General features: G+C 50.2%; 70 protein-coding genes and 1 tRNA gene (2 of these 71 cut by a window edge). 10 read left to right on the top strand and 61 right to left on the bottom strand.

The features are described from left to right. From LQ777_RS10435 to LQ777_RS10450, 4 genes are all read right to left on the bottom strand, one after another. Window positions 1-120 carry the 5' portion of a P-loop NTPase family protein gene (locus LQ777_RS10435; protein WP_232562458.1) on the bottom strand. Its footprint begins 735 nt before the window's first position, so the window shows 120 of its 855 coding nt (coding positions 1-120); the start codon lies at window positions 118-120; its stop codon lies off the left edge, out of view. Next, window positions 47-1051 (bottom strand): hypothetical protein, encoded by a 1005-nt coding sequence (locus LQ777_RS10440; protein ID WP_232562459.1) that lies wholly within the window; start codon window positions 1049-1051, stop codon window positions 47-49. Before LQ777_RS10440 ends, LQ777_RS10435 begins: the two co-directional genes overlap by 74 nt. Before the next feature lie 138 nt (window positions 1052-1189). Next, the gene (locus LQ777_RS10445; RefSeq protein ID WP_232562460.1) at window positions 1190-1570 is read right to left on the bottom strand and encodes a hypothetical protein; all 381 of its coding nucleotides are present in this window, start codon (window positions 1568-1570) and stop codon (window positions 1190-1192) included. Window positions 1571-1907: 337 nt separating this feature from the next. Continuing rightward, entirely contained in the window at window positions 1908-2201 is a 294-nt protein-coding gene (locus LQ777_RS10450) for a hypothetical protein (protein WP_232562461.1), read from the bottom strand. A gap of 125 nt (window positions 2202-2326) precedes the next feature. On the opposite strand from LQ777_RS10450, the gene LQ777_RS10455 reads away from it, so the two are divergent. Together LQ777_RS10455 and LQ777_RS10460 are read left to right on the top strand one after the other, a co-directional pair. Continuing rightward, a complete protein-coding gene (locus LQ777_RS10455; protein ID WP_232562462.1) occupies window positions 2327-2887 on the top strand; it encodes a hypothetical protein in 561 nt (186 codons plus the stop codon). Between the two features lie 375 nt (window positions 2888-3262). Then, window positions 3263-4489, top strand: a complete 1227-nt coding sequence (locus LQ777_RS10460; RefSeq protein ID WP_232562463.1) for a phage integrase SAM-like domain-containing protein — start codon at window positions 3263-3265, stop codon at window positions 4487-4489. A gap of 117 nt (window positions 4490-4606) precedes the next feature. On the opposite strand, the gene LQ777_RS10465 is transcribed toward LQ777_RS10460, so the two are convergent. The 31 genes from LQ777_RS10465 to LQ777_RS10615 all read right to left on the bottom strand — a co-directional run bounded on the left by LQ777_RS10465 (window position 4607) and on the right by LQ777_RS10615 (window position 29859). After that, a complete protein-coding gene (locus tag LQ777_RS10465) occupies window positions 4607-6046 on the bottom strand; it encodes a PIN domain-containing protein (protein ID WP_232562464.1) in 1440 nt (479 codons plus the stop codon). Between the two features lie 53 nt (window positions 6047-6099). Next, window positions 6100-6951, bottom strand: a complete 852-nt coding sequence (locus LQ777_RS10470) for a DUF2971 domain-containing protein (protein ID WP_232562465.1) — start codon at window positions 6949-6951, stop codon at window positions 6100-6102. Between the two features lie 12 nt (window positions 6952-6963). Beyond that, window positions 6964-8067 carry an SIR2 family protein gene (locus tag LQ777_RS10475; protein WP_232562466.1) on the bottom strand — a complete coding sequence of 368 codons (1104 nt, stop codon included), beginning with the start codon at window positions 8065-8067 and terminating at the stop codon, window positions 6964-6966. Between the two features lie 10 nt (window positions 8068-8077). Next, complete coding sequence (locus LQ777_RS10480) at window positions 8078-8707, bottom strand: recombinase family protein (RefSeq protein ID WP_341871372.1); 630 nt, start codon at window positions 8705-8707, stop codon at window positions 8078-8080. Between the two features lie 127 nt (window positions 8708-8834). Then, window positions 8835-9242 carry a hypothetical protein gene (locus LQ777_RS10485; protein ID WP_232562467.1) on the bottom strand — a complete coding sequence of 136 codons (408 nt, stop codon included), beginning with the start codon at window positions 9240-9242 and terminating at the stop codon, window positions 8835-8837. An 11-nt stretch (window positions 9243-9253) separates the two neighbouring features. Beyond that, complete coding sequence (locus tag LQ777_RS10490) at window positions 9254-9535, bottom strand: hypothetical protein (RefSeq protein ID WP_232562468.1); 282 nt, start codon at window positions 9533-9535, stop codon at window positions 9254-9256. Window position 9536: 1 nt separating this feature from the next. After that, a complete protein-coding gene (locus tag LQ777_RS10495) occupies window positions 9537-9791 on the bottom strand; it encodes a hypothetical protein (protein WP_232562469.1) in 255 nt (84 codons plus the stop codon). Between the two features lie 24 nt (window positions 9792-9815). Then, a complete protein-coding gene (locus LQ777_RS10500) occupies window positions 9816-9953 on the bottom strand; it encodes a hypothetical protein (protein ID WP_232562470.1) in 138 nt (45 codons plus the stop codon). Beyond that, on the bottom strand, window positions 9941-10618 hold the full coding sequence (locus tag LQ777_RS10505; protein ID WP_232562471.1) for a hypothetical protein: 678 nt from the start codon (window positions 10616-10618) through the stop codon (window positions 9941-9943). The genes LQ777_RS10500 and LQ777_RS10505 overlap by 13 nt, the downstream gene beginning before the upstream one ends. After that, window positions 10537-11289 carry a hypothetical protein gene (locus LQ777_RS10510; protein ID WP_232562472.1) on the bottom strand — a complete coding sequence of 251 codons (753 nt, stop codon included), beginning with the start codon at window positions 11287-11289 and terminating at the stop codon, window positions 10537-10539. Before LQ777_RS10510 ends, LQ777_RS10505 begins: the two co-directional genes overlap by 82 nt. After that, window positions 11273-12124, bottom strand: a complete 852-nt coding sequence (locus LQ777_RS10515; RefSeq protein WP_232562473.1) for a hypothetical protein — start codon at window positions 12122-12124, stop codon at window positions 11273-11275. Before LQ777_RS10515 ends, LQ777_RS10510 begins: the two co-directional genes overlap by 17 nt. Then, a complete protein-coding gene (locus LQ777_RS10520) occupies window positions 12124-13110 on the bottom strand; it encodes a DUF6712 family protein (protein WP_232562474.1) in 987 nt (328 codons plus the stop codon). Before LQ777_RS10520 ends, LQ777_RS10515 begins: the two co-directional genes overlap by 1 nt. After that, window positions 13107-13523 (bottom strand): hypothetical protein, encoded by a 417-nt coding sequence (locus tag LQ777_RS10525; RefSeq protein ID WP_232562475.1) that lies wholly within the window; start codon window positions 13521-13523, stop codon window positions 13107-13109. The genes LQ777_RS10520 and LQ777_RS10525 overlap by 4 nt, the downstream gene beginning before the upstream one ends. Window positions 13524-13585: 62 nt before the next feature. Next, a complete protein-coding gene (locus LQ777_RS10530; RefSeq protein WP_232562476.1) occupies window positions 13586-13891 on the bottom strand; it encodes a hypothetical protein in 306 nt (101 codons plus the stop codon). A gap of 80 nt (window positions 13892-13971) precedes the next feature. Beyond that, on the bottom strand, window positions 13972-14172 hold the full coding sequence (locus tag LQ777_RS10535; RefSeq protein WP_232562477.1) for a hypothetical protein: 201 nt from the start codon (window positions 14170-14172) through the stop codon (window positions 13972-13974). 57 nt (window positions 14173-14229) lie between these two features. Further along, window positions 14230-14916, bottom strand: a complete 687-nt coding sequence (locus LQ777_RS10540; protein ID WP_232562478.1) for a hypothetical protein — start codon at window positions 14914-14916, stop codon at window positions 14230-14232. 97 nt (window positions 14917-15013) lie between these two features. Next, complete coding sequence (locus LQ777_RS10545) at window positions 15014-15889, bottom strand: hypothetical protein (protein ID WP_232562479.1); 876 nt, start codon at window positions 15887-15889, stop codon at window positions 15014-15016. A 198-nt stretch (window positions 15890-16087) separates the two neighbouring features. Beyond that, window positions 16088-16537 (bottom strand): hypothetical protein, encoded by a 450-nt coding sequence (locus LQ777_RS10550; protein WP_232562480.1) that lies wholly within the window; start codon window positions 16535-16537, stop codon window positions 16088-16090. Then, window positions 16537-17463, bottom strand: a complete 927-nt coding sequence (locus LQ777_RS10555) for a S49 family peptidase (RefSeq protein WP_232562481.1) — start codon at window positions 17461-17463, stop codon at window positions 16537-16539. Before LQ777_RS10555 ends, LQ777_RS10550 begins: the two co-directional genes overlap by 1 nt. Window positions 17464-17572: 109 nt before the next feature. Beyond that, window positions 17573-18175, bottom strand: coding sequence for a hypothetical protein (locus tag LQ777_RS10560; RefSeq protein ID WP_232562482.1), 603 nt, complete (start codon window positions 18173-18175; stop codon window positions 17573-17575). Window positions 18176-18178: 3 nt separating this feature from the next. Next, window positions 18179-18703: a hypothetical protein gene (locus tag LQ777_RS10565; RefSeq protein WP_232562483.1), complete on the bottom strand. Its 525-nt coding sequence runs from the start codon at window positions 18701-18703 to the stop codon at window positions 18179-18181. A 12-nt stretch (window positions 18704-18715) separates the two neighbouring features. Next, on the bottom strand, window positions 18716-19135 hold the full coding sequence (locus tag LQ777_RS10570) for a hypothetical protein (protein WP_232562484.1): 420 nt from the start codon (window positions 19133-19135) through the stop codon (window positions 18716-18718). A gap of 77 nt (window positions 19136-19212) precedes the next feature. After that, on the bottom strand, window positions 19213-19542 hold the full coding sequence (locus LQ777_RS10575) for a hypothetical protein (protein ID WP_232562485.1): 330 nt from the start codon (window positions 19540-19542) through the stop codon (window positions 19213-19215). Window positions 19543-19548: 6 nt separating this feature from the next. Beyond that, window positions 19549-19932: a DUF1353 domain-containing protein gene (locus LQ777_RS10580; protein ID WP_232562486.1), complete on the bottom strand. Its 384-nt coding sequence runs from the start codon at window positions 19930-19932 to the stop codon at window positions 19549-19551. Continuing rightward, a complete protein-coding gene (locus LQ777_RS10585; protein ID WP_232562487.1) occupies window positions 19929-20378 on the bottom strand; it encodes a hypothetical protein in 450 nt (149 codons plus the stop codon). The genes LQ777_RS10580 and LQ777_RS10585 overlap by 4 nt, the downstream gene beginning before the upstream one ends. A 30-nt stretch (window positions 20379-20408) precedes the next feature. Further along, window positions 20409-21527 carry a hypothetical protein gene (locus LQ777_RS10590; protein ID WP_232562488.1) on the bottom strand — a complete coding sequence of 373 codons (1119 nt, stop codon included), beginning with the start codon at window positions 21525-21527 and terminating at the stop codon, window positions 20409-20411. Continuing rightward, window positions 21527-21979, bottom strand: coding sequence for a hypothetical protein (locus tag LQ777_RS10595; protein WP_232562489.1), 453 nt, complete (start codon window positions 21977-21979; stop codon window positions 21527-21529). Before LQ777_RS10595 ends, LQ777_RS10590 begins: the two co-directional genes overlap by 1 nt. Window positions 21980-22206: 227 nt before the next feature. Continuing rightward, the gene (locus LQ777_RS10600) at window positions 22207-22737 is read right to left on the bottom strand and encodes a hypothetical protein (protein WP_232562490.1); all 531 of its coding nucleotides are present in this window, start codon (window positions 22735-22737) and stop codon (window positions 22207-22209) included. Window positions 22738-22812: 75 nt separating this feature from the next. Next, window positions 22813-28140 carry a hypothetical protein gene (locus tag LQ777_RS10605; protein WP_232562491.1) on the bottom strand — a complete coding sequence of 1776 codons (5328 nt, stop codon included), beginning with the start codon at window positions 28138-28140 and terminating at the stop codon, window positions 22813-22815. A gap of 102 nt (window positions 28141-28242) precedes the next feature. Next, window positions 28243-28983, bottom strand: a complete 741-nt coding sequence (locus LQ777_RS10610) for a hypothetical protein (RefSeq protein WP_232562492.1) — start codon at window positions 28981-28983, stop codon at window positions 28243-28245. A gap of 72 nt (window positions 28984-29055) precedes the next feature. Next, complete coding sequence (locus tag LQ777_RS10615) at window positions 29056-29859, bottom strand: DNA adenine methylase (RefSeq protein ID WP_232562493.1); 804 nt, start codon at window positions 29857-29859, stop codon at window positions 29056-29058. A gap of 132 nt (window positions 29860-29991) precedes the next feature. Here LQ777_RS10615 and LQ777_RS10620 point away from each other — a divergent pair, with 132 nt between their 5' ends. Continuing rightward, window positions 29992-30234 carry a hypothetical protein gene (locus LQ777_RS10620; protein ID WP_232562494.1) on the top strand — a complete coding sequence of 81 codons (243 nt, stop codon included), beginning with the start codon at window positions 29992-29994 and terminating at the stop codon, window positions 30232-30234. Beyond that, entirely contained in the window at window positions 30231-30572 is a 342-nt protein-coding gene (locus LQ777_RS10625; RefSeq protein ID WP_232562495.1) for a hypothetical protein, read from the top strand. Before LQ777_RS10620 ends, LQ777_RS10625 begins: the two co-directional genes overlap by 4 nt. Here LQ777_RS10625 and LQ777_RS10630 read toward each other — a convergent pair. The 25 genes from LQ777_RS10630 to LQ777_RS10750 form a co-directional block, all read right to left on the bottom strand. Beyond that, window positions 30523-31854 (bottom strand): hypothetical protein, encoded by a 1332-nt coding sequence (locus LQ777_RS10630; protein WP_232562496.1) that lies wholly within the window; start codon window positions 31852-31854, stop codon window positions 30523-30525. The two genes, LQ777_RS10625 and LQ777_RS10630, sit on opposite strands and share 50 nt — an antisense overlap. Next, on the bottom strand, window positions 31851-33893 hold the full coding sequence (locus LQ777_RS10635) for a DUF5977 domain-containing protein (protein ID WP_232562497.1): 2043 nt from the start codon (window positions 33891-33893) through the stop codon (window positions 31851-31853). Before LQ777_RS10635 ends, LQ777_RS10630 begins: the two co-directional genes overlap by 4 nt. Continuing rightward, the gene (locus LQ777_RS10640; protein WP_232562498.1) at window positions 33890-34447 is read right to left on the bottom strand and encodes a hypothetical protein; all 558 of its coding nucleotides are present in this window, start codon (window positions 34445-34447) and stop codon (window positions 33890-33892) included. The genes LQ777_RS10635 and LQ777_RS10640 overlap by 4 nt, the downstream gene beginning before the upstream one ends. Window positions 34448-34449: 2 nt before the next feature. Then, window positions 34450-34938 (bottom strand): hypothetical protein, encoded by a 489-nt coding sequence (locus tag LQ777_RS10645; RefSeq protein ID WP_232562499.1) that lies wholly within the window; start codon window positions 34936-34938, stop codon window positions 34450-34452. Further along, window positions 34935-36155 (bottom strand): hypothetical protein, encoded by a 1221-nt coding sequence (locus LQ777_RS10650; RefSeq protein WP_232562500.1) that lies wholly within the window; start codon window positions 36153-36155, stop codon window positions 34935-34937. The genes LQ777_RS10645 and LQ777_RS10650 overlap by 4 nt, the downstream gene beginning before the upstream one ends. Window positions 36156-36239: 84 nt before the next feature. After that, window positions 36240-36548: a hypothetical protein gene (locus tag LQ777_RS10655; protein WP_232562501.1), complete on the bottom strand. Its 309-nt coding sequence runs from the start codon at window positions 36546-36548 to the stop codon at window positions 36240-36242. Window positions 36549-36771: 223 nt separating this feature from the next. Next, complete coding sequence (locus LQ777_RS10660) at window positions 36772-38277, bottom strand: hypothetical protein (RefSeq protein WP_232562502.1); 1506 nt, start codon at window positions 38275-38277, stop codon at window positions 36772-36774. Next, window positions 38252-38770 carry a hypothetical protein gene (locus LQ777_RS10665; RefSeq protein WP_232562503.1) on the bottom strand — a complete coding sequence of 173 codons (519 nt, stop codon included), beginning with the start codon at window positions 38768-38770 and terminating at the stop codon, window positions 38252-38254. The genes LQ777_RS10660 and LQ777_RS10665 overlap by 26 nt, the downstream gene beginning before the upstream one ends. A 53-nt stretch (window positions 38771-38823) precedes the next feature. Next, window positions 38824-39324 (bottom strand): hypothetical protein, encoded by a 501-nt coding sequence (locus LQ777_RS10670; RefSeq protein ID WP_232562504.1) that lies wholly within the window; start codon window positions 39322-39324, stop codon window positions 38824-38826. 37 nt (window positions 39325-39361) lie between these two features. Next, window positions 39362-39760, bottom strand: coding sequence for a M15 family metallopeptidase (locus tag LQ777_RS10675; RefSeq protein ID WP_232562505.1), 399 nt, complete (start codon window positions 39758-39760; stop codon window positions 39362-39364). A gap of 194 nt (window positions 39761-39954) precedes the next feature. Beyond that, entirely contained in the window at window positions 39955-41010 is a 1056-nt protein-coding gene (gene arsB, locus LQ777_RS10680) for an ACR3 family arsenite efflux transporter (RefSeq protein WP_232562506.1), read from the bottom strand. Continuing rightward, window positions 41003-41440 (bottom strand): arsenate reductase ArsC, encoded by a 438-nt coding sequence (locus LQ777_RS10685; protein WP_232562507.1) that lies wholly within the window; start codon window positions 41438-41440, stop codon window positions 41003-41005. Before LQ777_RS10685 ends, arsB begins: the two co-directional genes overlap by 8 nt. 2 nt (window positions 41441-41442) lie before the next feature. Further along, entirely contained in the window at window positions 41443-42252 is an 810-nt protein-coding gene (locus LQ777_RS10690) for an arsenite methyltransferase (RefSeq protein ID WP_232562508.1), read from the bottom strand. Between the two features lie 62 nt (window positions 42253-42314). Next, complete coding sequence (locus tag LQ777_RS10695; protein ID WP_232562509.1) at window positions 42315-42641, bottom strand: ArsR/SmtB family transcription factor; 327 nt, start codon at window positions 42639-42641, stop codon at window positions 42315-42317. A 183-nt stretch (window positions 42642-42824) separates the two neighbouring features. Then, window positions 42825-43283 carry a hypothetical protein gene (locus LQ777_RS10700; RefSeq protein ID WP_232562510.1) on the bottom strand — a complete coding sequence of 153 codons (459 nt, stop codon included), beginning with the start codon at window positions 43281-43283 and terminating at the stop codon, window positions 42825-42827. Then, window positions 43280-43612 carry a hypothetical protein gene (locus LQ777_RS10705; RefSeq protein ID WP_232562511.1) on the bottom strand — a complete coding sequence of 111 codons (333 nt, stop codon included), beginning with the start codon at window positions 43610-43612 and terminating at the stop codon, window positions 43280-43282. The genes LQ777_RS10700 and LQ777_RS10705 overlap by 4 nt, the downstream gene beginning before the upstream one ends. 75 nt (window positions 43613-43687) lie before the next feature. Continuing rightward, the gene (locus LQ777_RS10710) at window positions 43688-44047 is read right to left on the bottom strand and encodes a hypothetical protein (RefSeq protein ID WP_232562512.1); all 360 of its coding nucleotides are present in this window, start codon (window positions 44045-44047) and stop codon (window positions 43688-43690) included. A gap of 115 nt (window positions 44048-44162) precedes the next feature. Continuing rightward, the gene (locus LQ777_RS10715; protein WP_232562513.1) at window positions 44163-44492 is read right to left on the bottom strand and encodes a hypothetical protein; all 330 of its coding nucleotides are present in this window, start codon (window positions 44490-44492) and stop codon (window positions 44163-44165) included. A 19-nt stretch (window positions 44493-44511) separates the two neighbouring features. Then, a complete protein-coding gene (locus tag LQ777_RS10720; RefSeq protein ID WP_232562514.1) occupies window positions 44512-45957 on the bottom strand; it encodes a hypothetical protein in 1446 nt (481 codons plus the stop codon). After that, entirely contained in the window at window positions 45954-46259 is a 306-nt protein-coding gene (locus tag LQ777_RS10725) for a hypothetical protein (protein ID WP_232562515.1), read from the bottom strand. The genes LQ777_RS10720 and LQ777_RS10725 overlap by 4 nt, the downstream gene beginning before the upstream one ends. 83 nt (window positions 46260-46342) lie before the next feature. Next, a tRNA-OTHER gene (locus LQ777_RS10730) sits at window positions 46343-46416 on the bottom strand. A 72-nt stretch (window positions 46417-46488) separates the two neighbouring features. After that, entirely contained in the window at window positions 46489-46671 is a 183-nt protein-coding gene (locus LQ777_RS10735) for a hypothetical protein (protein ID WP_232562516.1), read from the bottom strand. After that, on the bottom strand, window positions 46671-46889 hold the full coding sequence (locus LQ777_RS10740; RefSeq protein WP_232562517.1) for a hypothetical protein: 219 nt from the start codon (window positions 46887-46889) through the stop codon (window positions 46671-46673). Before LQ777_RS10740 ends, LQ777_RS10735 begins: the two co-directional genes overlap by 1 nt. 49 nt (window positions 46890-46938) lie before the next feature. Then, on the bottom strand, window positions 46939-47235 hold the full coding sequence (locus LQ777_RS10745; RefSeq protein ID WP_232562518.1) for a hypothetical protein: 297 nt from the start codon (window positions 47233-47235) through the stop codon (window positions 46939-46941). 161 nt (window positions 47236-47396) lie between these two features. Next, on the bottom strand, window positions 47397-47690 hold the full coding sequence (locus tag LQ777_RS10750; protein WP_232562519.1) for a hypothetical protein: 294 nt from the start codon (window positions 47688-47690) through the stop codon (window positions 47397-47399). A gap of 60 nt (window positions 47691-47750) precedes the next feature. Between LQ777_RS10750 and LQ777_RS10755 the strand changes: the two genes are divergently transcribed. From LQ777_RS10755 to LQ777_RS10780, 6 genes are all read left to right on the top strand, one after another. Beyond that, window positions 47751-48083 (top strand): hypothetical protein, encoded by a 333-nt coding sequence (locus LQ777_RS10755; RefSeq protein WP_232562520.1) that lies wholly within the window; start codon window positions 47751-47753, stop codon window positions 48081-48083. 135 nt (window positions 48084-48218) lie between these two features. Beyond that, a complete protein-coding gene (locus LQ777_RS10760; RefSeq protein WP_232562521.1) occupies window positions 48219-48686 on the top strand; it encodes a helix-turn-helix domain-containing protein in 468 nt (155 codons plus the stop codon). Window positions 48687-48969: 283 nt separating this feature from the next. Further along, window positions 48970-50193 (top strand): phage integrase SAM-like domain-containing protein, encoded by a 1224-nt coding sequence (locus LQ777_RS10765; protein WP_232562522.1) that lies wholly within the window; start codon window positions 48970-48972, stop codon window positions 50191-50193. Between the two features lie 118 nt (window positions 50194-50311). Then, the gene (locus tag LQ777_RS10770; RefSeq protein ID WP_232562523.1) at window positions 50312-52099 is read left to right on the top strand and encodes a tetratricopeptide repeat protein; all 1788 of its coding nucleotides are present in this window, start codon (window positions 50312-50314) and stop codon (window positions 52097-52099) included. A gap of 190 nt (window positions 52100-52289) precedes the next feature. Next, window positions 52290-52865: a recombinase family protein gene (locus LQ777_RS10775; RefSeq protein ID WP_232562524.1), complete on the top strand. Its 576-nt coding sequence runs from the start codon at window positions 52290-52292 to the stop codon at window positions 52863-52865. A gap of 29 nt (window positions 52866-52894) precedes the next feature. Next, window positions 52895-53713, top strand: a complete 819-nt coding sequence (locus tag LQ777_RS10780) for a S1 family peptidase (RefSeq protein WP_232562525.1) — start codon at window positions 52895-52897, stop codon at window positions 53711-53713. Window positions 53714-54021: 308 nt separating this feature from the next. On the opposite strand, the gene LQ777_RS10785 is transcribed toward LQ777_RS10780, so the two are convergent. After that, on the bottom strand, window positions 54022-54066 hold the 3' end of the coding sequence (locus LQ777_RS10785; RefSeq protein ID WP_232562526.1) for a hypothetical protein. Its footprint extends 1461 nt past the window's final position; only the last 45 of its 1506 coding nucleotides appear in the window; the start codon falls outside the window, past its right edge; the stop codon is at window positions 54022-54024.

Consider the following 54066-nt stretch of genomic DNA (forward strand, 5'->3'; position numbering starts at 1 on the left):
CGCTTTCAACGCAGCAACCGTTTCGGCTTCGGTTAGCTCCACCTCCTCAAAGTTGTCCGAAGCTGGTTCCGATGCGAGGTTTGGTAAGTTCTTTTCGATTAGCTGATTGAGTTGTTGCATTGGATTTGAATTGGCGTTTTTGATTGTTTTCGTGCCAGTAGGCTAAGCGAGTCGGCAAACTCCATGTGTCTTCTTTTTCTCGTCGGAACCGCTTGCCGTTTTCGTTGTGCTCAGTCCAGTAGGCGATAAAGGCTTTGTACATTTCGTCGGAATACTTGCCGGGATTCTTCTTGTAGTACTCTCTGACGGTCTGCTTGAAAGTTTCGATTCGATCTTCGAGAGGGGGGGCGCCGGAATTGGGGGTGAGCCCTTTTTTGATTTTGAGATTAAGTCGTTCCTGAATCTCCTTTCTGATTTGTTCGTTGTCGCGATCAGCGACAAAAAGAATGTGATGGGTTAGTATTGAGTTTATATTGAGTTTAGTATCTGTATCCTTATATATAGATTCCTCATTTTGAGAAATGGACTCCTCATTTTGAGGGATCGATGTATCATTTTGAGGAATGGAAATCTCATTTTGAGGAATCGACGTATCAGAATGAGAAATCGACGTATCATTTTGAGGAATGGAGACAGCAATTGTTGATGTTGCGGTTGATTGAGTCGATTTCTCATTTTGAGGAATCGACTCAATCAACCAATCCAACAGATGTTTTCCGCGGCCAAACCAGGTCTTTTTATCCAGATTGTCACGACGGTTAAAGTGGTCGGTTTTTATCCAGCCTGATTCAGTTAGTTGACCAATCCAGCGGGCAATAGACTTTTCATTGAGGTAGGGGTATTTTTCGGCTAATCCTTTGGCGGTGTCATAAGTCCAGTATTCTCCTTTGTGGAAGTGAGTGTCGCTTTTGCGTTTCTCATTTTCGGTTATCCAGAAATTTATATTGCCGACTAGGATAGCTTTCTCTACTCCTATCTCTATAGCTAAAGCCGCGTCGAAGGAGTGCATTGAGCCCTTCTTGATCTCGGTATTGCGGCTTGTTGTGGACATAACGACTAGTAAAAAAGGGCGACGATATTCGGCCACAGGGAGCCGATAATGATTATGGCCATAAAGACAAGGCCAGCGAGCAGCAGGCCAACCGAGGCCATGACGCTGTTTTCGGGGTTTGGATCAGGTCTGCACATATCAGTTCGGGAGTAAGTCAGTGAGAAGCCAGGCGTTGTGTGTAAATCGGCTGTAACCAATGAGTAGTTGTCCCTCTTCGGGCGTGTAGGGTGTAACGGACAGCATCGCCGACGATAGCTTGTCAATGAAATGAATCCGGTAGGCTTGCTCATGCCAGTCCTGTTTGAAGTACATGTCGTACAGTCGACGCGCCCGGCAGCGAACCCACCGAATCAGTTTGTAGCCAGTATACCGGTTGTAGCTGTGGTCCTGAGCGAGTTGGGCCAGTTCACGTTTGAACAGATCCTGCCAGTTCGCGTGATTAGTCTCACCGGGCAAATACTCCCATAAATCAGCGACGAGCAGCCGGGCCGCTGATTGGAATTTGTGTGTCGTTTCCATCAGCTTAAGCGGTTTTTGTTGAAGAGCGACACGAAGTAGTCAGCAATTGGCCGCGCCGTGAAGACGACGATAAAAGCAGTGTTGGCAAGAAAGACGATCAGTAAAGCAGCACAGATAATAAAATCTGTCACGGGATGGTCAGAGAACATAGGATGTAGAGGTTTACATTATAGGCTTTATTTGTTCGCCGTTGAATGACGCTTCAAACGTAAAATATTTTATTTAAATATACAATACTTGTTGTAAGTATTGGTAAAAAAATAGTGGAGAATTAACACGTTTGTTTAAAATCTCCACTTCTCCCAATAGCTAACACAAATACCAAAATCGTCTAGTTTTAGGCTTCCAATGGTTGCATCAGCTCTTCTTCTATTATCTTAAGCTCTTTACGAATGGCTCTCAAACGCTCTTTAATTACATCTGTAGAGTTCATTTCAAGCACCCAAAGCATTAAATGTTTCTTAACATTTAAATCAATTGTTTTACCGCTCAATGTATTTTTTACAATATCATCGGTGTAAAATGATTTCCGTTTGGGCTTCAACCCGCTATCATTCAGACGCTTCACTAGCTCCGAACTAACGTTGGCACTTTTGGGCAGCAATTCCGTTAAATAAATGAGATTTTCCATAGGTGTTGTATATGATGATATATTTACTATACTTGTATTGTAAAGCGCAACAGATGTTTTATCTATCGTCGCGCTAAACTACTATCTTGGTTTAATTAAAACAAGTATTGTAAAATAAAAATTGCATGGAAGAAACTAAGAAGAAAGATCTTAGCCCCGTGGCTCAACGTTTACTGAGTTTCGTTGAACAGCAGGGCGGGTATTCGGTAGTTGCCAAGCGGCTTAATAAACACCCTCAGTTCCTATATAATATACGGGATGGTAAAGCGAAGCCTTCGTACGATACGCTTATGGAATTGTGGCAGGTATACAAAGCAAAATTCGATCTGATGTACGTAATGACTGGAACGAGCAGTCAGGGCGGCACTGTCGAAATAGAGGCCGAACCTGTTCCCGCGCCGGTTTCTGATCGGGGTACCGAGCGGCTTGAAATGGAGAACGCCAGTTTGAAGCGTCAGGTTGAATTACTGGAAGATACGGTTAGCATACTCAGGAATGTTGTTTCCAGTCAGCTCGGGAAAGAATTAAAAACTGAGTCCGCTAACGAGTCCACCCAGGGCCAACAGCTTGTTTTGGGATTGACCTACGCCGAACGCAAAGCCGCCAACCGATTTGTTCCGGTTGATTTTCGCGATGCATTAGGCGTATCGAAAATATTCCCGAATCAGGCTCCCATTCGGCCTTAGGCGTTAGCGGTCAGATGCGCGAAGCGATGCGCATCCGTGGCTTTGAAGAATCGAAAGGATACCGGAACGGTAACGCAGTTTTTTGACCTGCCCAAAATCCGGCTTATTTGCTTAGTGGAGAGCGGAGAATATTGGTCGCGTTGACCCTCGCTCTCTGCATGGACCTTTAAATTGAGACCTGGTGCCCGATAAGATAACTTTATCGGGTTTTTTTTGTGCCTTTTTTCTGCTGATAGCAAACGGTTTAAGGACCAAATCCCTCTGATTTTGAAAAGTGTTGGCACTCCTGTTGGCACTTAAATCCACTGTTGGCACCCCTCCCTTTTCATATGATGCACCTAGTTATGACTGTCTAACCAGACCATAAGAGGTGCAATGAACATCAACCGCATGGAAGTTAAATACTGGCTGCACGACTCCAAAACGCCGGGTAAAGCTCAGATCTATTGCAACATCACCGTAAAGGGACAGCGTATCCAGATTGGCTCTACAGGCATTACCATCTACCGAGATCACTGGAATGCCGACACACAACGGATCACAAAACATAACCCCAGGTCACAGTTTTTAAACGAACAACTGATTGCCCAAGAGTTGCAGCTGATGAGCATCTTCACCGATTTATTTACGAAGAAAGCGCCTATCACTGCCGGTAAAATCAAGCGGCTATTTAAACAAGGGGCTGGCGAAACCACGGTATTGCTGACCGCTTTTGATCTGTTCTTAAAAGACGTTAAAACGAATCCGGAATGTAGTGAGAATACCTGGGAAGCCTACGACGATTGCCGTAAAAAGCTGATTAACTTTCTGATCTCGGAGAAAGCCTTGGATTTAGTCGTTGAAGAATTCGACGTGGCCTATCTGAAGAAGTATCGCAAATGGATGAAGCTCATTCCAGTCGGCGATAAAATTGGCCACAAAGACAGCTACATCCGGAAACATAGTCAAACCATCAAACAAGTGACAAAGTGGGCAAAGGCCAACCACCTAGCTGATCATAACAACCTGGAAGGCTTCAAGGTCCCCAACGCCAAATACGACGACCCCATCTACTTAACGGACGAAGAATTCGAACGCCTGGTAAACCATCGCTTTGATAACCCCCATAAGCAGCAAGCTGCCGATATGTTCATAATCTATTGCCGGACAGGCTTCCACTATGGCGATCTTAAAGATTTTATTAAGCAGTACCAAACCGCTCTACGCCGGGGTATTGATGGCAAGCCTTGGCTGATCAAGGATCGCATCAAAACGGAAGTAACCGCCAGAGTGCCCCAGTTCAAAGAAGTGGAAGCCATTGTCGAGAGATATGGTGGCTGGGAAAAACTGCCAGTCAAGGCCAATAAGACGATGAATGACTGGTTAAAATTGATTGCCGGCGAGCTAGGCTTCCATCCTGATCTGTCAACGAAGGCAGGTCGTAAGACATTTACTGACTGGTGTTACAATACGCTCGGTCTATCAACTGAAGCCGTCAAAGTAATGCTGGGTCGCAAGTCCGAGAAAGGCTTGGAAGTATATGGCCGACCTGACGAGCGCCGAGTTATTGCTGAATTAAATCAGAGTGTAGTTTTTAAACAGGATACACAAGATATGCCCTAGCAATTTGCAATAGATCTTACGCTCTATTGCAAATTGTTTAACTAATTTATTTTTTTTCAAATGGAAAAGGCAGGCATTAAATAAATTAAGTTGAAATTGTTTAATAACTCAATTTATTTAATGCCTATCTAACTGAATATCAATAATAGGTATATTGGTGCTAAAAAGCAATTTTAAAAAGTTATCTATTTCTTCGAATTTTAGATCAACAGTGTTTTCAATCTTTATTGTCAACCTATTTGCTGAGGGTCCTTCAAATCTCACAAGGCGATTACTTAGAAAAGGCAAATCTCGAATCAAATTAGTAATTAATTTGATATGTTTACTTATTTCAGTACTAGATAATAAAAATAGAGTTATATGTTCAACGTATGAGTTATCTAAAAAGTAATTCACTGTTTTCGTCATTATAGATTGTCTAATCGACTCCCAACCAATTGATATATCATAACCCAAATTACTTATGAAGGCTGGTAATCTATTAATCTTATCTATTTCATTTGTATATAATGATAAGATTAAGCTATCACTGGAACTTAGCAAATTGTAAACACTCAATCCCAGAGCCTCTGTAATTTTTAGTATTTCTTTAACTCGAATAGGTGAGCCAATTTGGCTTTTAATTACTACCTCGACAACATTAGATCTAATATCAATTGAACTTTCTCCAAAGGGAATAAAAGAATCTATCTTAAGCTGGTTTTGCGTAACTTCTGAGATTGTATCTGGTGATACTTTAGATTCTAAGTATTTATTAGCGTGCGAGAGGAAGGTGTCTGTTGAGTATATGTGAAATAATTTGTTAGTCAAAAGATAGAATTCTTCTATGAGTTGAGGTTGAGGTCCAAAAGTAGTGCTTTTGGATGCAGATTGCCACCACCAATCTGGTTTCTTTTCGTCAGTAACGAATATTACGGACTGATTATCAATTTTTGCTTTGTCAATTATTTGAAACCATATAATCAAATCTCCGTACTTTTCATTATCTGGCTTCGCTTTATCTGTAAAGCCAGGAGGTATTGAACTATCATAACGTTTTGCACCCATTTTGTAAATTTCATTTAGTCTGTCATTATCATAAGGACTTCCTATCGAATCTCCTAAATTATGGTGAACACTATTCAAAATTTTATCATCTCCAGATAAAAACAATCTATATTTTTCTTTATTAGTATTTATTTCAGATTCAATCCTTTGAGTTATGTCAGAGAAATTACTTAGCAAATCTTCAGAAAGATGAGGAACTGATGTGCTACCAATTAGGTCATTTTTATAAGTGTTTAATAACTTTAGGGACTCAACGTGCTTGTCAATTAAATCTAAAATTACTTGCTTTCGTTTTCTATGAAATTCAAAACCAACTCTGTGTGTTAAAAAGCATCTATCTTTTAATTTCTCGATAAGTTCTAATATCATATCTCTAGTGTCTTCAGAATATGAGTATAGATTAAGTAGGACATTTGTATCAAAAGTAATTAATGAATTTTGCCATAGATTATCTAGATCGTCAGTTGATTTATTTAAAAATCCAGCATATAAATCTTTCATCAATGCCATTTGGAAGTTAGTTTTGATTTTATTTGGGATATTAATTTATGTATAAACGTAGACTAAATTGGAACTGATTTTATGTTGAAAATAGAGGTGTCCATTTCCATTTTCATGACATTAGTCGGTGAATAGTCATTTTCTTTAACTAACATTAGTATTTCGTCTCTCTCTCTTTTGCTTAGCCTACAACCTAGAAAGATCTCTTTTAAGCAAATCTTAGAAAAGGGAAATAAATCATACCCGTATCGGTCATTTATAAAGCCTCTGACTTCTTTTTCGTATTCCCAAACAGTCGATTTACTGGTTACCCAATGATCTATACATTTATCTGATTTATTGTAATAATTCACAGGATCTATTTTGCTAATATATTTAACCTTTTTCAAAGTCATAAAATAATGATCTTGACTTACGACAGGCTGAAAGCTAAAGCCAAAGCAAACTCCTCTATGCTTTTCTGCATAGTGACTCCACATTAAGGCAATATCACTTTTTTCGCTAAAACAGCAAACGCCTGATTCTCTCCTTTGACGTGTGAAGCTTTCATACGCAAGACGCTCGAAGTTTTCAATGCCAACTTCTTTAATTTTCTTTAATAATTCTCTTTTTTGCTTATTAGAATTATGATCAACAGCCTTTTGCATCCATAATTTTCTGCTTCTACCTGATGAAGTAAAGTCAATTAAACCTTCAAACATATCAAATGGATCATTAAAACTTTCAGGAGATGAAAATTTAAGGCTTCTACCTGTTAATATTGATATGGCAGTGGTGTAAGATGCATAATGATAAATTATTGGGGGTGGAATTTCATAAACAATATCTGGAAATAGTGGATGAAATTTTATTTGTTCAAAAGTGTCAATTTCTGTTCTCCTAGGAATTAATAATAGTTTATCGCTCTTTTTCATTTATTCTTGATCTCAGTCATTCATCAATGAATTAAACAAACTTAAAAAGTCTTCAATTGTAGTGATGCTCGCTGTTGATCTTTTTACGATGTTTTTAAAATAAACTCCTTTAAATTGATCAGCAACTTGATCTGGATTTCTTGAACATATATACAGCCGCTGTGAAGGGTCTTTAAATTTTCTTTGTATTAGAGATTTTAAGTGTGGTTCGTTTTGCATTGAATTTCCTATAATGATTAACTTATCAGCTTCTTCCAAAGACGAGGACATGAAATTATAATAGTGGTTTAGAACTGGATCTCTTCTAATCAGTTGTTCTTTAAAAAGAGGATTGTTGAATATGATTACCGGATCTGAGTTTGCCTTGTTATTATCATTTCGAGTTTTTAGTGTTTCTCCATTCTTCTTTTCAAATCTATATGAGCCATGCAGATGTATACATCTAATATGGTTGTTTTGTAGTGTATCATCATATAGTCTTAAGTAAAGAGGGTAATCCTTATTATTGCCAAACCCATCTACTGTAAGATACCCTAAATCCCTCGTTGATCTAGTTAGTAGAGTATCGAGTATACCATCATAGTTAGTTGTGAAAAAATCACAGTCTTTAATATTATTTCTTTCAAGAATGGATTTGAAATGATCACCAAAAAAGGGAAATAGCCTTTTTAAATCTTTATAGCCTTCCGAGTTCTCGTGCTGCCTGAATTCTTCAGCAATATCTCTAATTCTATCAATTAATAAAAAGTCAAAAACTTCCTTTATACTTTCAATGGTTTCATGCGGTAATGCTTTTTGAAAAGCTTCAATACTTGAAAAAAAATCTATTACAGAATATATCATTCTTATTAGCTCTTCATCATTAAGCCTAGGATTTTTATCTTTAAGCTCGTAAAATAGCTCTTCAAACCTACGCCACAAAGATGTTATTGCACTAATAGCATTAGCTAAGTCGTCTTTTGAAGTTTTTAAGTTTGTGGGGAGAAGGTTTGTTGGAAAAGCTAACACAATGTCTCTAACAAGAAAATTAAAGCCATTTCCAATGATAAAGGCTATTTTTTGACCATCAGCTTCTTTAGAAACTGGTAAAAAATTGTCGTCTCGTGTGGATATCATAAATTTACTTTTAATTAATATTTACGCCTCTGTAAGCTAAGTACTTATATACTGTTGTTCTCGATTTGTTTAACTGCGCAGCAATCATCTTTACTCCATAGCCTTCTTTATGAAGTGACTCAGCTATTCTAGCGGTATTTTTTGCCTCTTCGGTAAGCCCCTTTGGTTTGCCTCCTAACTTTCCTTTCAAACGTGCGACCTCTAAGCCAGCCATTGTTCTTTCCCGGATTATATTTCTTTCGTATTCGGCGAGCGAGCAGAAGAGATGGAAAATCAGCTTACCTGATGAAGTACTAGTATCAATCTTATCATTGACGCTGGAGAAGGAGACACCTTTATCGGAAAATTGATTCACTAATTCGATTAGATGTGTTAGTGAGCGCCCCAGTCGATCAAGTTTCCAAACGACTACTTCATCTCCCGATCGTAGATGAGCAATCATCATTTGTAATTGGGGGCGTTCCTTGGACGTTCCGCTTACTTTCTCTTGAAATATCTTTTCGCATCCAACATTTTGCAGGGCATTTAGCTGAAGATCTAAATTTTGGTCAAATGTGGAAACACGGGCATATCCAATCCTCATAAAACTTGAAGTATGTTCATTAAAACCGACTAATATGTGAATATAATGAACAATCAATATTGGACTAGTTATATGGACGCTTAATTACCTGACTTTATGTAACGGTAGACTGCAATGAGTATGATTGCTAAAACGACCGTTTATCTGTACATCAAAAAAGCCCCCGGTTATCTCGGGGGCTTTTTTACTTTCGGAAGATTAGGCGACCGATCAGCGTGGCCAGGATCGATGAGCGTTGAAACCAGAGCTCAGCTCGCTGCGCACGGATCTGTCGAGCCTGGCGTCGGATCGTTTGATCCTGCTCATCGATACGCTTGAGCAGGCCCGTAACCAGGGTGTCACTCGTCGACTGGGCTTTCCGGAGCTGATCAACCTGGTAGGTCAGGTTGGGGACCGAGATCCGGTCAGCGATCGCCTGGCGGGCCTGGGGCTCAGTCAGTCGAACTGGGCGCGGCTCTAGGTATGGCAGGGTATCCTGTACTAGCGTTTGGCTTTGCGAAAAGGCTGTCGATAACGTGCTGCAACTGATCAGCAGGAATGCGATCCACAGCCGTTTGAAGCTGTTGTCTGACTTGTTCGGCGCTGTCTGCATTAGCTACGTGATCAGTGATAACTGAGATAAATACTTCGGCCTTTTTTCGGACGCTGTCCGCTTCGGCGGCTTGCTTTCTTTCGATTGAGCCACCGGTACCGGGCCAGGTACCCACTTCGGGGAGGGACTTCGGCATCTCCCCGCTGCTCACCAGGCAGCCCACCACCAGCCCCAAACAGGCCGCTAAGATCAGCCCACCCCGAGGTAGCTCGATTGGCTGGCCACACCAGCGAAAGAAGTCCAGCAACCAGGACGACGCCGATACCAGCCAGGATAGTAGGGAACCGACCCATTTCATTGCTTCGGATTAAAGTTGACCGTTAGCTTGGAGACGGTCGCAATAGCGGCCGACACGTAGCCCAGAATCTCGATGGCGTGCGTGGCCAGGGGAGGAAGATCCAGACCATACGCCTGCAGGCTTTGCTGACACGTGATCAGCCCGGCCGATAAAGCCGCCACGATAACACCGCCCCACAGGAGCGGCTTGAAGAAAGGAGACGTCGGGCTGGAGAGCCGATCGATGAGGGTTAACTCGTTTTGATTGTTCATGGATGGTTTGATTAAAAAAAGGTTTTACTTCGTTGTAGGCTTGCCAAAAATCGTATTATAAAACCAGGTGCCGACCCAGTAGAAGATCAGGCAGTAGGCGATCGTCGGTTCGAATGATTCGTATAGATCGTTTAGAAAGTGCCAGGGGACTAAGGTTTCCATTGTTCTAGGTAAGGCGTCAGATGGTTGGCTATCGCTTTAATCTCACTTTTGCGCCGGCGGTTGAGGTAGCAGCCGCCCTTGGTACCGGTTCCACCGGTGGTATTAAAACCGATCGTCATCACGTAATCCGCATCGTCGTTCCAGCGATCGTCGGCCAGTCCTTCCACGTGACTGGCGTAAAGCGAAACGAAGTCCATCTTCTTGGGTGGTGGCCCGATCCGCTGATTACCCCGGGCACCCCGCTGGTAGACGATCTTGGCTTTATCCCGAAAGTAAACTTTCACGTACCCCACCGATTTGACCGTTAACCAAGCCCCGTTCTTAGCGTAGGCGTAGTATAGTCCAGAAGCGCAATACAGTGCCTGGGAGGGCAAGTGATTAAATTTGTTGATCCGCGTAATCCAGGGGGCGTCGTTGTGGTTGGTGCGTTCGGTCTTGCCCAGAAACTGAGCCGCCGTGTCATAGATCGCCTGACGTAGGGCCTGCTCATCGAGCGTGATGGGATTTTCCCGGGCTGGCGTGCCCAAACGCACCGTCGCTGAGCGGACGGTGCGTTTGGGCACGCCAGCCCGGGGCTTTTTACTCAGGGCTTCACCGAGTGGGACAAGGCTGAATGCAACAAAAGCAAGCCAAGCAGTAAGACGGTAAGTATTGAGCGTTGCCATGGGGTCAGGTCCTCAAAAAACTCGGTAATAAAGTCGCGTTTGGTTTTGAATACGGGCAGTAGATAGAAGGCCACAAAGGGGGCAACTATCAGTAGCTTGATCAAAAGGGTGGGCAGATCGATGAGCTCGACGAACTTCTCGAAAAAGAACTTTTGAAAGCTGGTGGCGTCGTAGGGCTGAGCCTGCTGCTCCAGCGGCAGTTTGGCGTTGCTGTTGAGGATTGTGTGGCGGATATCCTGAAAGCAGCCGTAGGACCAGACCAGGAAGATGATCAGCGCACCGAGTGCTCCCCATACCAGCCGCCGGCGCAGGCCCGGGCGCTGCCAGATCTCCGGCTCTATCTCCTGGACGACGGCCGTTTCGGTTTTAATGCCCAGCTCCATGGCCAGCAAGTGCGCTTCGAGTTCGGCTTCTTCGGCCCAGGCATTACGCTCTTCGGCATCCTGGCGATCGGTCATCGTCAGTGACTGCGACCGGAAGTCTTTAGCGGACTTGAGCAGCTTATTGTAGCTGTCGAGTTTCTTCTGGCGCTCCTTTTGGGCGTCTTCCTGTTTTTTGGCATTGATCTGGCGCAGCTGCTCATTGAGCTTTTGCTGCTGCTCGACAATTTCCCGCTCCTCGGGGGTCAGCCCTTCCAGATCCTGACCGGGTAATTCAGTCTGTAGACTCATCGTCTTGGTTAAGTTTTTTTAGCTCCAAATAGCCTAACACGTCGTGGATCGGCCGAGCCATTACCGCATCGTAGGAGCCGAAGTTGCCTTCTCTAGCCAGGTTGTGAACCGTGGTCTCCCAGTCTCGGACGAACGTGCCGGTGTGCAGGATCGCTTTCTTTTCGTCTGGGTCAGGAGCGGGCATTCCGTAGAGCTGCTCGGTGCGTTTAGTGGCCGACAAGAACCACTGCAAGATGGCGATCCGGGTGCCCAGATCAACGGACGAAAAACGCTCGGCCCGGCTCTCGACGAAGTACGAATTAAACGGTTCCCGGTCGTCACCGGTGATGTCTTCCCGCCGGCGCTGGAGCCGCCGGAGTAGGGACACTTTAGGCCGGCAGATGGTCGCCAGGAACTGATTTAGAAAGGGTTCCTTGCTGGTCCCCGCCGACGTGGTATGGGTATCGGAGAAGGCCAGCAGGTAGGCCACGGCCGTGATAAACTCACCGGTGTTCACCTGGTGCAATTCTTCATCGGGCAATAGATAGGTAGCACCCTTACAGACGAAGCTGGCCACCGGGCGTTTTTCTATTCCCGTTTCCCAGGCCCACTCGATCTGCTCCAGGAGACGCTGCAGGTTGTCGATCTGATCAGGTTGGACAAACTGCTCTTTGACCTCGATCGGCGCATTGCAAGCCAGGTGAAAGACCGCCAGACGGGTCTGCAGGGTACGTGGTTGCGTGTAGGCCAGCTTTAAAACGGCGATAGCCAGCTTGGGTGGGAGTTCGCTGTAGCGCTCAGCAATCAGGTACGTTTCGGCGGGTTGTTCGCCAATGGCAATTTTTATTTTCTTCATTAGAGACGAAAGTGTTTTTTGCCCTCGTTGTCGGGCATGGTCCATTCGGCTTGGCCGGTCGGCGCAACGTAAAGCGCCGAGTTGAAATACGAGGAAAATACCGTGGCCGAAGCCGTTTTGTTGAGGAAGGTCCGCAGCTCACCCCGGGCCGTTTCGACCTGCTTCCAGAGTTCGGCCCGCAACTCGGCTACCTGCGCCGGGTTAACGGCTTTCTGATCCTTCAGGCCCTTGAAGCTCGAAATGATCCGGATGCCGTCTGGCTGGAAAATTACGTTCAGCGTCGGCAGCGCTTCCCACAGGGTCACCGGTGCCAGCAGCTGGCGGCAGTAGCTCAGCAGCTCGGTTTCTTCCCGGGTTAGCGTATCGCCATGGATGCGCTTATCCGTCAGCTCATCGAACAGCGCATCGCCCAACATATTGCGCACGTACCGGCGCTCGGTGCGGGGCATGAATAGCTGCAGCCGGACCAGCATCGAGTGGGTGGCGGCCACTTCTGGTAGGGCTCGTCTTAGCTCGACCGTTGTGGGGATCAGCAGCTGGTGGGCGTGGCGATAGGCCGTCGAGTTTGTCCAGGTGGGCAGCTCATCCTGATGCGTCGTCAGAAAGTCCATCAGCTGCTCCAGAGCGGTATCGGCTTTCTTGGCCGTATCGGCCAGGATGGTGTCGATCTCCCACTGGGCGAGCTTTTCGGATTTGTCGACTTTGAAGCGGGACAAACCGGCATTGCCAAACTGATACAGGAAACTCACCTGGGCTTGCTCAAAAGCGGCCCAGACGATGGCTTTCTGGGTATGCCGGCGAACCTGCTGCAGCAGCTCCACACTAGGGTTCTCCAGCTCCTCGATCAGCGCTGAGCCCAGCAGGGGCTCGATGAGCTGCTCCTGAGCGTCGACCACAAAAGGCTCCAGCTGGTTGAAATAAATTTCTTTGTCAAAGAGCGCCCCAATAAACTGGGCAAACTGGTCGGAGGTCGTAACTAGGATCATGAATTGAGTTGGTTGGCGGCCCGCTCCCGGCTGACGGCCTGGCGAGCTTCCTGATAGAGTTGATCGTACATGGCGTGTTTAGCTTCGGCGTCCGGATGCTTGGGGTTGCCAACCCGGGCCTTCCAAGTTGATACGTTCTTGGCCAGGTTGCGCACCTGCAGGCCCAGTTCGACCCCGGACGTGGGTACCTGGTAGCGATCGGTCCAGACTTTCACGGGTTCTTCTATTGGCAGCATTTGCTGTTCCTGAAGAAACTTGCGTCGTTCCAGCTCCCTGCGATAGCGATCGTCCCAGTGTAAAATTTCATCGACCTGGGCTTTGGCGTTCTGGGTAGGAGGGATGCTGGCCAGCCTGGCGGCCCGGCTCTCGGCTTCCTTGTTGCAGGTATCGACCTGCTGACACACCCAGGCCATCGCCTGGGCGTACTGATCAGCGTTTAGCTTGACGCCGGTCGGAACGGGAGGTCCCGCCGGCGTTAGGCGTTTCCCTCGTTCGGCGTGGCTTCAGCGGTTACAACCGGCACAGGAGTACTGGCTTTTGCTGCTTTCGGCGTAGCGGTTGCCCTGGGCTTTTTAGCCTTGGTAGCCGTAATAGCCGATGGCAAGTCAGCCGGTCCCAGTTGGGTACCTTCAACCGTCGAACCGATTATCTGACCGACTACACCAATGAGTACAGGGGAACATTCTAACTCGATTTGATTGAAGGTTTCCTGACTGATCAGGCCCCGTTCCAGGGACGTTTGGGCTTGCTGCAGGCGAATACGATTTTTAAGTGATGACATGGCTATGATTGATTAACGAGCATAAAAAAGGCCCCTCCCCACATCGGGAGGGGCCTGATCCAGTTGGCGGCAGTGGTAACCTACTTTGCTTCTGTCGTTGTAGGTGTTTGTCCCTTGGTAGCGGGCACGCGCTGGGTCCAGCCTGGATACTGGCTTTCGATGGCTTTCACCGTAGCTTCGGGCACATCGACGGGAGTATTCCTGATAGTGATCTCGGTTTCGCCGAGTTTGAACCGCACTGCATCGTTTTCAACGGCATCGGTCAGAATTAATCTAAACATCCTGGGGCGTTTCAACGCAGTAAAAGAGTTAAACAAACAGGTGAACGAAGTCCCTTACTAGGCAACTACTGGTGTTAAAGGCAGCGCCAGCGTTGAGGGATAGATCGGTGGTGCAAACGTGTAACTGTCGTTATCACCCGAGAAACTGATGCCTTTCTTATCGCCCCCTTTTTTACCCAGTTGACCTTTCTGCTTGAGCACGATCGGCTGCAGTTTGGTCCCGTAGACTTTCATCGTGTCGTCATTCTCTTCGACGATGAAGATCACACCGGCGTTGACGTACTTTTCAGCTTCAACGAGCTGCGCCTTCCCGTTACCGGCGATATCAAACATGATACTGTGCTTGAACGATTGGTAGAAGCGGTCACCCTGGCTTTCGAACGTAGCGTCCAGCGTGTTGTCAGCGGGAGTAATAATCGCCATCGATTTGCCTACTTTCAGCGGGATCGCCACCGTCAGCTCGGACGCGGTGATGTTCCCTTTCTTCGGCCAGTCGATCACGTCGTCTTTCAAATCAGCGGCCAGCACGACGAAGGCTCGACGACCACCGGCGGGGTTGGGCGTCTGATCATCGATGTTTTTGAGGGCGGCCAGCGAGGTGAGGCCCATCACGACCGATCCCGGATCGGCATGGGTCAACAGGTGCGTGGCTGCTTCAGCCGCCGGCACCACAAAGTCGGCCATCAATACGGCGGCTACGATAGCCAGCATGACGTAGGTCGATTTGAGAAGGAAACTTTTCATGGATACTAGAAAAAATTAGTTGTAAGAGAGATGTTTGTTGCCCACAAAGCCCACCATCGACAGGCAATGGTGGGCGGGGGTGTGAATAAAAAAGCGTTTATTCGTCGTCGTCAGCGTCAGCAATGGCTGGACGAGTCCGCAGATCATTGACGATCTGGATATCACCGCGCACGAAGTTGGGAGCGCACTTGCCGTCTGCAACCAGGGCAATCGAGCGGTCGCGCACGTCGTAATCCGAGGTCAGCTCTATCGCATCGTCCTGACGGCTCGACAGATAGACCGTGTTTTCTTTCGGGGTCATCGACATAAAGTCGGTTCCACCCAAACCAGCCTGCGTATTGAGACGCACGTTGGGGGCGAAATACAGCACTTCCTGATTGAAGGCATTGTAGATCTTGGATTGGCCCTTGGCATTCTCTAGCGCGAAGTCATAAGCGGTCTTCACGTGCGTTGGTAAGAAGAACTCGACGGGACCATTGGCGTAAGCCGGCAGCACGCGTACAAAACGCTTCCACATCCGCTTCACTTCGGCGATCACGTTATCTTCATTGATGAAGAAATTTGCCTGACTGTGGGCGATCACGTTGCCTTCTGGAATTTCATCCGTCAGGATCGCGTCGTCGTATAGCTTCAGGAAACCGTTGAACACATCCTGGGGGTCGGTGCCCGTACTATCCAGAACGCCTTTCCAGAGGGCTGATACGCCGAAGTCGTTACCGATCTGCTCGATCAGCGCCGAAGAGATAAAATCCGCGAATGGATACTTGGTTGGATCGATACCGTCGGAGCCTTCGATTTCACCCAGGTAGGAAGCCTCCATCGAAAGCCGCTTTGGCTCGTCGATCAGCACGTCGACTTTCCAGGGACGTACTTTACCGATCCGGGCTTCGAACGACACTACGTCGTCTTTAGGATCGAATTTGCCTTTGCCACCGGGCTGCAGCAGGGCCTGGGTGAGCATGGTCGAGAGCACGATCTCGTCGATAACGCGCAGCCGGCGGAAGCCTTGCAGGTATCCCCAGCCGGAGACGACCTTTTTGCGCAGCACGTCCCGGTTGAGCTCTCTGCGTTTTTTGAGACTCTCATCGAGTTGGGTGAGTTTGATTGCAGACATTGGTTTTTATTGAAAAAGAGGAAGGTCCGGAATCCGCCGGAGCGGCCGCTGGGCGGATTAGTTGGCAGGTTTGTAAGAAGCCCGGGCGATTTTGTCCGTTTCGGTCAGGAATTCTTCCGCACTGTTCTGATTGCTGGCATCTTCTTCAGCCAGGGGGTTGACCGCCTGCTTGAGCTTGGTTACTTCGTTCTCGCTGGCCGTGAGCTTGGTTTGCAGATCAGTTGCGTTTTGCTCGGCCGTTGTTTTGCCCGACTGAGCCGTTGTTAACTGGCCTTCCAGCTCCGTGATGCGGGCTTCGGCGGTACCTAGTTTGGTGTTTGCTTCGGTCAGATCAGCCTTGATAGCCTCGTTACCTTCTGCCTGAGCATCGAGCCGATCCTGGATTTCCTGGGCATCGGCCGAGAACTGATTAAATTCTTCCGTGGCCAGTTTCTCGGAGATTTGTTTCTGGCTTTTGGGAAACAGGGCGGCTACAATATTCGCCACCGATTGGGGTAATTTTGCCATTATGCAGCTTGTTTAAGTGCGTGATTGATACATTCCTGAAGCGATCCGATGCGGTCAGCCAGCCCTATTTCGAGCGATGGTTCTTTGCCGAACATCTCACCACTGAAGGCCTCGTCGGAGGTGAGCTTGCCGGCTCGGCCCCGGCGGACGTAGCCCAGAAACTCGGTACGGCACTCGTTGAGTGAGGCCGTGATCTGAACTTTAGTTTCGGCTGAGAGTGGCTCGACGCCATTGATGAGGGCTTTTTTCTCCGAGCCATCGGCCCGGAAGATGGTGATGCCGATGCCTTCTTTTTCGAGGGCTTTCGACATGTCCTGATAGACCATCAGTACACCGATCGAGCCCACTTCCGAGACGGCCTGGTCTTCCATCCAGATCATGTCCGCCTGACTGGCCACGTAGTAGCCGGCCGATGCACAGTAGGGCGTCCAGACGTAGATCAGTTTGGGGAAAGCCGCCACCATGTCGGCCAGCATTCTTGTCGAGTCGACGGTACCGCCGGGCGTGTTCATCTTCAGCACGACCGCTTTGACTTTCGGATCGAGAGCCGCCAGAGCCAGGATACGAGCGACGTACTCATTACCGCCGATACCACAGTAGCCTACCCGGGCCATGGCTCCATCGATGGGAATGACAGCGACCGAGCCACCACCCGCCTTGCGGTACTGATACAGATCGTACTTGTCCGTATTGAAAAAGCCGTCATCGTCGTACATCGCGTCGATGGCTTCTTCTAAGCGTTGCTGGCGGGCCGCCTGCTTCTGGAAGCGATCCTGATCGGCCGTATTGGCCGCCGATGCCTGCTGACGAAAGATCGACGGGAAAGGCTCCTGGCCGGCGTTGAGCCGGGGTAATACGATGCCCGTCATTCGGTCGACGAACGGCTCGTGCATGTAATAGTAGCCTGAAAACGATAATCCCGTCATGTCCTCGGTTGTTGATGGTACGAAGGTGCCGGGACTGTGGGGCGTTTACTAGGACGAAAAAAAAGCCCGACCAGGCTCTAGTCGGGCTTGCGAATGCCATTGTCCAACGCTATGCCACCAGGGATACAAACAAGCGCTCTCCATTATTAGCCATGATACCGCTCGTTAGATCGAGCTGAGCCGAGGCAAAGTTGGCCACGTTGCTTTTGCGAAACGTGCGCGGGAGACTACCCGCCGGAATTAGCGCATTGATCTCCGAGTGCCCATTGACCGATGAAAAGCCCGGCGAGTTGCCATCGACGATCACACCGATCAAATAGCGGCCACCGGCCACCAGGTTAACCGGTTGCTCGAAGGCGATCCGGTTCCAGCCCGCTGAATTGCGGTAGGTGGGGCCGGCGTTCGCCAGCGCCAGTCGGTTGCCACTCAGATCGAAGAGCGCCACGGCGTTGTTGTAGTTGTTGTCGACCTGGTAGTTGGTGTAGTTCAACCGCAGGGCCAGCCCGCCAATCGTCAGTGCCGCCGGCGCGATGACCTGGCAGAAGTAAGGCTGCTGACTGGTCAGGCCGAGTCGGGAATCGGTGTTGATATCGATCAGCCGGTCACTGGCGACCAGCAGCCCGTTGAGCACACTATCCAGATTATGGTTGACCCAGCTTGCCGCATTCACTTCCTGCAGATCACCGTCCGGGCGAACACTGATTTGTCCCATGGGTTACGCCCGGTAAAGAATCTGTGAATTGATGGCCAGCTGTACCGTAGTTGCATCGAGCGCCGTGCCCACAACCTGCAAAAAGTTGCCCGTTCCTACGGCCGCAGACTGAGAGACTTTACCCGCCTGGGTCGAGCTCAGATAAACGGGTGCTCCGGGGGTTAGACCCGAAAAGCCCGTCACCGGAATGCGGGCGTAAACCGTTGCCTGAGCGCCCGATGCCGTGTTGGCGGTAACAATACCCACGGCCCGGGTCGTGCCATTGTTGCCGGCGATGGCCTTTTTGATCTTGTTGCTGGTCGAGCCCGAATCGTAGTAAGCGTACACCAGATCACCCGATACCAGGGCTTCGCCGGCCGTGTAGCCCTTGCCGTCCATCGAGCCAACCAGGGATGGGTCGAGCATTCCGTTAGAACCCGTCACGACAATTTTGCCTGCATCAGCAGCGCCCGTTGAGGTGGTAATACCGGCGATCTCTTTTAAGTCGCTCGTGCCGTCGTCAAACGTAATAAACTTGTTGTTTGCCATTGAATTGAGGAATTATAAATTAAGAAAAACAATTGGTTGCTGAAGAATTAAAAGCGAGTCTGGCCGGATGGCTCGCAGGATTTTGTGGGCGAACACCAGTCCGTCTGCCCGGGCCGGGTGCCAGCGGCCAGCCGCTCCGGCCAGAAAGCTCTCGCCGGGGGTAAGCGTTGCAGCCGGGAACACCACTTCGCCAGAGCTGCGCACGTGCACGGCCTGGCCCGGATCGGCTGAGTTGAGCGCAATCCCACAGAAGGCATAGGCGTGATCGGCCCGGGTGGCATCGTAGGGTACCAGGCCCGCTTCGGTCAGGGCCACGGCCGCACGGTCGATGATGGGTACCTGAGCGATGTAGGACACGTCCCGCTCACCCCCCGAAAAGACGACCGTGCCTCCAGTTCGAATCAGTTGCACCGGGGTTACTGGGGACCGCACCAGCGCTACCTGGCCGGGAGCCTGGCGAATCAGCACGATGGGCTGACGAGCGGGCCGGATGAGTTTGATGACTTCCATTATTCGACGGCGAGCATGATAACGACCATATCTTCCCGCTCATCGCCCCGCTGCTGGTAAAGCTCCAGCCGATAACGGCCGGGCCGCAGGCTATTCATGATGCGCGTCGACACGTCGACCATCACCACGTTCTCTTCGGGCATACTCATCGACGCCCCGTTTAGCCGAGTGCCCGAGGCATCCAGCAGATCACCCCGTAGGTTAGCGGCAACGACGCTGGTATCGGGATGTTGTTCGTCCTTGGTAAACAAGGAAAAGGCGAGTCGGAAGTGTTCTTTCCGACTGACTTTAACCGCTAACTCGGGGGCTGTGTAATCGTGCTGAATCATAAAGTTTTAGTGAATCCACCAGCTTCGGCCGAACAGTCGGCAAGCCAGGTACATGCAATAGTTGCGAATAAACTTGCGGGGTTCGACGGTTCTCAGATGAGCGTACAGCTCCTGATCGGCCACCCACCGGGCCTTCTTCCGCCCCAGTTGTTCCTGAAATAGCCGGTTGTCGTACCACCAATCGTGAAGTAGACACGCCCGGTTGTGCCGGCCGATCGGCGGGATAAACCCCCAGAGCAGCATGGGCACTGACGCGAAATCAGTGGTGTAGCCGCTTGGAACGGTTACCTCGCCCAGCCGGGTCAGGTAAGTAACCGAGTTGACCAGTTCCCACCGATCCGATTTAAGGGGATCTTCTTCCTTGTAGCGGACGACGATGGGCTGGTTCATAGATCACCCCGGGCATCGATGTTGGTGATCTCATTGCTGATCAAGGCGTAGAGCAACTCGGCCACCGAAGTCTTGTCATTAATCGTCATTCCCATTTTCTTGAGGTCACCCAGGCAGACGGCCTGGAAGAAATCGCGCTGGGTGATGATGCCTTCGCCGGCTTCAGCTACGACTTTGCCCGTCGTTGGATCGACGAAGGCACCGGCCGTCTGGCGAGTCACCAACTGCTCCTGGTAGCGGGCCAGGGCATTCTGCTTCTGAACAGCGCTCAACGAAGCATCCTGGTCAACGATCTCGGTGATGGGTCTACCTGCCTCGTTGACGGTGACGATGCGCACCTGTTGCACCATATTGAGGTCACGCAGCACCACAAACGACTCGTGGTAGGCGACGCGCTTGAAACCCGTTACGGCTTCGGGAGAAATGGATTTCTGGATGGTTTGCATGAGAAAAGCGATAAAAACGTTGGGAAAGTCTTACCAGGATTGAAGCTGCATCCGACGCCAACCCTGCGTTGTTTTGTGGTAGAACCAGGTATCGTCCCAGGCGACGCAGCCGGGCTGACCGTTGGGATCGTTCGGCCCCGATGGGGTATAACGATTCTCCAGTCGGAGCTGATCGAAGCCGTTCGCCGACTTGAGATGGAGTTTGGCCGTTGGGGTAGGGGTACCGATGCCTACGTTACCCGCGTCGTTGATACGCAACCGTTCGGGGTACTTGCCCGCATCCCAGCCGTAGATCACCAGCGCATCTTGGCCGGCCGGTTGGCCCATTTGCCAGACGGCGACGCCTGTTTGGTGAAACTGGATGAGTGCTCCTAAGCTACCATTCAGCCCGTGGGTGTTCTGAAAGTTAGCAATCAGGCCCGACGTGGGGTTATCCTTCTGGATATCCAATGGTGCACCGGGGGCATTCGTACCAATGCCGAGTCGACCGCTACCGGTCAGACGCGCCAGTTCGACGCTGGTGGCTGGCGAAGAGCCGGCATAGAAAACGTGACTGGCCCCGATCGAATCTACCTGATATCGTAACGCCCCGTCGTTGATGCCGAATCCATAAAATTGATGGTCATTATTGGCCGACTGGTTGAGCACGATCTTGCGATTGAGCACCGCATTACCCAGTCGAAAGGAGTTGGTATACGTGTCGATCAGGATCTGGTACGCAACCGACTGACCCCAGGGGTGGTATTTGAGCTGACCGTCGGTGTCGACGCCCACCTGGTCGATCCGGAAGCCCGGCAGGTGAAATTCCATAAACGCCGGACCTCCGTTGGTGCCTTGCACCTGCAACCCTTGCACTTCGGCAAACTGGACTCCACCCAGCGCCGTATTATTGGGCGTGCGTGTTTTAAAGGTCGAGCCGCCCCGAAACTCGGTCATGCCCGTTCGGTACACACCGTCGCTGTTTGCGCCACCCGGCGTACCGTCGCTGATCTTGAACCATGTGCTCAGGTTGTTGTTGGCCGCATCGCGTACCCAGCGAACCACGGTCTTCAGGATAAAGCGGACAACGCTTGCGTCATTACGCCGTTTGGTATTATCGGGCAAATTGGAGTCGATCTGACTCTCGATGCCGGTCGAGTCAATAGCCATTATGAATCAAAAGAAAGGTTGAATGAATAATCAAAACCGGCATCGGGGAACAGCGTGGCCAGGTCAATGGTGGGCAGCGCCCAGGCCGGATGCCAGTCACGTCCCGAGAAGGTGAGTTTACTGCTTTGGCCCGTGGCGATCGAGCGGTTGAAGGTATAGCGCAGGCCCGTTTCCGGATTGCCCAGCAGCCAGCACTGCTCGTCGATCTGCCGAATTAAGGCCACCCACCGGCATTGGCTATACTTGTACTGCCAGGCCATCAGTTCGGGGTGCGAAGTGGGGAGCGTCGCTTCCAGGCTAAGCACGTAGCCGCCATCGGAATCGGCTTCGCCAAATTGACACATGCCCACCCCAAACTGCAGACGGTGCACCAGCGCACCTGGTTTGATCAGCAGGTTAGCAACTCCCACCTGGTGGGTTACGCCGGAAGGAAACTGATCTGGGTCGAGCACGTCGACGACGTCCTGCAGGGCAATCAGCAGCACGTGCGTGACGATGCCAACGGAGGAGCGCCCCTCCAGGCTTGGGCCGATGGGCGAGTCCTGTACGATCATGCCCCAAAAGTCGCCGAAATTGCTCCCAAAAAATAGGACGGATTTTAGGGCTTTTTTGAGCGCTATAAAAACAGAAAAACCGCCTTACAGCGGTTTCTAAAGCGGTTTTTCTGGAAAGTTTTTACCTACGAAATGGCGAAAATTACCGACGAGTTTCCCAATTCGCCGACGACTTGCCGAATACTACCGACATCTTTCCGAAAAATTTTTGTGCGTTGACGCTCTTTTTTCGACTCAAAATCGCGCCAGATCTTCCAGGCCGTGTCCGCCGTCAGCTCATCGTCGTTAATCTGGTGAATTTCCAGAAACTTCTTCACCGCCTGCATCTGGTTGCCGGTCGCGTAGTGGTAGCCGGTCACGAAGGTGATCAGCGTATCGCGGAAGTGGCGGTCGAGCGCCATCTGCAGCGACTTAACATTGTGCTTGGGTAAACTTAGAAACTTGGTTTCGGTGGGGTATTGGAAAATCAGGATCGGCCCGGTTGGCATCTGAAAGCTGGTGGTCATGAGCGGGTCCTTCACGAGTGCCAGGCTGAGCATATCGCCCAGGAAGGTCATCTTACGTACACTGATTTCATTGGTTGAGCCGGTACCGTAGCGAGTAACAATAAATTTTTGAATGTGTGATTTTACGGGAAGTACTACTGGGATGTTCATCGTTTTTTGGAAGAGGTTCTAAATGTACAAAATTGATGTAACTCTTAACAGCTTTTAGTAGGTAGTTATGACCATTTATTTCAGTTGTGAAATAGCCGAATACAACTGATCCAACCGGCCCGCCTGGTTGGTTCCATACACCGCTCCTTCGACACCCCGAGTGGCTCCTTCGACGCCCCGCACGGCCCCTTCCACGGCATTGATACTGCCCTTCAAATTCCCCACCTGGTAGGCCATGCCATCGAGCGCCGACTTGTTGGTGACGGCCAGGTTGCCCAGCTCCTGCTTGGTGGTGGTGGCCACCTGATCCAGACTCGCTTCGAGCCGATTCGTCAGCTCATCCAGCGCCACCAGCACGTCGACGCTCAGCTTGTCCATCTTCGCGTTGAGGCTCGTATTGAGTGAGCGCAGGTTGAGGGCGATCGTCAGCGTTTGGGTCTGCAGATTGGCCTGGGTGTTTTTATCCAGGTTGATCAGCGCCGTTTCCATCTTGTCAGTCAGCGTCGAGAGTGCCAGATCGATCAGCTTCGCCAGAGCCGCCATGGCATCGACGTTATTCTTATCCGCTGTCTCGATCGCTTCGCCAATATCCGCTAAGAGGTCGAGCTGATCCTGGGCCATCTGGGCGGCTTTTTTGGCCTGCTCTTCGGCGGCTCCCGTAGCCGCTGCCGCTTCCCCGGTACCGTTGGCATCACCGGCGTCGCCCGAGGTGGGGCCATCGTAGGCAGATACCGACGCATCAATGGCCGCCTGGGCTTCGGCTTCGGCTTTGCGGGCTTCTTCTTCCGCCTGACGTGCGGCTTCTTCCGCTTCCCGTTTGGCTTTCTTGGAGCCGAACAGCATCATCCGCTTTTCGTAGTAGGGCGTTTCGGCAATGGTACCGATCCCTTTCCAGCTGCTGCCACCCACGCCACCCTGGGCGTAGGCGATTTTTTCGCCACCCCGGTAGAGTGATGAATACAGCAGCCGATCGACAACGCCCTTGTTGTTGGCGTAAGTGTTGCGGCTCAGGATCATGAACGGTTCGCCGTCTTCAGCTTCGCCCACTTCCCGGCCGCTTTGGCGATCGATCATGGCGATGCCCCGTTCGCCGTACTGACTACCGTGCCGGGAGCCCCGCATAATACCGGCGTTACGGAAGTAGCTCTGGCCACCCTTACCAAACATCTGTCCGGCGTAATCTGAGTAGCTACCGCCATCCGATCCGATCTGGCCCATACCCCCATCCCGGAACGCCGGAGCGGGCTGGTTCTTGATTTTCGCCACCTGGATAGCGGTCAGACCAGCGATGATTCCGGCGAACACTAAGTTGACCGGGAAGATCCCCGAGGCCAGGGCTTTCAGGGCAGCCTGAGCGCCGGAGATGATCGCTGTGGCGACCTGAGCCCGCTTATCCGCTTCCCATTTTTGCTTCGCCAGATCCTTTTCTTTGGCCGCTCCATCTTTTCGGATGGCATCAGCCTCTTTCTCAAATTCAGTACGGATGTCCGATTTGGATTCGGCCAGCTTCTCCTCAATTTCTTTGATGGCATCGGCCGAATCGCCGGCGGCTTCCTTTTCCTTCTCGGCCTGCTCTTCGGCGGCTTTGATGGCATCATCCAGGCGTTTTTCTGAATCCGCCAGCTTTTGCTCGGTTTCTTTTTTGCTGGCTGCGATCTCTTTGTCGAGCCGCTCTTGGGTCATTTTGGTGAGGAAGTTGACCGACTCGGTCGCAATGTTGGCTACCATTTCGTACTTAGCCATGTTCTCCGACATGCGCGTCTGCCAGGCCGCTTTCTCCCCAGCGACAATATTAGCCGACTGCTCGGCGAATGCCTGAAAGTCGCCCTGCAGCAGCCCCTTGAACGCACTCGAAAAAGCCTCGTACCGCTGGCGCTTTTGGTTGACGGCTTCGGTATCGATGGCCGTCACGTCGTTGGTGTGCTGAATCACACTCGACTTCACATCCGCCAGGTACTTATCGTTGATCGCCTTCTGAGTCTGGGTTTTATGCTCCTGACTCATGTTGCTCTCCTCGATCCGGCGCAGCTCGTCATCCCGCTCCTGACGCATGTTCTCGCGCAGGAACTCGTACTCCTTATCCAGCCGCTGTTTTTTGATCGACAACAGCTTGGTGGCATTGGTGCCGGCCTGCAGCTCCTTAAGATCGTACTGGGCCATTTCAGCGGCCTGTTCCGCCGATCGCATGGCTTTGTTGGCTTCGATTTCTTTGTTGCGGAACTCGGTAGCGATCCGGCTCAGATCGTTTTTGTACGTCTGATCCAGGGCCTTCAGCAACTGGGCTTTCTGGGTTTCATCGGCGATCTCCTTATCGATCCGGGCTTTCTCTTTTTCGTACTTGAACAGGGCATCGAGCTCCTTCCGGCGCTTCTCATCGGTTTCCAGCGAGAGCTGATAATCCCGCATCATGTCGAGTGCCTTTTGCTGATCAGCCCGGATCTTCTCGACGTGCTTGAGATTGACTTCGTCCAGCTCGGCTTTGAGCTGGGCATCGAGCGCTTTGATGGCGAGGTTTTTGTCCACTTCACTCGCTTTGGATGCCTGAATAGCAGCTACTTCCTGCTCATGCTTCCACTGGAGTTTCGCCCGCTCTCGCTCGGTTTCATCTTTGATGGCTTCGATCTGGGCTTCCCGGCGTTTTTTGTAGGCTTCTTCGGTATCCTTGCGGGTGTCTTCGGCTAGTTTCTCCCGGGCTTTTTGGGCCTGCTCGGCTTTCTGAGCGAGCGTTTTCTGATCTTCCAGCACTTCCAGTTGCCCCGTTTGGGCCGCTCCCTGCACGGAAGCCGTTTTCTTGTCGTCGACGAGCTTTTTGTGGGACTCCAGCTGCTTGGGATGCTCAGCGGCCATCGTGTCGGAGTAGCCCTTGCTGAAGCCGGCCGCTACTTTCTTACCTCCCTCAAACATGATGGTGGCCGCTTCGGCGAAGTTCAGTCCCTTCAGCGCTTCCCACATTCGGCCCAGTTCGACCGTGGCGACTTTCATGGCTTCGAAGAGTCCATTCACGCCCGCCCGGACGGTAACAGAGTTATTATAAAGCGCCATGAAACCAGCCGCCAGTAGGGCGACCACGGTGATGACGGCCGCCATGGGGTTCATCGACATGGCCGTGTTCAGCAGGCGCTGCGCAACGGCCGATGCTTCCTTCGATACAGTGGCGATTTTCTCAGCAGCCGCCAGTCGTAACGTATTGGCTTCCGCCAGGATCGTCTGGGCGTTAAAGGTCACCAGAGCAACGCCCAGGGCGATAAACGATTCTTTGTTTTCACTCAAAAAGGCCGGTACCGCCCGAATGATATCGACGAAACTGACGAAGCCAGTCACTGATTTAGTCAACATGGGTAGCAGCACCCCGCCGGCATCGACGGCCAGGGCCATCATGCTCTTTTTGGCTTTGTCGACTTCAGCGGCAGCGGTCGAATTCATCTTGTTGAATTCGTTCTGCAGACTGGTGGCCTGCTTGAGCGCCGGGTTGGCTAGTAGCTGCTCCTGGGTCTGCTTGTTAGTCGCCTTCGATAAATCGGTAACGAGTTTAGTGGCTTCGGCTGAGTAGAAGCCCAGCTTCTTCATCTCTTCGGCGATCTGGGCGTCGGATAGCCCTTTGAAGGAATTTGCCAGGCGAATGAAAAACTCGTTCGGATTCGACTTGATTAGCTTCTCCAGCTCGTCTTTGGATAGGCCGAGTTTTTTGGCGAACGTGTCGGTTGACTTGCCCACTTGCTCCAGGGCCGCGTTGTAAATGCCTTTCATGGCATTAGCCGCAATCTCCTGTTTTTGTCGTACCATGTCGGTCTGATCTTTCAGCAACGACATGACCTTAGTGGCTTCCTGAGACTTGATGCCCAGATCGTCGAGTCGTTTGGCGACCAGATCAGCGGGTAGTCCTTTGAGCGACTCGGCCAGCTTGAGCAAAAATTCGTTCGGATTGGTGTTGATGAGCTCTTTCATCTCAGCCTCCGAAATGTGCAGCTGATCCGCAAAGAGCGCAGTTGCTTTGGCGGCTCCCAGCAGGATGTTGGATAGACCGCCGGCTGATATCTCGGCCGAGAGCCCCAGTTCCTGGAAAGCAGCGCCCAGGCCCATGGTCTGGGTGATCTGGGGGGATAGATCGCCGAGTTGGCCCATCCGCTGGGTGAAGTCGGCCACGACTGGAGCGGTGGCGGAGCCGGCGGCTCCCAGTTCATTGAGGGCCGATCCGATGTCGTTAATGGCATCGCCGGCCTTCATGTCTTTGGTTTCTTTGAAGAGTTTCTGCAGCGCTCCGATCTCTTTGGCCGCTTCTTCAGCTCCGCCCGAAAACTCATCCCCTAATGCCACGACCGCCATGTCGACAGATTTGACAAAACCCAGCAGCTCATCGTTGGCCACGCCGAGCTGGCCACCGATCTGGGCGATGGTCATCAGGTCTTCTTTGGTGGTTCGGGTGTCAATTTTATCCAGCTCACCAGCCAGGGCTTTGACCTGCTCCGAACTCTGGCCCGTCGCTTTTTCCACCCCGCCCATGGCATCGCTGAGCTTGAGCGCATCGGTGATTCCCTGCTTGAAAAACGAGAAGACTTCTTCAACAACGCGCATCAACGAGAAGGCACCAACCAGCCCCACTACGGTGTCCTGGATACGTTTCCAGCGCCCGGGCTGTTGCTCCAGCGTCGTGTTGAGCTGCTTGTTGACGGCGTCCTGTTTTTCGACGGCCGCTGCGTGTTCTTTCGTACCGGGTACGAGCTGCTCGATCTCATCGCCTAGCTGCTTGGAGATCACCTGAAGCTGCTTGACAGTCAGGGTGGCCCGTTTGTTTTCGTCGTCCCAGTCGCCAATCGTGGCAATGACCTGCTTGGCCGTCGTATTGAGCTGTTTGTTGACGGCGTCCTGTTTTTCGACGGCCGCTGTGTGCTCTTTGGTACCAGGCACCAGCTGCTCGATCTCATCGCCCAGCGCGGCTGCTACTTCCCGGAGCTGCTTTACGGTGAGTGCCGATCGCTTGTTTTCATCATCCCAGTCGGCCACCGAAGCCGTGACTTTGATAATCTCGGGAATGAGCGCTTTGTAGTCGGCCCGGAGCTCAGTGATGCGGCCATTGACTTCCCTGAGACGAGCGGATTTGGCCGCGTACTCATCGGTACCGGCGGTCATATCCTTCATCTCTTTGACGATGCTCTTGGCTTCTTTTTCGAGCTGATTGAGCGTCAGTGCCGATGTGCCGATCTCCTGCCGGAGTGCCTTCTGGGCATCCGCATTGCGACCGATTTCTTTGTATAGATCAGCCCACTCCTTGGTCCCCTTGGGCGCTTCCTTTAGTGCCCGCTCCAGCTGCTTGGCCTCGACTTCCAGCAGATTCAGTTGGTTGCGGGCCTGATCGCCCTGGATATCCAGAGTAATAGTGACCTTTTCGTTGTTATTAAATGCCATATCCAAACGCGCTGAGTGCGCCGGATAGCAAAAGAATCGATGTTTTTGGGGGATAATAGGACACAAAAAAGCATCGCTGTGGCGATGCCTTTTTTAATTAAGCTACCTAAGTTTTTCAGAAAACTCTTCGTAACGAGCACCACGACATTTGAAGCATATACCTGCTTGTACGTGATTGAATTCAGGCATGTATCCTGTCCCCCCACACCGGCTACAGGTCGTTAATTCCATTTCTAGCTTATTTCCGTCTTTGTCAAAAACTGGAATTTTCAATTTGCCGTGTGTTTCTAGGTGGCAGTCTGAACAATAAGTAATTAATGCTTCGTTTGGGTACTCCCAAGCTTTTGCTCCTATCAGATAATAATGATGGTGAATATTTAAGTTTTTAGCGTAATGCCAATTTATGCGCTGTGGATTTGTTTGTGCGATGGCTCGAATGTCTTCGCTTGTTAATCCGTATTCATTATTGCTTAAACTGTCGATAATTGGTTTTACTGTAAACAGTGCCTGTAATATTATACTATCTTGATTACTGATTGTGAAAGCTGCATAACCTCTCTTTTCTCCTTTCTTTCTGCCTTTGGGTACCTTCTTTAGAGCCTTGTCGCAATAGTATAGCCTTTTTTGGACGGATGAGATTTGAATGCTTGAAACCATACTATTGCCCTGAGGTACTTGTACTAGACTGGATTGAAATGAATTGATCTCAAAGTTGTCTAGTAGATATTTTTTATTAAAACAGGATTGGCATACTTGTCCATCCCGAGTGAGAATATCCTCTCTTTTGTGTTTCCACTCTAAAGAGCGCAGCTCAGATTGGTATTCTTCTTTTGTTTTTATCACATTCTTTTTGATACAGTAGATAATGAGAAAGTCATCATGATGTGTTTTCTCATTATCTAATGACTTGAAATGTTAGTAGTTCCAGGTCAGGCATTCGACCTTTTGTCTTTTCTCTTTCCAGCGCCCGTCGACAGCTAGTGTTTTAACGATAGTCTCATGTTGCCAGCCTAGTCGCTCCCGATACGCCAGCAGTTGGGCTTCGGGATAGCTGCTTAGGAGAAATTTGCCTTTCATGGTTGCGCAGATTTCCAGCAACTGCTGAAAGTCTTCAGCTGTATAGCCTTTGTAGTGGCCCTGATCAGAGCTGACATATGGCGGGTCGAGATAGAAGAAAGTGTCCGGTGAATCATACGTCTTTATCACTTTCAGCACGTCGTACGACTCAATGGTGACCCGTTTCAGTCTCTCTTGATAGGCTTCGGTGAGCAGCTTCTTTCTGTTGAACATTCTTAATGGCTCAGTCCCTTTTCGGTCATAGGCAAAGCCCGATCCAATCGTTTTACTGAATGACATATTGGCTTGTAGCCAGACGGCCCAGGCCATTCGAATCGTGTCATTAATTTCGACTTCGCCCGACTTGTATTCTGCGTTGCTTTCCCGATGCTGAAGCCGGCTGTGAAACGTTTCATCAATCAGCGGCTGTAGCTCATCAAAGTCGTACTTAAGCACTTTATAAAAGGTGATCAGCCGGTTGCTGATGTCGTTGATAACCTCATGGGGGCTTTGCGGCTTGGCCCAGAAGACGGCACCCCCGCCAAAGAAAGGTTCGATATAGGTGCGATGCGTCGGGATTTTGGGTAAAATATGTTTCAGCATCATCTGCTTGCCCCCATAATAGCTTATGGGGGTTTTGAGCAATGGTTTAACCGGATTCATAACGTTGAGTAGTATTCACCCGCAAATTGGTGCGCTTCTGATTCGTCCTAAAGGACATTTTTTTGTACCCCCGCTTCGTATATTTGTACCAACACCCGCAGTCGCCAGCGGCCTAAAAACGGCAAAAATACGATGACAGCATCACCCCAATTTGAGGACGGGATCGTCCTGGCTCGGGATACGTTTGCGCAGTTAGATCGTCGCGGCTCCAAATGGAGAACCCGTAATGTACCTGCCTACATCCGGGAGCAGCTCTGGCTTCCTTACTACATCGCTGAGCAAAGCGGTGAACGGCAGTTGTACATCATCCGGTCACCCAACGATCAGAATCCTAAAGTTCATTTCGCCCGGTGGCCACCACCGGAGCCTGAATGAAAAATAGATTTTCGTTTGAAAACGAGAAAGCCGCTTCATCATCCGAAGCGGCTTTTATTTTAGATATCAAAACCAAGTTTCGCGTCCGGATCGTGCGCTTCCGGACGCTGAAAGAAATGGATCAATATCAGACAGAAAACATCACGGCTCAGGTCCGCTCGTTACCTGTTTTGGTCGAATCCGTATCGGACGCTGTACCTGATGAAAAAAAGCCGTACTGGCTCAAGCGAATGGCTGATTGGTACTACTACACGCAGCTCAGGCCCGGCCACTCCTGGCCGGGCCAGGCTAAGCCCGAATCAACAGACACTGAGCCGCCTGCTTCACCGGAAGATTGACGACAATCCGGGCGACCAGGTAATCGACGCCCACCACATGCACTTTGCGGGCAAAATCGAGCTGAGCCAGATCCGTCGGCGTCAGCATTAGACTGCGTTCTGCGTAGAACATACCCGCCCGAAAACGCTCGGTTTGCGCCCAGAACTTCTCCCGTAACGCTGCCCAGGTGAGGGTGATGTCGCCCAGCGAATTGGTGGCTTTTCCCCCGTTCCAGAATGCCAGCCGGGGCACGGTCGAGCCACTGGCCTGGCTCATGATCGGCAGCTCCTGAGCCGGATCAAACAGGATTGGACAGAGCTTACTACTCACTTTAGCGATGCCCGGATCGGTGCCCGCACTGACGTGATCAGCCACGGCGGACGGCCGGTCTTTGAGCAGCTGATCGTTGCCATCCAGCTCGAAGGTCAGCTGCAGCCGGCGGTTAAGCTCTTGCCGTTTTTTGTACTGCCGACTCGCCCGATCCGACCAGTCGATTCCCGCCGGCTGGCGAAAGATATCGTCGGTCAGGCCCATGGTCAGTTTGCGCTCGACTGCTTTGAACCGGTACGAAAAGTTAAACACTTTGCGTAGCTCCAGTAGCAGCATGCCAATTGTCCAGGCGGGCAGGTGGCTGGCGATCGGAACGAAACCCGGCGTGGCCAGGGGCTGGGTATTCATCAAGATCAGCTTCGAGATCTGAGGGTGATCAAAGAGCGTACCGGTTAGTGAGCTACCCGTCAGGCTGGCCAGCTGCTGGAGCAGGTACCGAACGGAGATCGCCGGTACCACCACGCCTTGAGCATCGTTCATGCGACCGCTGTAGATGCTCGGCGAGCTGCTGGAGTTGCTCACAAAGCCCGGGTTGATCACCTCGGGGAAACAAACGGCCAGCTTTCCGTCGACGTAAATTTCCCGGGGTAGGTTATCAGCCGGAAAGGTGATGATGGGCAGAGGCAGTTCATTGAGTGGGATCGTTTGGTAACGGCCGAAGAATTCGCCCAGGGGCTCGTCCACAGCCAGTTGGTAGCCCTGGCCATCCGGATCGGTCAGAAAGCCCACACCTTCCTGCAGCAGCTGCCCACCATAAAACGTTTGGGCATTGTAGCGACTGGCTCCGGCCACTTGCAGACTATCGGCAAAGCCCAGCAGCTGCCGGTTGAGCGGAGTCAGGGCCATGGCCGGCCAGGTGGCTTTCTGGGTAAATAACGTTTCATACGTCAGAAACGGATTGGTCAGCTCCAGACCAACGGTGGCGGCTGGCGGCAGATCGGCTACCTGGCCATCAATGCGTAACTCGATCATCGATCTTCGTGTTTGAAATAAAACCGGTCAGTCGAAGCGGGTGGGTAGTTAACCCCGTTAACCGTAAACAGTGCCAGCAGCTCGTACCCATCCGGATTGAGCGTGATATCCCGGCTATAGAGCTGAGCGCCGTTTTTGTAGAGTCGCACTCGCTTGGCGGCTCCGGGCTGACCCGAGACGTAAACCAGCCAATTCAGATCGCTCACCGGGAAGTTCAGATCGTTGGCTTTGGTCGGGTAAATAAATGCTCCACTGGTTCCCTGAAGCGACTGCGTGTTGCCCATGTCCGCTGGTCCGTTCTGGCCGTCGTTGTGGTAGATAGCCGCCGTGTCCGGCTGACTGTAGCGAATATGCCACTGGCCGGCTGGTACCGGCCAGGCGTAGGTCTCGGAGAGTGAACAAGCGCCGTAGGTGTCGGCGTATGCCTGGGTGTCGAGCCGGCGAAACTCGGCTTCCGCCCGCGCATCGCCATCGCCTTCCAACTCGCCACCGTAGGAGCCGGCTGCCACGCTGATCAGGGCCGTCGAACCTTCCTGACCACTGGGGCAGGTAGCGCGTTTGTAGCTGCCCGCCCGGCCGATTGCCGCACTGGGGAAAGGGGTGGACCCGATCACCACACTCGGCACCGGTGCGGGAGCCATGTAATCCGGATCGCCCGGGCTGTTGGGCTTGTCGGTCGTGGGCTTGACGTCGGTTTTGTCATCTAGGTAATACTTCCGGAGCCGGACGACGGTACCCATGCCGGTGCGTTTGCCGCGCTCATCCAGGATGTGCCGGAAGCCCACGCCCCGCCAGGCCGTAGCCCGAGTCTGGGTTGTCGGCGGAGCGGGCAGCTCGCTGTAGTAGCTGGCTAGGGCCGTTGTGAAGGTGAAGCTCCGACTGATCAAATCGGCACTATCGTCGGCATCGATCAGCTCGGTGGTGGCCAGCTGCAGCGGCTGGTGCCCCTTCGTCGTAACCAGGTACCACTCTCGGGACAGCAGCAGCTCATCCAGGTAGCGTAGGGTGGCCCGGCTGTTGCGCTCCAACCAGCCCGTTTGCAGGGTGATGGTGCGCTCGGCGGCTACGTCGACCACGTACAGTTCGCCCAAATCGGTGCCCGCTCCCCGATCGGCGATGGTGCGGCTTACTTTCAGGCTCTGACTGCTGCTGCCCACCAGGCGTAGGGTATCGTAACCCCCCAGCGAATTGGCAAACAGCAGATGCCGCTCCGACGCCTGGTACCGGTTGTCGACGTAGTAGGTGCGTACCTGGCTAATGCACTCATCGTTCTGATTGGCCAGCCAGAGCCGGTAGCTGACGATCGGGTTGGACGCATCGACCTCGTATTGCTTCATGACCGGCATGCCAATCGGGGCACAGATGACCTGGTAAGCGCCCACCGATCGAATCTGAGTGACGGTCACCACAACCGAAGCCCCGTTCTTTCCTGTAAGCTCGACGCGCAGTTTGACGACTGTAGGTAGGGGGCTGCAGTTGAGCACAAAATACAAATACTCTTCCTGATCGCGCCCGATCTGTTTGTTGTCGGGATGCCAGGTGAGAAACTGCCGGGTGTTGGCCTGGTAAACATCGAAGAAGCGATCGGCCCAGCCGGCCGCATCGCTATCCGATAAACCTGCCGCAATGACCCAGCGCGTGGGTTTTGGAGTCAGGCTGAGCTGCGCATCGGCCTGTTTAACGCATTCTGAGGGCCTGTAGGGCATTGTCAGCGTGGCAATGGCTGATAGCTCCGTTTGGCGAAAGAAAGGCTTCTGGCGGCTTAAAAAGCCGTCGAGCAGCTCGTCAATCCGGAAAAACGCTCCTTCGTAGGTGGTAGCACCCCCTTTTGTGACCGGCGGCTTCTCCCGACCCTCCAGCGTGGTCAGCTCCACCAGCGTAGGTGACTGGGGAAACTCGGGCACGTCGATGCGGAGCAGATAGGCCAGATCGGCCCGCTCCGGGATGGCGACCGGATCGGCCGCTTCAATGTTGTAATTAATTGGATTACCGCTGAGCTGGAGCGGCAAAAAGGTGAGCTGTGCTAATGGATCGATCATAATTTACCTTCCAGAGTGTTTTTGATGTGACGAAGCGCCGATAAGGCGGCTGCCTGACGGACCCGCTCGTGGGTCATGATAAAGAGTCGCCCGCTGGTCTTGTTGTACCAGGACCGCCCTTTCCGCAGGTGGCGAATGTCGCGGTACCGGGCAATCCGCACGCCCCAGGCGATGTCCCGGATCAGTTTGGAAACAGGACGGGGGCCTTTGTTTTTACCCCGGCTGTTGAAGGTGCGGTACCGATCGGCCCAGATTGCGTTCAAAAACTTATCGACACCGGTTTTTTCAACGAAGTATTCGATGGCTTCGAGTGGCGCCATTCGATCACCGGTGTTGAGGCCCTTCATGTCTTTGAAGCGGCCATACTCTTCGAACTTGATGGTACACTCGAAAACGAACCGGGCCGCATCGATGCGAATGGTCGCTTCGAAGCTGTCCAGCAGCTCCCCCGTTATTTTGATGCCAGCCGCCTGCAGGGCGTATTTGTACTCGGTCAACGCCTGCAGACGATAGGTGCCAATAATGGCCGCTAGTTCGGCTTCGAGTTCGTCCATGGTTAACTAGGAATGCCCACCTGCGCGTTGGCGTTGGTGATAAACTGGAAATCGACCATCACGCCGAACGCCTGGGCACTACCCACTTTACCCATCGGCCGGACGCGCCAGTGGCGTTTGTCGGGGAGCCGGAAGCGGCCGGCTTTGGCATCTTTGCGGATCTGGCCAATGATGCGGAAGGCCATCACCTGGGCGTCGGCTACGGCCTGATTGCGGGCTGCTTCGGTGCGATCGGTGGGCTTGACCAGGATCGCAAAAGCGTTGTCCTGTTCGGCATCGATCACCCCGTACCCATTGTCGTCGATATCGACAAAAGGCATGAACAACACCAGTAGGGGAAAACCGAAACTGGGCGCTTTGGTGGCTTCGTCCAAACCACTGACGTCTTCGCCGGCTTCGAAGAGAAACGATTGCAGATCGGGATCTTTTTCGACCAGTTGCTCGAAGTATTCTTGCTGCGAAATAACGTCGGAGCCTAAGTAGGTTGTCATGCGCCCAGTGAGTTTTGTTTGCCGGTTGGGTTTTTGTCCAGTGTGGTGAATTCGATATCGACGAAGCGGAAAGCCACCGTACCTTTTTCATCGAGTCCCATCAGTTTCAGCGCCAGATTGAGTGGCTTGAGCAAATGACGTCGGTAGGAGGGCGTTCGATACGCAACCTGGTACATGGCCGCATGCTCCAGCTCGGAGCCCGATCCGCCCAGTTTTTCCCCCTGAGCAATGCCCGCCAGTACCGGCAGGATACCGTGCCCCTGGGCCTGCGCGGTGTTGGCGGCCCCGTAAATTTTGGTGTAGGCATCGTCGGTCATTTTGTTGTCGACAGGCTTGATCCGGATCAGATCATTGGCTTTGCCATCGCCGTTGGTCAGATCGCCGATCATGACCACGGCCTTATCGGCGTTCTCCACGCCGGCCAGGAAGGCGTCGAGTTTGGCCATGAACTTATCTTTCCGGGCCTCGATGAGTTTGTCTGTTTCTTCATCGCCGGGCGTTTCACCTTCCTGAATAAAATAGGCTTCGTCGATCTCGATGAGATACTTGATGTTGTAGCCGTTTTCGAGTCCGTTCAAATGATAGAGCGGGATTTTATTCGCCACTTTGGTCCACCACTTGGTGCCCCAGAACAAGCCCAGGTTGTAGAAATCCTGGCCGATTTGCGCCTTTTTGAGGTGCATGATCGACTCGGCATATTTGGTTGGCTCCTTGCGGTTGAACAGGGGCACCTTCGCCAGTTGGCTGGGCTTCTTACCGGTACCAAACTGGGGGCTGATCAGCAGCGCTTCTAGGCCCTTGCCGGTGGGTTTGACGTAGCGGCACTTGAGCGGCTGGATTGTCTGCAGACCGATGTCCTTCCCTTCGCCAACCGACAGGTTGACAAACGCCTGCTCACAGAAGGTCATCGACAGGGCGGCCAACTCCAGATACTTATCGAAGATTTCGTTTTCCTCGAACCATTCCTTGATTTCGGGGAAGGCTTCGCGCTGATACACGACTTTGCCCCCTTCGTAGGTTTCTCGGAAGGGAGCCACGCCCGCGCCCAGAATAAACTCTTTGGCCTGATCCATGAGCGATGGCTTACTGGGTGATTCCCAGTTGAGCGCGATAACCTGGTTGGGCTCATTATCATCTTTGCCCCAGGCCACCCACTCGTGACTCCCCAACGACGTGCTGGCCTTCACGGCCGAGAGCGCCTTTTCATCGCCGTGCACGATATCGATCGCCGGCATAATCTCTACGGCAGCACTGGGGCCCGAGAGATGGAACAAATTGTGATCAAATTTACGGACGCCCATTTACCAGGATCGTTTGATTGTGTGCCACTCGGTTTGATTTTTGAATCGGTAGTGTGTGATAAGCCGGGTGCGGAGCGAGAAGGGTTCTCTCGTCTGGTCCTCCAGCAGCAGGACGCCTTTTTCGAAGACGTCGTAGCGGAGCCCGGCTCCTTTCTTGCTGCCTTTGCCATCGAAGCGCTTGCTCGATTTTCGGCAGTCGTGTTTTTCGCCGGACGCGCCATCTTTCTTACGGTAGCGGATCGAGAAGCCGTCATTTTCGGCATCCTGCAGCAGCTTGTAGAAAGCCGAGACCGGTAACATTTTTTCCATGGTGCAAGGTGTTACCGCTGAGAGCGGTTAAAAAGGACGTTTTTTAGGCCAAAAAGCCTTCCAATCTGTTTTGGGGTCAATGCCTGATGCGTCAGGTAGTTGCATTTGGGAGCTGCCCTTTTTTTTCCAGTCAGCTCTCGATCGAGGCTACGCCCTTTCTGTTTTCGGTAATTACCGGGAGAGAAAATCCCGAATATATGAAAGGGGGGTAGCCGCGTCGGCGTTAGAGGAAACGAATCTCTTTACCCTTACTCTTCCGCCGTCCGGCTGTCGAGTATTTAGCGTAGAGAATATAATCGAAGCAGTCAGAAAGGTGAGTTGCGTATGCCTGGTCGATCGAGCTTTCCTCCGAGCTTTTATCTTTCTCGAAACCGGTTTTGATGGGTGAGTTCTGGATGGAGATGATCAGCGCCTTGCAGGTGTTCTGGTTGATGCGCACTCTTGGATACTGATCACTTGACTCGATCAGGATCTTGTCGATGAGATTGAACTTATCGATGTGATCAGGATTGAAGCGAATAACCTTGTCGATGACCTTCCAACCCTTAGCCTTGAAGACATCAATGGCTTGCTCATAGAGTGTCTTCTTACTACCAGCACTCTTTGACTTGCCATAGGCATCACCAAATAGAATGATCTCCTTCTTAGTGTGATGATCATACGCATTGACAACCATGTTACACAGCGTCTCTACCAGGGTCTGGTCCTGGGCCGCCTGCTTAGCGTATAGGCTATTAATAACCCGGAGTTCCTTGGGGTTCTCCTGGCAGATGATCACGCTACAAATACCAGCGTTAAAATCGAACGACATTTCCAGGGGCTTTCCTGGGTTGTGGTCGCTGAAACTGGGCATCCAGATCCCGGACGCATTGGTGTCGTACTTGAAGGTGTTTGCCGAACAGTGTTTATCATGCTCGAAGGAAGGATAATAACAGTTTGGTAGCTTGGCAATGCGCTCATTCATAACCTCAATACGAAAGGCCATCGGTGACAGAATTGCCTCCTGTTCCGTTTTGTAATTGGGGTGAAGCATGGGATTGTCATCACAATTACCCTCGATAAAAAAGTACTTCTTGGGGTCCCGCTTCATGAGCTCCTCGGTTTTAAACACCCATTTTCCAGACTCATGCCAGGGATTGGAGGTGAAATCGTAGAGCGAATTGTGCATGAAGTTGCCGACAAACCGGTGCGTATTGGCCCGGTAGAGCATCGGCATCAGGATCTTGTTGATCCAGTCTTCTTTAAAAAGCGCCGATTCATCGACCAGGCCACCGTCGTAATTACCCCCCCGGTTCGCATCGGGATTTTCAAAACTGAGCAGCTGCAGACAAAAGCCGGTAATGAACGTAATGCACCGATCGTAGGTCTTGGGCGCTTTGAAGGGCTTAGGCCAGTGGGATGGCGGAGCCTTGAAAAGCACGTAATGACCCAAACCGGTTTTCTCATCGTACTCTTTCCAACCAATGCCGGCGAAGGCGTCGGCCATATCGACGAGCACGATATTGAGCAGCTGGGCAAAGGTCAGCCCGGCCAGAAAGAACTTGGCCCGGCCCATCATGCGGGCGAAGTAGCCAATGCACACCAGTAGCAAAAAGGTCTTACCAAACGCCCGGCCGGCCAGCAGCGTTTTGCGCTGAGCCTCGGATTGGAGGAAGATCAGCTGCTTGGGAAACACGTAAGTCATGTTTGCCCGCTGGGTGACGTTACTCAACGACTTCGGCTTCTCCATCTTCGACTTCGTTTTTCAGAATGTCCAATGCGGCCAGATCCGAGGTGAAAATCATGTTGGGTTTGGGCAGATACAGCCTTGGATCAGTGAACTCGGCGTTTTTCTCCAGCAGCCCCTGCATTTTGGCGGCTTTCTGGAGCACGTTGGCAGCGGCTTCGTACTCGCCGTCGAGTTCCAGCTTAGCGGCTAATTCTTCCATGCGCGTGACGTAGATATTGCGCTTGGCGTCTTTTTTGGCCGATTTGGCATTGGCGAAGATTTCCTGACAGTCGCGCACAATGTTGTATGCCTGGGACTGACTCAGGTTGTAGGTACCCACGGCCATAATGGCCTTGACGACCTGGCGTTCGGATAAGCCATCGCAGAGATGCGAGTAAGCGAAGAAGTATTTTTGGAACATGGCCAGCTCCTTCTCCTCGAGCGGCCGATCAGTCATGAGATGGTCCCGGTAACGTTCGAGCCGATCTTCTTTGAAAACCTCTGGTAGCTGCATAAAAATAAGTTTTTTAGCAAGTCTACCAGAGGCCCCGGGGTCAAAAAAGGACGTTAAAAAGCGGCTTCCAGGCTGTCGATCGTGCGCGGATTAAGCCAATAGTTGACCCGCCGAAGTGAGTCATTTTCCCGGTGCAGTCGAATGGTCCGCAGTTCAAACGAGAGCGAGTCGGCTTCATGGCTTTTCTCAACAGCCAGGTTCACCACGTCGCGCAGCGCTTCGACGTCCGATGGCTGCTGGAGTGACGCCAGGTTGATCACCACGAGGGTGCCCACGGCCGTCATTGTGCCGACCGAAACTTCACGCAGCAGGTTTTTAGTGGTGCCCAAATGGGAGGTTGTTCCCTTCAGGAAGTTCACCACGATATTCAGTATACCAGGCCCATGATCGATAGGCTGCTGATGGGCTGTTGTTGGTCGAGTTGGGGGCGGTGGTGGTTCGTGCCCTTCCCGGATCACCCGGCTGGGTGGCGGCTCAGGTGGTAGCGGTAGTTTGTTTGCTATTGGCGGAACTGCATGGCCAGCTTCTGGCCACTCGGCAGGTGGTTTAGACATAGGAGGTGGCGTTGTGGGGATAGAGCCGTTAACGAATTCATTTTTTCGGGATGAGCTTTTTCCAGTCCGTTAGCTCGAAGTGCGGCCGATCCATGATCGACTTGAAGTTGCCGCCCCAGGTGATCCCCTTCGTTTCGAGCAGATAGGGCGCAAACTGGTCGAACCACTTATCGGTATAGATCACCACACCGGTTTTCATCAAAAAGGCGATATCGAACGCCAGCGATGGTTGGTAGTTGTGGGGGGATTCGCCAGCCCGGGCATTGGTGACCTTAGGCTTTTGCTTAAAAAGGCCGTCCTGCTCTTCGTTGGAGCGGTACGTGCACGTTAAAAAAGGTTGGGGTAATTCTGGGTGCAGGAGCGCCCATTTGGCTTGGGCTTTGCCCCATGCGTAGGCAAGAGCCGGGTGTAAATCGTTGATTGATCGAGATGGCATTGGCTTTTTTATCAAAGTTGCCACCTGCTTACCCAGGCTAAAAGGACACAAAAAGCCCGCCGGTTAGGGCGGGCTTTTTGTGGCTTAATGTACTTCGTACCCTTGTTCTTCGAGTTTAGTAGCCTCTTCGCGGCTCGTTACATACAGGTAATCCTATTAGAGTAATAATATAATCAAATTAAGCTTTGCCAAATTCACCTCACATGGTGGGGCTTATTGTAGCTGGATTCGAAGCTAGGCTTCTGCTTTAAAGCAAAATTGACAAGTAAAATCAATACCGGCACCTCGATCAGCGGCCCGATTACGGCCGCAAAGGCTGCGCCGGAATTGACGCCAAACACGGCGATGGCAACCGCAATACCCAATTCAAAATTATTCCCGGCTGCGGTGAAAGCCAGTGACGTTGATTTTGAATAATCAGCGCCGGCACGTTTCGACAGATAGAAAGCCGAAAAGAACATGATGGCAAAATAGATCGTCAGGGGGATAGCGATACGCACTACGTCCAGCGGTATGGAGACGATAAGCTGCCCTTTCAGGCTGAACATGACGACAATTGTAAACAGGAGCGCCACAAGCGTTATAGGGCTGATTGCCTGCAAAAAGGTCTGTTCATACCATGGATGGCCTTTAAGCCGCGTCAGGATGATACGGGAGAACAAACCACCCAGAAACGGGACACCCAGATAAATAAAAACGCTCTGCGCTACTTCGCCAATCGTGATGTTCACCTCGAATCCTTGTAGACCGAACAGAGGCGGCAAGACGGTAATAAACACATAGGCATAGACTGAATAGAACAGCACTTGAAAAATGCTGTTGAAGGCGACCAAACCAGCCGCGTAAAGCCTGTCACCGCCAGCCAGATCGTTCCAGACGATCACCATCGCAATACAACGGGCAATGCCGATCATGATGAGGCCGGTCATGTATTCGGGCTTATCCGGCAGAAATATCACGGCCAGCCCGAACATGAGCAAGGGGCCAACAATCCAGTTTTGCAGCAAGGAAAGCCCTAGAATTTTAGTGTTGGCAAACACTTTCGGCAACTCACTATAACGCACCTTCGCCAAAGGTGGGTACATCATCATCACAAGGCCAATGGCTAAAGGGACGTTGGTTGTGCCGGAATTGAACTGATTGATGAACGTCTGCGACTGCGGGAAAAAATAGCCGATGGCAACCCCTAGCAACATCGCAAGGAAGATCCACAGTGTCAGGAAACGGTCTAAAAACGACAGTCTAGGCATGAACGGGGCCGCTGGCGGTTAAATGCTGCTCGATGAATTGGCGGCTGTATGCCTTGATCTCGTCGCGCACCTGACGGAATGACGTTAAAGCGTCAATTCCGGGCTGGTGGCCGGGGTCGGTAAAACTATGATGAATTTTCTTGGCCGATGATGGGAAGATCGGGCATTGCTCACGGGCGTTGTCACAAACCGTTATCACATAGTCAAACGGAATGGCGGAGTATTCGTCGGCGTGGTTTGACGTATGGTGAGATATATCAATGCCATCTTCGGCCATGACCTGCACGGCCAGCGGATTAACTCCGTGCGGAGCCACCCCCGCGCTATAGACCTGGGCGCGGTCGCCGGCGAAGTGTTGTAAATAGCCCTCTGCCAATTGAGAACGGGCGGAATTGCCAGTGCAAAGCACTAGGATTTTTGTCTGGTTCATGGCTATTTTTCGGCGTAAACGGTGATGCTGTAGATGCCTTTATCCTCCTGGCGATAGTCGGCGATTTCATCGGCTGACAGATAGTTTTGCAGCACATCATCCGGCAAACTAATTTCTCGCTCTTTTTGAATAATGATGTTTGTAAATCCGGTCTCCTGCACCAATTGTAGATAAGCGTCTTTCTGAATGGCTCCCGATACGCAGCCAACGTACATTTCGGCGTCATGCTGCAAGCCTTCGGGTAGGTCGCCTTTCAGCACAATGTCTGAAATGCTGAAATGACCGCCTGACTTCAATATGCGGTGCGTTTCGGTAAAGGCTTTTTGCTTGTCAGGGACAAGGTTCATCACACAGTTGCTCACCACCACGTCAGCCAGATTTTCAGGCAGGGGCATATATTCAATGTCGCCATAAACGAACTCGACATTGGAAAAGCCTAACGCTTTGGCGTTCTGGCGGGCGCGGTCGATCATGGCCGGCGTCATGTCCAGACCGATCACGCGGCCAGTTTCGCCGGTCTCGGCACGGGCCACAAAACAATCATTGCCAGCGCCGGAACCCAGATCTACAACAACATCGCCGGCTTTGATCTGCGCGAACTGTGTCGGCAGTCCACAGCCTAAACCAAGATCCGCTTCGGCCACATAGCCGTTCAGGGCGTCATATTCTTGCGCCATGACTATAGGCACGTTGGCACTTATCTCTGGACCACAGCAAGACGTTGGGCCGCAGCAGCTTCCGGTTTCGGGCTGCTCGGCAATCGCGCCGTATTTCTGGCGCACGACTTCCTTGATTTGTTCGGCTGTTTGCATGATTTTGTCCTTATTGGTTTATTGTGATATTACGATGATCGTGGTCAAAAAAAGCCACGGATTTAACAGCAAGTGGCCCCGACGACTGTATCTAATAATGCGCCAAAGGTGTGCCGTGCTTCTTCCCAAACAGGCGGATTGATGCAGTAGCAGACGCGGGGCGGGTTGATTTCGCCCTGAATGATGCCGATGCGCTTGAGTTCTTTCAGATGCTGTGAAACGGTTGCCTGTGCTAGGTCCAACTCGTCCACCAAATCACCACACACGCAGGCTTTTCGCTCGATCAATAATTGCAGGATGGTAACCCGTGCCGGATGGGCAAAGGCTTTTGCCAGTTCCGCAATGCGGTTCTGCTGCTCGGTGAAGATTTCGGTTCTAGTCACTCCCATGTCACAAATATAACAAAGAAAATGTTTATTGTAATATTACGATTAGATTTTTATAAAGAGTAATCCGACTCCTTAAAATCCTGAGAAAGCCGGCACACCGCCCATTTTGACCCCGAAGTGTCATCAGTGTACCGGCAGCGCTCAGCCTGGTGGCGCTCTGCTATGATTGATCATAAGTAGCGATTAATAAACAACTCGATAGGCCGACGTCGACGCGTAAAAGCCGAGTAGTGCCGGGTCGAAGGGCAGATCCTGCTGATCAACCCAGTACTGCAATTCTTTTGATATAGATATCACTTGCCACGGAGTCAAGTGACCAAATGATTCAATGCGAAAAACGCGCAGCATTTCGCAGAAGTCATACGTGCTCAAATCGAAGCGATCCATCTGATCAGCGCATTGTACATGCCGAGTGTAGTTGAACCGGGCTCCGGCAACCTGCAGTAATTTTCGGGCAGAATAAACGTAGAACGATCCCCCTTTGAGCCAGTAGTGATAATCGTACCAACGTCCTTCGTAGACAGCCACGCACTCGTTATTAAGGCAGAATTCAATCTTAGCCGCGATGGTCATCCGGTTGTCGCTTTCGTCCCGGATCTGGGCGAAGATGTGGCAGGTGAGTGGTAAATCAGCAATCATCATTTGGGTGATTTAGATTTCCAGTTTAATTGCACTCGCTTAGCCGTTCCATTCTCTACTTTATCCCACATTTTTTCTTCAGGGGTTCGCGGCCGATCGGCTTCTCGATCTTCCAAAATGCGGGTGATAATCTTGATCCGCTTCTGGAGCCACTCTAGTGGCGGCCGGTGGGGATCTCCCTGGCAGGCCGCATCATAATGCTGCTCGAAGCCGGCTCGTACCTTTTCCAGCAGGGGTGTGGGATATTGGCCGTAGAAGCCGAAAGTGGTAATAGCAATGTTGTCCCTGAATTTTTGCTCGATTTCGGCGCGAAAAGTTTTCAGATCAGCCATAATGACTAGTTTTGCCGGTGAAACATCAGTACCTGATCCCCCGCCCGGTTCGCTCCCGAGGCCGGGGGATTTTTATTATTTATCAATCAGTTCGCCAATCACGTGCGGCTCAGCAAAGGGATCGCGGTAATCGACGATGGCTTGATCCAGTTTGCCGAGCAGGATCTGTTGATGAACTGTCAGCTTTACACGCAGCATCTCCTGATGAAGTGCCAGGGCAATTACGCGCTTCAGGCCCAGTCGATATTCCTTATCCGGTTGTCGACAACTCCAGTTCAGCAGGCGCAGCGTATTCCACGTAGCCAGGTAATCCATCAGGATGATCATGTTCGTCGACTGGTGGACCAGTGGTACTTGATTCTGATACTCCGTATGCCAGCGTAGAAACTGGACCATAACCTGAAACTCAAGGCGGGTTAATTTTAATGAGATCATTTTCGGGCTGTTTACGATGAAAAACGAGAAGATCTACGACGCACAAAAAACCGCCTTCATTCGCTCTATTCGGGGGTTTTCTGAAACGGCTCTGAAAAATCAAGTGGAAATGATCCTATTGCTGCCAGCCTCCTTTGTCTTTAATAAACTGGCAAATCTTATCGCCCCGGTTGCCATCGAAATTGTAGAAGATAGCGGCTTCGTCGACCCGGCCGGACCAGCCTTTTGGCGTTTCCTCTTCGACCATCTTTTTGAATCGTTGCACCCAGTAGCGCTCGTTTCCGTACTGCCATTGGTTTTTGTAGTCGATATCCCGGCTGTAGAATGGCCGTTTGTTACCATCGATGAACCGGACGTGTAGAACAACACAGGCGTGTTGCTTGAGTGGATCGGCGTTCCGGGCTGGAGCCGGAGTAGCTTGGGGGGTGTTTGGAATTGATTGCATGTGAAACATCAGTTAATAATTAATTTTTGAAATTCTTGGTAAAGCCCGGGGTTAAGTGCGGCTTCTGCTGATCAAGCGTAGCGGCTATCTGAAGGAATCGGGTATGAGCATCCGGGCCTAGCTTTTGCACCTTCGCTTCCAGATGCCGATAAGCCTCAATGTAATTTTTTTGCTGGATGGCTTTAGGGGCCTTGCCAACCCGGTGGAGCTGTAGGTGGCGAATAGCCAGGTTAATAGCCTGAGTGACTCTTAATTTGATTTGTTGAGCCTTATTGGCTTGGTACCAGGTATCTGTCTGGATAAATCCTCGCTGGTTTTCCTGGTCGAAATAGCCGGTGCCGGGCCGGAGCTGCGCGTAGGGGGCAGGTACCCACTTGTCCGGGTTGCGGGAATAATAACCGGCGGCAATGTCGATTCGCTGATAAAGGGCAGCCTGGTAGGCATCCCATTGCTTTTCGGTCAGGTCGTTGTCCGCACAGTTGTAAACTCCTTTCCAGATGGCATTGAGCGTCAGGCGTTCTTCGTTCTCGGTGAAGGTCTTAGCCGCATACAGTTTTTGCTGAGCGTAGCGCCAGAAGCTACGGACGTAGCCGTGCAAAATGGCCTGTCGCTGGTCGGGAGTCCGGTTGGCTTCGGCCTGAGCATCCAGATCCGCTTTGGTCATCCGGGCTTTTAAGCGTTGTCCGAGGCCGGGCCGGGCCACGTCAGGCCGCCCCCCCAGTGCCTGGTTTCCAAAAGGTAGCTGTTCCGTTTGTCTGCCATTTTGGCCGTGGTTTGGTGCGGGCCGTTCGGTGTTGCCTTGATTTTCGTTGCCTTGCTGAATTTGGTCGTTGCCTTGTCCACATTCGTCCGCTTTATTTATTTCAGTTTCTTTAGTTCTTTGATTTGAACTGGCTTTATATGCGGTAAAATTTGCCGTTTGGGCCAAAATTGAAGCGATTTTATGGGGTTCGGAAGCGCTTGATTTTGAGCTATCCACGGCCGGTTGTGGATAAGGTTGCGCCGTTACAGCATCAACAAGGCGCTCAGGCTGAAATAACAGCGTAGGATCGATCCAAATCTCGAAAGCGTGTTTAGAGCCACGGAACTTATAATCGGTTATGAAGCCCAGTTTTCGAAGCGTAGCGAGGTGATTATAGGCCGTTTTCTCGGCGATTGTGCGTTGCATCGCCAGTTGCGGTCGGCTCAGCCGGAGCGGGGGAAGGCCGGCATCGAAAGCAGGCTGGCCTACGGTCTTGAGTAGCTTATGATGCTCTCGGATGTAATTCTTGACCAATCGCTCCAGCGTTGCTTCAACCGAGCCAGTGACGGCCTTCGGCTTGCGCTGATATTCTACTTCCTGACCGTTTATAACCTTGGTGAAGGTCTTGGCAGGCATGGCCTCATTGAGCGCCCGGGTGCGATTATGAACCCGGCGTAGCGACGAGGTCTGGCAGATCACTTTGGTGTAGTCGATCTCGATCATCGCGTCATGAATAATTCTGGACCATACCCGGGACCGAAGCCTAAGCCCATGGCGTCAATATTGGTGAGCACTTTCCGGGCATTAAACGTCAGCGATCCGCCCTCCTTATCGTAGGCAGCAATTGAACCATCGGGACTCAGAAACAACGATCTTATTCCATCCGTAATAGCGAACGTTCTGAAGAGACCACAACTGGCTATTGTCTCGACTGGGGGAGCGTAGCCGAAGGCAACAGCAAACAGTGTTCTTGATTCATCATCGGTCAGCGTAATTAGCTCCCGTTTTTGGGTTTCGGCAATCATGGCACTTCTAGTTTAAGCGTACTTCTGTCAAAGACTAGCCCCCTTGGGAGGGGCTAATTGGGGGTGGCACTGGCCTACTTCGGTGGTGATCTGGGCAGGATTTGAACCTGCGTCCTTCGCGGAACACATCGACGCTCTACCGCTGAGCTACCAGATCATATCTATGGGTTTTAAGGAATGCCGGGAGCAGTGCTCCCGGCTTCAGTTGTCTATCTTTACCGTTAAATACTTACCTTAATATGCTGGCTTGTTGGGATGGTGCCAGCTTGGGCAACTCGTCTAGGAGTTTGTCGATCCTATTCTGATTCTGCTGAATTTTCAGCATCAGATTGGCTTCCCGCTTCTTAGCAAATCGCTTCTCCAGTTCTCGAGTCTGGCGTACCAACTCGATAAATTGTTCTAGTCCTCCCATTACTGTTGCTCGTTTAGGTATTCTTCTTCAGCCAGATCAGCCATTAAATCCAAGAGTATGCCTACAAAGCGACCACCCAGCAAAAGTCGTATTCCCTTACGTAGCTGCCAGAACTTATCAGCCCGGCGTCGGCGTCGTACCACTCGGTTTGCTAGCCGAGATTTTGCGAAAAACTGCTCGTAGCTTGCCAGATCCACCGGCGTCCGAATCGGCTTCATATCTGTGGGGCGAAAATGCTCGGGGTTTGTGACATAGTATAGGACAGATTTAGGCAGCACCAACTTGGATCTGTTGGCCAATTTTCGTGTGAAACGTATTGTAGATTTCGAGCCGCTTCAGCCGGAGGGCTTTTAGCTTGTTTACCAGCAGCTCATACTGATCCGTGCCGGGCTGTGCCATCTTCTGCCAATACTGGAGCGTATCAATACGCTTCTCAATCAGCTCGATGAGTTGTTGCCGTCCGCCTTTCGATATCGATTCGAAACCCGTCAGGGCAATCAGATCGTCGGCCGAAGGACCGAGCGACGTAGGTTGTGGTGTTAGCAGGGCCTGTTGAGCGGTCATCTGCGTTGATGGTATAGGTTGAAAACAATCAGTGTTACGGGTTAAGTGTACCGGGCCGGAGACCAGCCCGGTACTACTACTTCTATCCACACCATTACCTCCAGGCGGTTTTAGGTTCAGCCTGAAGGTCTGCCGGAATAGTGGCAGCTCTTTATCAGCCGTTAAGCTGTTATAAATGGGTCAAAATGAAGCCGGACAATGCGCTTTAATTCTTCTTCCTGTTCGTCGGCTGTCCCAATGAAAAAATCATCGCTCACGCCTAAATGACGCTTGAAAATAACTCCGGCTCGAAATGCAACTTTGCCTAAATCTTTTCCTGGCTTACTGATATTCTGTCGGTAATGCTCCCACAAACCTACCTCCTCCAGATCATGCTGGATCGTCGCCCGTTTTTCTTTCGAGACAGCTGCTGGGAGGGCATCCAGCAGGCGTTCTATTGGATTTGAGTCTGTCATAGAAATAGTATCTTGCGACCGTAGAAAAATCTGAAAGTGATAAAATCTCAATATGAATCCATGAACAACGCTGAAGCACAGAAGAACAAAATCCAGTTGGATCATCAGGCGTACATGCTAAATTTTTGCCAGGAACAAATGCGTGTAAAGGATGAACAGATTGGTAAATATTTGGCCCTGATGGAGACCATGACTAACAATATTGTTTCGCTGGCCCGCAAAAATGAGATACAGCATAAGTTCATCGCCGAACTAGGCGTGATAATTAAAGACCTATGCGAAAAATTAAATATTGATCCTGCCACTGTTATAAAAGAATACGTTGAGGTTACTAATGATCCGGCTCAGCCTACCAATTCTAGCAAAGACGATTCCGATCAAGTTTCACTTTAGTTTAATTATCGCCGATTACACAGTTTTTCTGTTTGACAATGGCCTTTTTGATAGAAAACTATACCTTTGATACAATCATCGCACAATTATAATAAACGTAATATTAAAAATTCAACTTAAGCTAAAATATATTTTATGCTACAGGAAGAATTAAATGAATATGCTACCAGACTAGAGGCTATAAAGTCTAGGTTTAAAGTCAGAAATACTGATTTGGCAAGAATTGCAGGGGTTTCTGATAACTCAATTAGTAAAATTATGAGTGGGTTGACTACTTCGCCTGATGTTAAAACTTTAGCCAGGATTGCAAGAAAATTCAACTTAAGTGGAGATTGGTTGTTCTTGGGAGAAGGGCCGATGATTAGGGAAGAGGTGCCAGATAACTCCTTAAAGAGGGGCCTCCAACTAAGGGACGAACTTATAGCCCAACTCCAGAAGGAGCTTTGGGGAAAGTTTGAGGGTGCCATCTTCCAACCAATTTCCTCGGATGAATTAGACTATCAAACGGCAATGCGCAATTATTTACAGTCAGTTTTTGAGCAGCCGTTTATGCAGTCTGTTTTTTTGCCCTATCCGTTGGCAAATTTGGTGGCACCCCGTTAACTCAAGAGGTTAACAGGTTGAAAATTTAGACGTTAGCAGAAAGCCTCACAGTTCCTCGCTCTCTGCATAGACCGTTTAATTATGACGAAGTGCCCGATAAATAACCTTTTATCGGGTTTTTTTGTGCTTTTTCTCACCCAATAGCGACTCATTAGTACGCATAACCTCCTGTTATTTATACTTGTTGGCACTTCTGCTGGCACTTAATTTCTCTGTTGGCACCCCTACCTTTTTGTAAAATGCCTCTAGTTATGCTGGTCTAACCAGACCATAACAAGACGCAATGAAGATCAACCGTATGGAAGTTAACTACTGGCTCCACGATTCGAAAATTCAAGGCAAAGCACAAATTTATTGTAACATCACAGTGAAGGGTGAACGGGTTGAGATCGGCTCAACGGGCATCACCATCTACCGCGATCACTGGAATGCAGCTGCCCAACGCATTACCAAGCATGATCATAAAGCGCAGTTTAAGAATGAACAGCTTGCCGCTCAGGAACTGCAATTGATGGCCATCTTTACTGATTTGTTTCGCAAAGAAAAAGCCATTACTGCTGGCAAGATCAAGCGCCTATGGAAGAAAGGAGGGGATACCACGTCACTGCTTACTGCCTTCGATATGTTTCTCAAAGACGTTAAAACTAACCCGGATTGTAGCGACGGAACCTGGGAAGCTTATGACGACTGCCGCAAAAAACTAATTGACTTTCTAATCTCGGAGAAGGCACTGGATCTACCCACTGAAGACTTCGACGTGCCCTGGCTGAAAAAACATCGTAAATGGATGAAGCTAATTCCCGTTGGTGATAAGATTGGTCATGCCGATAGCTATATCAGAAAGCACAGCCAGACGATCAAACAGGTAACAAGATGGGCAAAAGCCAACCACCTGGCTGAACACAATAGCCTGGAAGGCTTCAAGATTCCAAACGCCAAGTATCCCGATCCAATTTTTCTGACAGATGAAGAATTCGACCGCCTATTGAAGTATCGCTTTAATAATAAGTATAAGCAGGAGGTCGCCGATCTATTTATTATTTACTGCCGAACAGGCTTTCACTACGGCGATCTTAAAGATTTTATTGATCAGTATCAGACGGCTCTACAACGGGGTATTGACGGTAAGCCCTGGTTGATCAAAGAGCGGATCAAAACGGAAGTGACGGCCAGGGTACCTCAGTTCAAAGAAGTAGACGCCATTGTTGAGAAGTATGGCGGTTGGGAGCGGCTGCCGGTCAAGTCGAACAAGACCATGAACGACTGGCTCAAGATCATTGCTGCCGAGTTGGGTTTTCATCCTGATCTATCAACAAAGGCAGGACGTAAAACTTTTACAGACTGGTGTTATAACACACTCGGCCTAACCACCGAAGCAGTCAAAGTGATGCTGGGCCGGAAGTCCGAGAAAGGTTTGGAAGTATATGGCCGACCCGACGAGCGCCGGGTGATCGCCGAGCTAAAGCAAAGCCAAGCATTTCAAGAGGAATTGAAGAAAGCCTCATAACACGAGGTTTTGTCATACTTTCAAATAAGCTCCTGATTGCTCAGGAGCTTTTATTATATTAGAGACATTTCTATAAGAAAAGTTATTCTTACGATAAGTAACCATCTCTTTATCATAAATGGAGTCCACACCCGAACAAATCATTCGACAGGTCGAGCAGCTTTTAGAGCAAAATGAATACCAAGAAATCAATACCATCCTAAACGACAAATTATTATCGCAGTATAATAATGCTCTCTTATATGCATGGCGGGCCAAAGCGTATATAGAGGTAGGCGATCTAGAAAAAGTATTTATCTATGCCCAAAAAGCAATTGACATTAATCCTAAATCGGCAGTAGGCTATTTTATGAGAGGTGTTGTCTGGTCTGAAAGAAAAGAGTATGACAAAGCGATTGCGGACTTCAATGAAGTTATTCAACTAGACCCAAACATTGATAAGGCGTATTCTAATCGTGGGCTTGCATGGTCTAATAAAGGAGAAAATGATAAAGCATTTGCCGACTATAACGAAGCCATCCGAGTAAATTCAAATTATACAATTGCTTACAGTAATCGAGGTACTATCTGGTTTAGAAGAGGCGAGTATGACAAAGCGTTTGCCGATTACAATAAGGCCATAGAATTAAACCCAAGGTATGCGTTGGCTTACAGTAATCGAGGTAGTGTTTGGGTTAATAAAAAAGAGTATACTGCGGCGCTTGCCGACTATAATAAGGCTATAGAACTAAAACAAGACGAACCAGATACGTATTTTAATCGAGGAGTTGTTTGGTCCAGAACGGGAGAGTATGACAAAGCGCTTGCCGACTATAGTGAGGCTATACGGCTAGAACCAAGCTATGCCACGGCTTACATGAATAAAGGCGACCTCTTGGCTAGTAGGAAGGAATACAATGAAGCAATTATTTACTACAAGCGCTTTGTAGAGTTAATTAATAACCCCGAAGATTATTATCATCAGGTTGCTTTGTCTAAGATTGAAGAGCTAAAATTTAAGATTGAGAACGCTTGGTATGACGAACTTGATACTATCGTTGATAATATAAAGCAGTTATTGTTATTCGATGATCCCTGTTTAACCCATTATACTAGCTTGTCAGGCGCTCAGGCTATGATTCTGGAGAATAGTGCATTTCGATTATCAGAAGGAGCTTTCCTGAATGATACTTCGGAAGGGCGGGAATTATTCCGTTACCTTTCTTTTGAAAGTACGAAGCGGGCTGCTGCTGACGAGACCCTAGAAGAATTATTTGCTGAAAGACCATTCATCGGGAGTTTTGTTGCAGATAATAAACATAATGATTTGACTTTATGGAGAATGTACGGGAAAGAAGCACAGGCGGAAGCCAGAGGGTGTGCTTTAACAGTATATAAAACAGATTTCATAGATAATATAAAAAAGAAAATAAGCCCAATTGATATTACACCAGGGGTTCAGCCGCGGAATGAGGAGCAATTTACTTTTTACAACGTAGCCTATTTATCAAAAGAAACATTCATCGTTCCCGGAAAGAGTAATATAATTATTTCTCAACTAAATAACCTTATGATTGATTTGCGAGACAGAGTGTCAGTGTTAACTGAAGAGCAGAGTGTCAACGTAGTAAAACTGTTGAATGATATAGCTTATTTGTTCAAAAGCTCGGAATATCAATATGAAAATGAAGTACGGCTAGTTGTACAAGGAGTGGGCTTTGTAAAGAAGATAGATAAAAAATTTATTCCACCTAGAGTTTATATAGAACTGATCGATATAGTCCCCGCATTAAATAAAATAACGTTAGGTCCCAAAGTAGAACGGGCAGACGAATGGGCAGCTGCTTTTAACTACCATATAAAAGCCCAGCGAAAAGATCGTGAGGAAAAAGTAGATATAATTATATCTCATTTACCATTCAAATAATCTGCCAAGTTTGGCCTGCCAAAAATAACTACCCGGCTTCGGTAATTGTGTACAGTATTCTAATGGAACTACTTTGTTCAGAAAAACGGGGTCAACTGAACACGCAATATTGAACGAGTATTCTGGACACAATACTAAGCATTTGGGTGGTTATCTTTGTGTTCACCATACCGGTCGTTATCCTGAACACATGAGAATAGGCTACGCCCGCGTTTCGACGCTCGATCAGAACTTGGATATGCAATTGAACGCACTCCAGAAGGAAGGGTGCGGCCTAATCTTTCAGGAAAAAATCTCCGGCGCTAGCCACCAGCGTCCCGAACTCGATAAAATGTTGCAGCAACTTCGCGCTGGTGATGAAGTGGTGGTCTGGAAACTTGACCGTTTAGGCCGTGATCTGTCGCACCTGGTTCAGCTGGTCAACGGATTTTCTGATAAGCATGTCACGTTTTGCAGTCTCAATGACAAGATTGATACCAGTACACCCGCCGGCAAGTTGATCTTTCACATCTTTTGCAGCCTAGCCGAGTTTGAACGGGCGCAAACCAGAGAGCGCACAATGGCTGGTTTAGCAGCCGCGAAACTGAAGGGCAGGGTAGGAGGTAAGCCCGCTGGCCTGAGCGAAGAAGCTCAGAAGGTCGCCCGTATTGCTGAGTCGCTGCACAAGGATGGCCACGCCATTAAAGTGATTGCTGAGCAGCTAAAAATTTCCCGAACGACGGTATATAAATATTTGGATCATCGCGGTGTGCGTAGGCAACCATAATAATCGATAAAGGGTTAAAATTAATTGTAATGAAGTTTGTAATATATCTATCTCTATTAATAATGTTGACAAGCCCTAGTCCTGGACAATCCCAACCTGGTGAAGCAGTAGACCCGATTAGTGTTCGAAGTCTGAAACTTGAAATAGGATTTGACAATCAGTTATTAGGTACTGCTACTGGCTTTATCGTTCTTCATAATTCAAAGCATTATCTGATTACCAATTTGCATGTCGTTTCTGGCAAGGATATGTATCAAAATAATAAAATATCTGATCCAAATGGCAGAACCCCTAATATGCTGAATATATGGCATCACGCTTCTAAGCTAGGCAGTTGGCTTGTAAAAAATGAGCCATTGTATGAAAACGGAAAAAAGCGCTGGCACGAAATAAGTGTAAATGGACAACTTGCTGATGTAGTTGCTTTACCCTTGTCTTATGTAGCTAATGATATAATGATGTATCCTTTTGATCTTGATCTTGACCAAACCGATATGGTGCCAATACCTGGAATGCCTGTACAAATAGTCGGCTTTCCAGGCGGCATGTCAGCAGCTGGCCTATTTCCTATTTGGAAAACAGGTCATATTGCGAGTGACCCCGATACGAATTTTAATGATTGGCCAGCTTTTTTGATAGACGCAACAACACGAGGTGGAATGTCTGGATCACCTGTAGTCTTGCGGTTGGGCGGTGGTTATAAAACCCACGCAGGATTAGAAGTTGTTGGTCATTCTGGCTTTAAAACCCTTTTTCTAGGCATCTACGCTGGGCAAAGTCAGCCAAATGAAGTAGGAGTTGTTTGGAAGCCTATCGTCATTCGACAATTGCTGAAATCAATAAATTAATCTCACTGACGCTCAAGTAAGAGATATTTATTTGAGCGTCAGTGCGTTACAAAAGTTGCACTGTTTTTGACTTGAAAAACGGATTAAATAGCTGGAAAAAAGCACGTTAACTTTCAAAAACAGCCATTTTTCGACACCTTTTTCTTAATTGACCCCGCCCTTTATCATTTTGGAAATTTCCATTTCCAATTTTTTCGAATAGCTGAAAGCCCAGTAACACCCGAAATTTTTTGGATCGGGCATCACTGGGCCTGGTGGTGTCAGCTCGCGCACGTCGAGCGGTCTGTTCATCGATATCGGTCAGGCTGCTACCAGAACTCGATCTCGAAGTCTTCGTTGGCGCGGGCTACTCC

Source organism: Spirosoma oryzicola, assembly GCF_021233055.1.
GTDB classification, from domain to species: domain Bacteria; phylum Bacteroidota; class Bacteroidia; order Cytophagales; family Spirosomataceae; genus Spirosoma; species Spirosoma oryzicola.

Excerpts from the sequence above, each read along its gene's own strand:
- LQ777_RS10440 (WP_232562459.1), bottom strand. The coding sequence starts at position 1,051 with ATGTCCACAACAAGCCGCAATACCGAGATCAAGAAGGGCTCAATGCAC.
- LQ777_RS10445 (WP_232562460.1), bottom strand. The coding sequence starts at position 1,570 with ATGGAAACGACACACAAATTCCAATCAGCGGCCCGGCTGCTCGTCGCT.
- LQ777_RS10450 (WP_232562461.1), bottom strand. The coding sequence starts at position 2,201 with ATGGAAAATCTCATTTATTTAACGGAATTGCTGCCCAAAAGTGCCAAC.
- LQ777_RS10455 (WP_232562462.1), top strand. The coding sequence starts at position 2,327 with ATGGAAGAAACTAAGAAGAAAGATCTTAGCCCCGTGGCTCAACGTTTA.
- LQ777_RS10460 (WP_232562463.1), top strand. The coding sequence starts at position 3,263 with ATGAACATCAACCGCATGGAAGTTAAATACTGGCTGCACGACTCCAAA.
- LQ777_RS10465 (WP_232562464.1), bottom strand. The coding sequence starts at position 6,046 with ATGGCATTGATGAAAGATTTATATGCTGGATTTTTAAATAAATCAACT.
- LQ777_RS10470 (WP_232562465.1), bottom strand. The coding sequence starts at position 6,951 with ATGAAAAAGAGCGATAAACTATTATTAATTCCTAGGAGAACAGAAATT.
- LQ777_RS10475 (WP_232562466.1), bottom strand. The coding sequence starts at position 8,067 with ATGATATCCACACGAGACGACAATTTTTTACCAGTTTCTAAAGAAGCT.
- LQ777_RS10485 (WP_232562467.1), bottom strand. The coding sequence starts at position 9,242 with ATGCAGACAGCGCCGAACAAGTCAGACAACAGCTTCAAACGGCTGTGG.
- LQ777_RS10490 (WP_232562468.1), bottom strand. The coding sequence starts at position 9,535 with ATGGGTCGGTTCCCTACTATCCTGGCTGGTATCGGCGTCGTCCTGGTT.
- LQ777_RS10495 (WP_232562469.1), bottom strand. The coding sequence starts at position 9,791 with ATGAACAATCAAAACGAGTTAACCCTCATCGATCGGCTCTCCAGCCCG.
- LQ777_RS10500 (WP_232562470.1), bottom strand. The coding sequence starts at position 9,953 with ATGGAAACCTTAGTCCCCTGGCACTTTCTAAACGATCTATACGAATCA.
- LQ777_RS10505 (WP_232562471.1), bottom strand. The coding sequence starts at position 10,618 with ATGGCAACGCTCAATACTTACCGTCTTACTGCTTGGCTTGCTTTTGTT.
- LQ777_RS10510 (WP_232562472.1), bottom strand. The coding sequence starts at position 11,289 with ATGAGTCTACAGACTGAATTACCCGGTCAGGATCTGGAAGGGCTGACC.
- LQ777_RS10515 (WP_232562473.1), bottom strand. The coding sequence starts at position 12,124 with ATGAAGAAAATAAAAATTGCCATTGGCGAACAACCCGCCGAAACGTAC.
- LQ777_RS10520 (WP_232562474.1), bottom strand. The coding sequence starts at position 13,110 with ATGATCCTAGTTACGACCTCCGACCAGTTTGCCCAGTTTATTGGGGCG.
- LQ777_RS10525 (WP_232562475.1), bottom strand. The coding sequence starts at position 13,523 with ATGGCCTGGGTGTGTCAGCAGGTCGATACCTGCAACAAGGAAGCCGAG.
- LQ777_RS10530 (WP_232562476.1), bottom strand. The coding sequence starts at position 13,891 with ATGTCATCACTTAAAAATCGTATTCGCCTGCAGCAAGCCCAAACGTCC.
- LQ777_RS10535 (WP_232562477.1), bottom strand. The coding sequence starts at position 14,172 with ATGTTTAGATTAATTCTGACCGATGCCGTTGAAAACGATGCAGTGCGG.
- LQ777_RS10540 (WP_232562478.1), bottom strand. The coding sequence starts at position 14,916 with ATGAAAAGTTTCCTTCTCAAATCGACCTACGTCATGCTGGCTATCGTA.
- LQ777_RS10550 (WP_232562480.1), bottom strand. The coding sequence starts at position 16,537 with ATGGCAAAATTACCCCAATCGGTGGCGAATATTGTAGCCGCCCTGTTT.
- LQ777_RS10555 (WP_232562481.1), bottom strand. The coding sequence starts at position 17,463 with ATGACGGGATTATCGTTTTCAGGCTACTATTACATGCACGAGCCGTTC.
- LQ777_RS10560 (WP_232562482.1), bottom strand. The coding sequence starts at position 18,175 with ATGGGACAAATCAGTGTTCGCCCGGACGGTGATCTGCAGGAAGTGAAT.
- LQ777_RS10565 (WP_232562483.1), bottom strand. The coding sequence starts at position 18,703 with ATGGCAAACAACAAGTTTATTACGTTTGACGACGGCACGAGCGACTTA.
- LQ777_RS10575 (WP_232562485.1), bottom strand. The coding sequence starts at position 19,542 with ATGATTCAGCACGATTACACAGCCCCCGAGTTAGCGGTTAAAGTCAGT.
- LQ777_RS10580 (WP_232562486.1), bottom strand. The coding sequence starts at position 19,932 with ATGAACCAGCCCATCGTCGTCCGCTACAAGGAAGAAGATCCCCTTAAA.
- LQ777_RS10585 (WP_232562487.1), bottom strand. The coding sequence starts at position 20,378 with ATGCAAACCATCCAGAAATCCATTTCTCCCGAAGCCGTAACGGGTTTC.
- LQ777_RS10590 (WP_232562488.1), bottom strand. The coding sequence starts at position 21,527 with ATGGCTATTGACTCGACCGGCATCGAGAGTCAGATCGACTCCAATTTG.
- LQ777_RS10600 (WP_232562490.1), bottom strand. The coding sequence starts at position 22,737 with ATGAACATCCCAGTAGTACTTCCCGTAAAATCACACATTCAAAAATTT.
- LQ777_RS10605 (WP_232562491.1), bottom strand. The coding sequence starts at position 28,140 with ATGGCATTTAATAACAACGAAAAGGTCACTATTACTCTGGATATCCAG.
- LQ777_RS10615 (WP_232562493.1), bottom strand. The coding sequence starts at position 29,859 with ATGAATCCGGTTAAACCATTGCTCAAAACCCCCATAAGCTATTATGGG.
- LQ777_RS10620 (WP_232562494.1), top strand. The coding sequence starts at position 29,992 with ATGACAGCATCACCCCAATTTGAGGACGGGATCGTCCTGGCTCGGGAT.
- LQ777_RS10625 (WP_232562495.1), top strand. The coding sequence starts at position 30,231 with ATGAAAAATAGATTTTCGTTTGAAAACGAGAAAGCCGCTTCATCATCC.
- LQ777_RS10630 (WP_232562496.1), bottom strand. The coding sequence starts at position 31,854 with ATGATCGAGTTACGCATTGATGGCCAGGTAGCCGATCTGCCGCCAGCC.
- LQ777_RS10635 (WP_232562497.1), bottom strand. The coding sequence starts at position 33,893 with ATGATCGATCCATTAGCACAGCTCACCTTTTTGCCGCTCCAGCTCAGC.
- LQ777_RS10640 (WP_232562498.1), bottom strand. The coding sequence starts at position 34,447 with ATGGACGAACTCGAAGCCGAACTAGCGGCCATTATTGGCACCTATCGT.
- LQ777_RS10645 (WP_232562499.1), bottom strand. The coding sequence starts at position 34,938 with ATGACAACCTACTTAGGCTCCGACGTTATTTCGCAGCAAGAATACTTC.
- LQ777_RS10655 (WP_232562501.1), bottom strand. The coding sequence starts at position 36,548 with ATGGAAAAAATGTTACCGGTCTCGGCTTTCTACAAGCTGCTGCAGGAT.
- LQ777_RS10660 (WP_232562502.1), bottom strand. The coding sequence starts at position 38,277 with ATGGAGAAGCCGAAGTCGTTGAGTAACGTCACCCAGCGGGCAAACATG.
- LQ777_RS10665 (WP_232562503.1), bottom strand. The coding sequence starts at position 38,770 with ATGCAGCTACCAGAGGTTTTCAAAGAAGATCGGCTCGAACGTTACCGG.
- LQ777_RS10670 (WP_232562504.1), bottom strand. The coding sequence starts at position 39,324 with ATGTCTAAACCACCTGCCGAGTGGCCAGAAGCTGGCCATGCAGTTCCG.
- LQ777_RS10675 (WP_232562505.1), bottom strand. The coding sequence starts at position 39,760 with ATGCCATCTCGATCAATCAACGATTTACACCCGGCTCTTGCCTACGCA.
- arsB (WP_232562506.1), bottom strand. The coding sequence starts at position 41,010 with ATGCCTAGACTGTCGTTTTTAGACCGTTTCCTGACACTGTGGATCTTC.
- LQ777_RS10685 (WP_232562507.1), bottom strand. The coding sequence starts at position 41,440 with ATGAACCAGACAAAAATCCTAGTGCTTTGCACTGGCAATTCCGCCCGT.
- LQ777_RS10690 (WP_232562508.1), bottom strand. The coding sequence starts at position 42,252 with ATGCAAACAGCCGAACAAATCAAGGAAGTCGTGCGCCAGAAATACGGC.
- LQ777_RS10695 (WP_232562509.1), bottom strand. The coding sequence starts at position 42,641 with ATGGGAGTGACTAGAACCGAAATCTTCACCGAGCAGCAGAACCGCATT.
- LQ777_RS10700 (WP_232562510.1), bottom strand. The coding sequence starts at position 43,283 with ATGATGATTGCTGATTTACCACTCACCTGCCACATCTTCGCCCAGATC.
- LQ777_RS10705 (WP_232562511.1), bottom strand. The coding sequence starts at position 43,612 with ATGGCTGATCTGAAAACTTTTCGCGCCGAAATCGAGCAAAAATTCAGG.
- LQ777_RS10710 (WP_232562512.1), bottom strand. The coding sequence starts at position 44,047 with ATGATCTCATTAAAATTAACCCGCCTTGAGTTTCAGGTTATGGTCCAG.
- LQ777_RS10715 (WP_232562513.1), bottom strand. The coding sequence starts at position 44,492 with ATGCAATCAATTCCAAACACCCCCCAAGCTACTCCGGCTCCAGCCCGG.
- LQ777_RS10720 (WP_232562514.1), bottom strand. The coding sequence starts at position 45,957 with ATGATCGAGATCGACTACACCAAAGTGATCTGCCAGACCTCGTCGCTA.
- LQ777_RS10725 (WP_232562515.1), bottom strand. The coding sequence starts at position 46,259 with ATGATTGCCGAAACCCAAAAACGGGAGCTAATTACGCTGACCGATGAT.
- LQ777_RS10735 (WP_232562516.1), bottom strand. The coding sequence starts at position 46,671 with ATGGGAGGACTAGAACAATTTATCGAGTTGGTACGCCAGACTCGAGAA.
- LQ777_RS10740 (WP_232562517.1), bottom strand. The coding sequence starts at position 46,889 with ATGAAGCCGATTCGGACGCCGGTGGATCTGGCAAGCTACGAGCAGTTT.
- LQ777_RS10745 (WP_232562518.1), bottom strand. The coding sequence starts at position 47,235 with ATGACCGCTCAACAGGCCCTGCTAACACCACAACCTACGTCGCTCGGT.
- LQ777_RS10750 (WP_232562519.1), bottom strand. The coding sequence starts at position 47,690 with ATGACAGACTCAAATCCAATAGAACGCCTGCTGGATGCCCTCCCAGCA.
- LQ777_RS10755 (WP_232562520.1), top strand. The coding sequence starts at position 47,751 with ATGAACAACGCTGAAGCACAGAAGAACAAAATCCAGTTGGATCATCAG.
- LQ777_RS10760 (WP_232562521.1), top strand. The coding sequence starts at position 48,219 with ATGCTACAGGAAGAATTAAATGAATATGCTACCAGACTAGAGGCTATA.
- LQ777_RS10765 (WP_232562522.1), top strand. The coding sequence starts at position 48,970 with ATGAAGATCAACCGTATGGAAGTTAACTACTGGCTCCACGATTCGAAA.
- LQ777_RS10770 (WP_232562523.1), top strand. The coding sequence starts at position 50,312 with ATGGAGTCCACACCCGAACAAATCATTCGACAGGTCGAGCAGCTTTTA.
- LQ777_RS10775 (WP_232562524.1), top strand. The coding sequence starts at position 52,290 with ATGAGAATAGGCTACGCCCGCGTTTCGACGCTCGATCAGAACTTGGAT.
- LQ777_RS10780 (WP_232562525.1), top strand. The coding sequence starts at position 52,895 with ATGAAGTTTGTAATATATCTATCTCTATTAATAATGTTGACAAGCCCT.